This is a genomic window from Streptomyces sp. HUAS TT7 (genome assembly GCF_051550175.1).
Lineage (GTDB): Bacteria > Actinomycetota > Actinomycetes > Streptomycetales > Streptomycetaceae > Streptomyces.
Map to the genome: position 1 here is coordinate 2945854 of NZ_CP196175.1, position 55080 is coordinate 3000933.

General features: G+C 68.4%; 57 protein-coding genes and 1 riboswitch (2 of these 58 cut by a window edge). Of the genes, 25 read left to right on the forward strand and 32 right to left on the reverse strand.

Translation table 11 applies throughout. From position 1 onward, the window contains the following. Window positions 1–665, reverse strand: partial view of a family 2B encapsulin nanocompartment shell protein gene (locus ACSHXC_RS13035; RefSeq protein WP_438291738.1) — the start only. 733 nt of this gene lie to the left of the window's left edge; 665 of the gene's 1398 nt are visible here — the first part of the coding sequence; the start codon lies at window positions 663–665; the stop codon falls past the left edge of the window. A gap of 249 nt (window positions 666–914) precedes the next feature. On the opposite strand from ACSHXC_RS13035, the gene ACSHXC_RS13040 reads away from it, so the two are divergent. The 4 genes from ACSHXC_RS13040 to ACSHXC_RS13055 all read left to right on the forward strand — a co-directional run bounded on the left by ACSHXC_RS13040 (window position 915) and on the right by ACSHXC_RS13055 (window position 4323). Continuing rightward, a complete protein-coding gene (locus ACSHXC_RS13040) occupies window positions 915–1358 on the forward strand; it encodes an RrF2 family transcriptional regulator (protein WP_438291739.1) in 444 nt (147 codons plus the stop codon). 90 nt (window positions 1359–1448) lie between these two features. Further along, window positions 1449–2651 carry a globin domain-containing protein gene (locus ACSHXC_RS13045; RefSeq protein ID WP_438291740.1) on the forward strand — a complete coding sequence of 401 codons (1203 nt, stop codon included), beginning with the start codon at window positions 1449–1451 and terminating at the stop codon, window positions 2649–2651. 145 nt (window positions 2652–2796) lie between these two features. Next, entirely contained in the window at window positions 2797–3387 is a 591-nt protein-coding gene (locus ACSHXC_RS13050) for an N-acetylmuramoyl-L-alanine amidase (protein ID WP_438291741.1), read from the forward strand. Window positions 3388–3441: 54 nt separating this feature from the next. Further along, entirely contained in the window at window positions 3442–4323 is an 882-nt protein-coding gene (locus ACSHXC_RS13055) for a 1-aminocyclopropane-1-carboxylate deaminase/D-cysteine desulfhydrase (RefSeq protein WP_438291742.1), read from the forward strand. A 291-nt stretch (window positions 4324–4614) separates the two neighbouring features. On the opposite strand, the gene ACSHXC_RS13060 is transcribed toward ACSHXC_RS13055, so the two are convergent. Next, a complete protein-coding gene (locus ACSHXC_RS13060; RefSeq protein WP_438291743.1) occupies window positions 4615–6213 on the reverse strand; it encodes a Na+/H+ antiporter in 1599 nt (532 codons plus the stop codon). Window positions 6214–6269: 56 nt separating this feature from the next. Here ACSHXC_RS13060 and ACSHXC_RS13065 point away from each other — a divergent pair, with 56 nt between their 5' ends. The 3 genes from ACSHXC_RS13065 to ACSHXC_RS13075 all read left to right on the forward strand — a co-directional run bounded on the left by ACSHXC_RS13065 (window position 6270) and on the right by ACSHXC_RS13075 (window position 8180). After that, the gene (locus tag ACSHXC_RS13065; RefSeq protein ID WP_053729846.1) at window positions 6270–6530 is read left to right on the forward strand and encodes a UBP-type zinc finger domain-containing protein; all 261 of its coding nucleotides are present in this window, start codon (window positions 6270–6272) and stop codon (window positions 6528–6530) included. A 289-nt stretch (window positions 6531–6819) separates the two neighbouring features. Further along, complete coding sequence (locus tag ACSHXC_RS13070; RefSeq protein ID WP_053729847.1) at window positions 6820–7233, forward strand: anti-sigma regulatory factor; 414 nt, start codon at window positions 6820–6822, stop codon at window positions 7231–7233. 14 nt (window positions 7234–7247) lie between these two features. Further along, entirely contained in the window at window positions 7248–8180 is a 933-nt protein-coding gene (locus ACSHXC_RS13075; protein ID WP_438291744.1) for an RNA polymerase sigma factor SigF, read from the forward strand. 37 nt (window positions 8181–8217) lie between these two features. On the opposite strand, the gene ACSHXC_RS13080 is transcribed toward ACSHXC_RS13075, so the two are convergent. Then, window positions 8218–8652 carry a hypothetical protein gene (locus ACSHXC_RS13080; RefSeq protein WP_053729849.1) on the reverse strand — a complete coding sequence of 145 codons (435 nt, stop codon included), beginning with the start codon at window positions 8650–8652 and terminating at the stop codon, window positions 8218–8220. A gap of 94 nt (window positions 8653–8746) precedes the next feature. Here ACSHXC_RS13080 and ACSHXC_RS13085 point away from each other — a divergent pair, with 94 nt between their 5' ends. Together ACSHXC_RS13085 and ACSHXC_RS13090 are read left to right on the forward strand one after the other, a co-directional pair. Beyond that, window positions 8747–9712 (forward strand): diacylglycerol/lipid kinase family protein, encoded by a 966-nt coding sequence (locus tag ACSHXC_RS13085; protein WP_438291745.1) that lies wholly within the window; start codon window positions 8747–8749, stop codon window positions 9710–9712. A gap of 320 nt (window positions 9713–10032) precedes the next feature. Then, the gene (locus ACSHXC_RS13090) at window positions 10033–10290 is read left to right on the forward strand and encodes a WhiB family transcriptional regulator (RefSeq protein WP_004937597.1); all 258 of its coding nucleotides are present in this window, start codon (window positions 10033–10035) and stop codon (window positions 10288–10290) included. Between the two features lie 151 nt (window positions 10291–10441). Here the strand turns inward: ACSHXC_RS13090 and ACSHXC_RS13095 are convergent, their stop codons facing one another. Then, on the reverse strand, window positions 10442–11908 hold the full coding sequence (locus ACSHXC_RS13095; protein ID WP_438296555.1) for a sensor histidine kinase: 1467 nt from the start codon (window positions 11906–11908) through the stop codon (window positions 10442–10444). Window positions 11909–12214: 306 nt separating this feature from the next. Beyond that, window positions 12215–12817 (reverse strand): TetR/AcrR family transcriptional regulator, encoded by a 603-nt coding sequence (locus tag ACSHXC_RS13100; RefSeq protein WP_438291747.1) that lies wholly within the window; start codon window positions 12815–12817, stop codon window positions 12215–12217. Between the two features lie 104 nt (window positions 12818–12921). Here ACSHXC_RS13100 and ACSHXC_RS13105 point away from each other — a divergent pair, with 104 nt between their 5' ends. Next, window positions 12922–13674, forward strand: coding sequence for an SDR family oxidoreductase (locus ACSHXC_RS13105; protein WP_438291748.1), 753 nt, complete (start codon window positions 12922–12924; stop codon window positions 13672–13674). Window positions 13675–13677: 3 nt separating this feature from the next. On the opposite strand, the gene ACSHXC_RS13110 is transcribed toward ACSHXC_RS13105, so the two are convergent. Then, on the reverse strand, window positions 13678–13857 hold the full coding sequence (locus ACSHXC_RS13110) for a hypothetical protein (RefSeq protein WP_438291749.1): 180 nt from the start codon (window positions 13855–13857) through the stop codon (window positions 13678–13680). A 151-nt stretch (window positions 13858–14008) separates the two neighbouring features. On the opposite strand from ACSHXC_RS13110, the gene nagB reads away from it, so the two are divergent. Then, window positions 14009–14794 carry a glucosamine-6-phosphate deaminase gene (nagB, locus tag ACSHXC_RS13115; protein WP_399483952.1) on the forward strand — a complete coding sequence of 262 codons (786 nt, stop codon included), beginning with the start codon at window positions 14009–14011 and terminating at the stop codon, window positions 14792–14794. 215 nt (window positions 14795–15009) lie between these two features. Here the strand turns inward: nagB and ACSHXC_RS13120 are convergent, their stop codons facing one another. The 9 genes from ACSHXC_RS13120 to ACSHXC_RS13160 form a co-directional block, all read right to left on the reverse strand. Further along, entirely contained in the window at window positions 15010–16182 is a 1173-nt protein-coding gene (locus ACSHXC_RS13120) for an MFS transporter (RefSeq protein ID WP_438291750.1), read from the reverse strand. A gap of 6 nt (window positions 16183–16188) precedes the next feature. Next, window positions 16189–16707, reverse strand: coding sequence for a GNAT family N-acetyltransferase (locus tag ACSHXC_RS13125; RefSeq protein WP_438291751.1), 519 nt, complete (start codon window positions 16705–16707; stop codon window positions 16189–16191). Beyond that, window positions 16708–17880: a type III PLP-dependent enzyme gene (locus tag ACSHXC_RS13130; RefSeq protein WP_438291752.1), complete on the reverse strand. Its 1173-nt coding sequence runs from the start codon at window positions 17878–17880 to the stop codon at window positions 16708–16710. It abuts the gene before it with no gap. Further along, window positions 17873–19192 carry a DUF6271 family protein gene (locus ACSHXC_RS13135; RefSeq protein WP_438291754.1) on the reverse strand — a complete coding sequence of 440 codons (1320 nt, stop codon included), beginning with the start codon at window positions 19190–19192 and terminating at the stop codon, window positions 17873–17875. The genes ACSHXC_RS13130 and ACSHXC_RS13135 overlap by 8 nt, the downstream gene beginning before the upstream one ends. Further along, complete coding sequence (locus ACSHXC_RS13140) at window positions 19174–20244, reverse strand: phytanoyl-CoA dioxygenase family protein (protein WP_438291755.1); 1071 nt, start codon at window positions 20242–20244, stop codon at window positions 19174–19176. The genes ACSHXC_RS13135 and ACSHXC_RS13140 overlap by 19 nt, the downstream gene beginning before the upstream one ends. Before the next feature lie 785 nt (window positions 20245–21029). Then, on the reverse strand, window positions 21030–22547 hold the full coding sequence (locus ACSHXC_RS13145; RefSeq protein ID WP_438291756.1) for a glycoside hydrolase family 3 protein: 1518 nt from the start codon (window positions 22545–22547) through the stop codon (window positions 21030–21032). 9 nt (window positions 22548–22556) lie between these two features. After that, complete coding sequence (locus ACSHXC_RS13150; protein WP_438291757.1) at window positions 22557–23426, reverse strand: carbohydrate ABC transporter permease; 870 nt, start codon at window positions 23424–23426, stop codon at window positions 22557–22559. Between the two features lie 2 nt (window positions 23427–23428). Next, a complete protein-coding gene (locus ACSHXC_RS13155; RefSeq protein WP_438291759.1) occupies window positions 23429–24427 on the reverse strand; it encodes a carbohydrate ABC transporter permease in 999 nt (332 codons plus the stop codon). 75 nt (window positions 24428–24502) lie between these two features. After that, window positions 24503–25783, reverse strand: coding sequence for an extracellular solute-binding protein (locus ACSHXC_RS13160; protein ID WP_438291760.1), 1281 nt, complete (start codon window positions 25781–25783; stop codon window positions 24503–24505). A 480-nt stretch (window positions 25784–26263) separates the two neighbouring features. Between ACSHXC_RS13160 and ACSHXC_RS13165 the strand changes: the two genes are divergently transcribed. The 3 genes from ACSHXC_RS13165 (at window position 26264) to mctP (ending at window position 29047) form a co-directional block, all read left to right on the forward strand. Next, window positions 26264–27025 carry a GntR family transcriptional regulator gene (locus ACSHXC_RS13165; RefSeq protein ID WP_053729863.1) on the forward strand — a complete coding sequence of 254 codons (762 nt, stop codon included), beginning with the start codon at window positions 26264–26266 and terminating at the stop codon, window positions 27023–27025. Window positions 27026–27155: 130 nt separating this feature from the next. Then, the gene (locus ACSHXC_RS13170; protein WP_438291761.1) at window positions 27156–27431 is read left to right on the forward strand and encodes a DUF3311 domain-containing protein; all 276 of its coding nucleotides are present in this window, start codon (window positions 27156–27158) and stop codon (window positions 27429–27431) included. Then, window positions 27428–29047, forward strand: a complete 1620-nt coding sequence (gene mctP / locus ACSHXC_RS13175) for a monocarboxylate uptake permease MctP (RefSeq protein WP_438291762.1) — start codon at window positions 27428–27430, stop codon at window positions 29045–29047. Before ACSHXC_RS13170 ends, mctP begins: the two co-directional genes overlap by 4 nt. A 70-nt stretch (window positions 29048–29117) precedes the next feature. On the opposite strand, the gene ACSHXC_RS13180 is transcribed toward mctP, so the two are convergent. After that, window positions 29118–29702, reverse strand: coding sequence for a Uma2 family endonuclease (locus tag ACSHXC_RS13180; RefSeq protein ID WP_438291763.1), 585 nt, complete (start codon window positions 29700–29702; stop codon window positions 29118–29120). A 136-nt stretch (window positions 29703–29838) separates the two neighbouring features. Further along, window positions 29839–29967, forward strand: a riboswitch (cobalamin riboswitch). A gap of 126 nt (window positions 29968–30093) precedes the next feature. Here ACSHXC_RS13180 and ACSHXC_RS13185 point away from each other — a divergent pair. Continuing rightward, entirely contained in the window at window positions 30094–32469 is a 2376-nt protein-coding gene (locus ACSHXC_RS13185; protein ID WP_438291765.1) for a ribonucleoside-diphosphate reductase subunit alpha, read from the forward strand. Beyond that, a complete protein-coding gene (locus ACSHXC_RS13190; protein ID WP_438291767.1) occupies window positions 32469–33485 on the forward strand; it encodes a ribonucleotide-diphosphate reductase subunit beta in 1017 nt (338 codons plus the stop codon). Before ACSHXC_RS13185 ends, ACSHXC_RS13190 begins: the two co-directional genes overlap by 1 nt. 121 nt (window positions 33486–33606) lie before the next feature. Here ACSHXC_RS13190 and def read toward each other — a convergent pair whose 3' ends face one another. From def to ACSHXC_RS13240, 10 genes are all read right to left on the reverse strand, one after another. Further along, window positions 33607–34239 carry a peptide deformylase gene (gene def / locus ACSHXC_RS13195; protein ID WP_438291768.1) on the reverse strand — a complete coding sequence of 211 codons (633 nt, stop codon included), beginning with the start codon at window positions 34237–34239 and terminating at the stop codon, window positions 33607–33609. Between the two features lie 58 nt (window positions 34240–34297). Then, window positions 34298–35278, reverse strand: a complete 981-nt coding sequence (locus tag ACSHXC_RS13200; protein WP_053729869.1) for a tetratricopeptide repeat protein — start codon at window positions 35276–35278, stop codon at window positions 34298–34300. A gap of 117 nt (window positions 35279–35395) precedes the next feature. After that, window positions 35396–36652 carry an HD-GYP domain-containing protein gene (locus ACSHXC_RS13205; protein ID WP_438291769.1) on the reverse strand — a complete coding sequence of 419 codons (1257 nt, stop codon included), beginning with the start codon at window positions 36650–36652 and terminating at the stop codon, window positions 35396–35398. 1 nt (window position 36653) lies between these two features. After that, a complete protein-coding gene (locus ACSHXC_RS13210; protein ID WP_438296557.1) occupies window positions 36654–38162 on the reverse strand; it encodes an HD-GYP domain-containing protein in 1509 nt (502 codons plus the stop codon). Window positions 38163–38427: 265 nt separating this feature from the next. After that, window positions 38428–38742 (reverse strand): mycothiol system anti-sigma-R factor, encoded by a 315-nt coding sequence (gene rsrA, locus ACSHXC_RS13215; RefSeq protein WP_386000891.1) that lies wholly within the window; start codon window positions 38740–38742, stop codon window positions 38428–38430. Continuing rightward, the gene (locus ACSHXC_RS13220; protein ID WP_167157084.1) at window positions 38739–39383 is read right to left on the reverse strand and encodes a sigma-70 family RNA polymerase sigma factor; all 645 of its coding nucleotides are present in this window, start codon (window positions 39381–39383) and stop codon (window positions 38739–38741) included. The genes rsrA and ACSHXC_RS13220 overlap by 4 nt, the downstream gene beginning before the upstream one ends. A 246-nt stretch (window positions 39384–39629) precedes the next feature. Next, entirely contained in the window at window positions 39630–40265 is a 636-nt protein-coding gene (locus tag ACSHXC_RS13225; protein WP_438291770.1) for an alpha/beta hydrolase family protein, read from the reverse strand. Between the two features lie 77 nt (window positions 40266–40342). Beyond that, complete coding sequence (locus ACSHXC_RS13230; protein ID WP_438291771.1) at window positions 40343–41197, reverse strand: SOS response-associated peptidase; 855 nt, start codon at window positions 41195–41197, stop codon at window positions 40343–40345. 35 nt (window positions 41198–41232) lie between these two features. After that, window positions 41233–42399: a tyrosine-type recombinase/integrase gene (locus ACSHXC_RS13235; RefSeq protein ID WP_438291772.1), complete on the reverse strand. Its 1167-nt coding sequence runs from the start codon at window positions 42397–42399 to the stop codon at window positions 41233–41235. Window positions 42400–42405: 6 nt separating this feature from the next. Then, window positions 42406–42999, reverse strand: coding sequence for a hypothetical protein (locus ACSHXC_RS13240; RefSeq protein ID WP_438291773.1), 594 nt, complete (start codon window positions 42997–42999; stop codon window positions 42406–42408). A 124-nt stretch (window positions 43000–43123) separates the two neighbouring features. Here ACSHXC_RS13240 and ACSHXC_RS13245 point away from each other — a divergent pair, with 124 nt between their 5' ends. From ACSHXC_RS13245 to ACSHXC_RS13265, 5 genes are all read left to right on the forward strand, one after another. After that, entirely contained in the window at window positions 43124–43294 is a 171-nt protein-coding gene (locus tag ACSHXC_RS13245) for a helix-turn-helix domain-containing protein (RefSeq protein WP_438291774.1), read from the forward strand. Between the two features lie 989 nt (window positions 43295–44283). After that, on the forward strand, window positions 44284–44454 hold the full coding sequence (locus tag ACSHXC_RS13250) for an HNH endonuclease (RefSeq protein ID WP_438291776.1): 171 nt from the start codon (window positions 44284–44286) through the stop codon (window positions 44452–44454). 500 nt (window positions 44455–44954) lie between these two features. Then, window positions 44955–45332 carry a P27 family phage terminase small subunit gene (locus ACSHXC_RS13255; RefSeq protein ID WP_438291778.1) on the forward strand — a complete coding sequence of 126 codons (378 nt, stop codon included), beginning with the start codon at window positions 44955–44957 and terminating at the stop codon, window positions 45330–45332. Window positions 45333–45806: 474 nt separating this feature from the next. Then, entirely contained in the window at window positions 45807–46769 is a 963-nt protein-coding gene (locus tag ACSHXC_RS13260; protein ID WP_438291779.1) for a phage major capsid protein, read from the forward strand. Window positions 46770–46827: 58 nt separating this feature from the next. After that, a complete protein-coding gene (locus ACSHXC_RS13265; RefSeq protein WP_438291780.1) occupies window positions 46828–48057 on the forward strand; it encodes a phage portal protein in 1230 nt (409 codons plus the stop codon). A 360-nt stretch (window positions 48058–48417) separates the two neighbouring features. Here ACSHXC_RS13265 and ACSHXC_RS13270 read toward each other — a convergent pair whose 3' ends face one another. The 5 genes from ACSHXC_RS13270 to ACSHXC_RS13290 all read right to left on the reverse strand — a co-directional run bounded on the left by ACSHXC_RS13270 (window position 48418) and on the right by ACSHXC_RS13290 (window position 50700). Beyond that, window positions 48418–48591, reverse strand: coding sequence for a hypothetical protein (locus tag ACSHXC_RS13270; protein ID WP_438291781.1), 174 nt, complete (start codon window positions 48589–48591; stop codon window positions 48418–48420). 246 nt (window positions 48592–48837) lie between these two features. Continuing rightward, on the reverse strand, window positions 48838–49086 hold the full coding sequence (locus tag ACSHXC_RS13275; protein WP_438291782.1) for a hypothetical protein: 249 nt from the start codon (window positions 49084–49086) through the stop codon (window positions 48838–48840). Between the two features lie 70 nt (window positions 49087–49156). Next, the gene (locus tag ACSHXC_RS13280; RefSeq protein ID WP_438291783.1) at window positions 49157–49996 is read right to left on the reverse strand and encodes a helix-turn-helix domain-containing protein; all 840 of its coding nucleotides are present in this window, start codon (window positions 49994–49996) and stop codon (window positions 49157–49159) included. After that, the gene (locus tag ACSHXC_RS13285) at window positions 49986–50507 is read right to left on the reverse strand and encodes a DUF6879 family protein (RefSeq protein ID WP_438291784.1); all 522 of its coding nucleotides are present in this window, start codon (window positions 50505–50507) and stop codon (window positions 49986–49988) included. The genes ACSHXC_RS13280 and ACSHXC_RS13285 overlap by 11 nt, the downstream gene beginning before the upstream one ends. Then, a complete protein-coding gene (locus tag ACSHXC_RS13290) occupies window positions 50491–50700 on the reverse strand; it encodes a hypothetical protein (RefSeq protein ID WP_438291785.1) in 210 nt (69 codons plus the stop codon). Before ACSHXC_RS13290 ends, ACSHXC_RS13285 begins: the two co-directional genes overlap by 17 nt. Window positions 50701–51078: 378 nt before the next feature. On the opposite strand from ACSHXC_RS13290, the gene ACSHXC_RS13295 reads away from it, so the two are divergent. The 4 genes from ACSHXC_RS13295 (at window position 51079) to ACSHXC_RS13310 (ending at window position 54583) form a co-directional block, all read left to right on the forward strand. Continuing rightward, a complete protein-coding gene (locus ACSHXC_RS13295) occupies window positions 51079–51780 on the forward strand; it encodes a M50 family metallopeptidase (RefSeq protein WP_438291786.1) in 702 nt (233 codons plus the stop codon). A gap of 26 nt (window positions 51781–51806) precedes the next feature. Next, window positions 51807–53132, forward strand: coding sequence for a 3-phosphoshikimate 1-carboxyvinyltransferase (aroA, locus tag ACSHXC_RS13300; protein WP_438291788.1), 1326 nt, complete (start codon window positions 51807–51809; stop codon window positions 53130–53132). A 15-nt stretch (window positions 53133–53147) separates the two neighbouring features. After that, window positions 53148–54161 carry a ribosome small subunit-dependent GTPase A gene (gene rsgA / locus ACSHXC_RS13305; RefSeq protein WP_399483910.1) on the forward strand — a complete coding sequence of 338 codons (1014 nt, stop codon included), beginning with the start codon at window positions 53148–53150 and terminating at the stop codon, window positions 54159–54161. A gap of 98 nt (window positions 54162–54259) precedes the next feature. After that, window positions 54260–54583: a DMT family transporter gene (locus ACSHXC_RS13310; RefSeq protein ID WP_114038981.1), complete on the forward strand. Its 324-nt coding sequence runs from the start codon at window positions 54260–54262 to the stop codon at window positions 54581–54583. A gap of 46 nt (window positions 54584–54629) precedes the next feature. Here the strand turns inward: ACSHXC_RS13310 and ACSHXC_RS13315 are convergent, their stop codons facing one another. Continuing rightward, window positions 54630–55080: the 3' portion of a TetR/AcrR family transcriptional regulator gene (locus ACSHXC_RS13315; RefSeq protein WP_438291790.1), read on the reverse strand. 209 nt of this gene lie beyond the right edge of the window; 451 of the gene's 660 nt are visible here — the last part of the coding sequence; its start codon lies off the right edge, out of view; its stop codon occupies window positions 54630–54632.

The following is a 55080-nucleotide window of genomic DNA, read 5'->3' on the forward strand; positions in this document are numbered from 1 at the left end:
TCGCCGTAGTTGTTGGTGCGCTGGTCGGGCACCGCCGAGGCCGTCGCGAGGTGTGCGTGCAGCGACTCGGAGCGCTCCGCGAGGTTGAGCACGTCGGCCCGGGTCAGGATCAGGACGGTGCACCCGGTGGTGGCACGGAAGGTGCACTCCCAGACGGCGTCGCCGGAGACCAGCGCCTGCTCGCCGAAGTGCGCCCCGTCCGCGAGGAAGCCGAGCTCCGTCTCGTCGCCGTAGTGGCCGGTGCCGATCTTCTCGACCCGGCCGTGCGCGAGCAGGAACACCCGGTCGGTGACGTCGCCCGCGGTGGCGATGACCTCGCCCGCCGCGAATTCGCGCTGCTCGCAGCGGTTGGCCAGCTCGGTGAGGGCGGCCTCGTCCTCGTAGTCCCGCAGCGCGGGCAGCTCGCCCAGTTCGGCGGGGATGACGGCGACCCGCTCGCCGGTCTGGACGAAGGTGATCCGCCCGTCCCCCACCGAGTAGCTGAGCCGTCGGTTGACCCGGTATGTACCACCTTGCACCTGGACCCATGGCAGCATCCGCAACAGCCAACGGGAGGTGATCTCCTGCATCTGCGGCGCGGACTTGGTGGTGGTCGCCAAGTTCCGCGCGGCGGCTGTGCCGAGACTCTGCTGGGCGCGGTTCTCGGGACCTGCCTCGACCGACATGTGACTCCTTCTGAGCTCTTACGATCTTGAAGCTGGACTGCGCTGAGAACACTTCCAGCACGGAGAGTCCCCGCGCCATTACTCAAATGAGTGGGATTAGAACAACAGCGGCCCGGGCAGCCGCCACGAAGCGCTCGAACACACCCCGCACGCTCCCCACTTCACGCACCCCGAATACACCGGCCGATAACCGACACATTGGCCAAGCTTTAATTTGCACATGAGATGCAAGTTATCTACGGTGCTCCCATGCGGCTGACGAGATTCACCGACCTGGCGCTGCGGGTGCTGATGCGGCTCGCAGTCATCGGGAGCGCGGACGACCAGGACCCGCCCACCACGCGGGAGGTGGCGGACGCGATGCACATCCCGTACACGCACACCGCGAAGGTCGTCGCCCGCCTCCAGCACCTCGGCCTCGTCGAGGCGCGGCGCGGCCGGGGCGGCGGGCTCGCGCTCACCCCGGCGGGCCGTCTCGCCTCCGTGGGCGGCCTGGTGCGCGAACTCGAAGGGCCGGGCGACGTCGTGGAGTGCGAGGGGGCGACACCGTGCCCGCTCGCCGCGGCCTGCCGTCTACGCCGGGCGCTGCACCGCGCACAGGAGGCGTTCTACGACTCCCTCGACGAGGTCACGGTGGACGACCTGGTGGCCTCACCGACCGGCCCACTACTGATTGGCCTGACCGGCCGCTGACACTCCGTCAGCCACTCTCCGGAGCCGCTCCCCGGTTTTTCCGCACAGCCTTAAATACGAATCCAGAATACCAATTCAAGGAGCCAGTCGATGCTGTCCGAGAAGTCGACCGCGACCGTACGCGCCACCCTGCCCGCCGTCGGGGCGGCCATCGGCACCATCACCGAGCGCTTCTACGAGCGGCTCTTCGCCGCCCACCCCGAGCTGCTGCGGGACCTGTTCAACCGGGGCAACCAGGCCGCCGGCCTCCAGAAGCAGGCGCTCGCCGGCTCCATCGCCGCGTTCGCGACGCACCTCGTGGACCACCCCGAGGACCGCCCGGACGTAATGCTGAACCGGGTCGCGAACAAGCACGCCTCCCTCGGCGTGACCGCGGACCAGTACAAGGTCGTCCACCGGCACCTCTTCGCCGCGATGGCCGAGGTGCTCGGCGAGGCCGTCACTCCGGAGGTCGCCGAGGCCTGGGACGAGGTGTACTGGCTGATGGCGAACGCGCTGATCGCCATCGAGGGCCGCCTCTACGAGGAGCAGGGCGTGCGCGCCGGGGACGTGTGGCGGGAGTGGACGGTGGCCGGCCGCATCGAGGAGACCGCCGACTGCGCCACCTTCCGGCTGCGCCCCGCCGACGGCGCGCCCGCCCCCGCCTTCAGAGCCGGCCAGTACGTCTCCGTCCAGGCCGAACTCGCCGACGGCGCCCGCCAGATACGCCAGTACAGCCTGAGCTCGGCGCCCGGCAGCGAGCTCCGCTCGATCACCGTCAAGCGCGTCAAGGGCGACCCGGACGGCGAGGTTTCCGGCCACCTGCACGCCCACGTCCGCGAGGGAGACCGGCTGCGCGTCTCGGCCCCGTACGGCGATCTCGTCCTGGACGCGGGTCCCGATACCGCCGATGCCCCCCTGCTGCTCGCCTCCGCGGGCATCGGCTGTACGCCGATGCTGTCCATGCTGGAGCAGCTCGCGGCGACCGGGCACCGCGCACCGGTGACCGTGGTGCACGCCGACCGCTCCCCCGCCGAGCACCCGCTGCGCGACGACCATGCGGCGCTCACCGCCAAACTCCCGGACGCGGCGACCCACTTCTGGTACGAGACCCCGGAGCCGGGCCACCCGGCCGACCGCACGGGCCTGGTCGACCTGGCGGCGCTGCCGATCCCGTCGGGCACCCGCGCCTACCTGTGCGGCCCGCTCCCGTTCATGCGCGCGGTCCGCACCCAGCTGCTGGCCAAGGGGGTGGCCGCGGCCGACATCCACTACGAGGTGTTCGGCCCGGACCTGTGGCTGGCCCAGGACTGACGGCTTTCGTCGGCGGGGGTGTCCGGATCGGCTCGCTCACCAACCCGAACAGTTCACCCCACAGCAGTCAAATACATCTCCTATGGGGCGAGTTGCAGTACAAGCGATACGAGACATGTCCGTACCGCTCTGGAAGGAGGCGGCCATGGCTCCTCCCATGTCCGCAGACCAGTTCCTCGCCGCGCTGCGTGCCGAGGGCCTCACCGTCGTCGAGGTCGACGGGTGGCGCACCCACAACCGGGCCGGCCACGGCGGCTGGGGCCCGGTCAACGGCGTCGTCGTCCACCACACCGCGACCAGCGGCGCCGACGCGACAGTCCGCATCTGTTACGACGGCTACGACGCCCTGCCGGGTCCGCTCTGCCATGGCGTGATCACCAAGGACGGCACGGTGCACCTCGTCGGCAACGGCCGCGCCAACCACGCGGGCGCGGGCGACGGCGACGTGCTGCGCGCCGTCATCGCCGAGAAACGGCTGCCGCCGCCGGTGAAGAACGACACCGACGGGAACACGCACTTCTACGGCTTCGAATGCGAAAACCTGGGAGACGGCGAGGACCCGTGGCCCGAGGCCCAGCTCGACGCCATCGAGAAGGCGGCCGCGGCCGTGTGCCGCCACTACGGCTGGACCGAGCGGTCGGTCATCGGCCACAAGGAGTGGCAGGTCGGCAAGGTGGACCCGCGCGGCTTCACGATGGACTGGCTGCGGGAGCGGGTGGGGGAGCGGCTGAAGTGACACGGTGGGCGGCGCGTGGAGTGCCGCCCGACGTGACCACGTGACAATGGGGGCATGACCCCCGAAGCGCTCGCCCCCCGCCTTCCCTCGCCCCTGGAGGAAGCGGCGGACGAGCGCTTCGCGCGTCACGGCGTACGCCTGTTCCTCAAGCGGGACGATCTGATCCACCCGGATCTGGTCGGCAACAAATGGCGCAAGCTGGTGCTGAATCTGCGGGCCGCCGCCGGCCGCCCCGTCCTCACCTTCGGCGGCGCCTACTCCAACCACCTCCGCGCGACGGCCGCCGCCGGCCGCCTGCTCGGCTTCCCGACGATCGGCGTCGTACGGGGCGACGAACTGGCGGACCGCCCGCTCAACCCGTCCCTCGCGCAGTGCGCGGCGGACGGCATGCGGCTGCACTTCGTGGATCGCTCGACGTACCGCCGCAAGTCCTCGCCGGACGTACTCGCGGGCCTGCTTGAGTCGCTCTGCTCCGATGCGTACGTCGTGCCGGAGGGAGGCAGCAACTCCCTTGCGGTGCGGGGCTGTACGGCGCTCGGCCAGGAGCTGCGCGGGGTGGCGGACGTGGTGGGCGTGGCCTGCGGCACGGGCGGCACGCTGGCGGGCCTGGCGGCGGGCCTCGCCCCCGGCCAGCGGGCACTCGGCGTGCCGGTCCTGAAGGGCGGCTTCCTGGAGTCGGAGATACGCGCCCTCCAACGGACGGCGTTCGGCGAGGTGCGGGGGGACTGGACCCTGGACGACCGCTTCCACTTCGGGGGTTACGCCCGCGTCCCTTCCGAACTGGACGCCTTCGCGCGGGACTTCGAGGGACGGCATGGGGTGGGGGTGGAGCGGGTGTATGTGGCGAAGCTGCTGTACGCGCTGCTGAGGCTGGCGGAGGAGGGGGCGTTCGAGCGGGGGGCGAGGGTGGCGGCGGTGATCACCGGCCACCCTTGAATCCCCTACCCCGCCCCTTCCCTAGACCCTCCGGGGGTGGTCGGCATTCGGCTGCGGACCGTGCATGGCTGGGCGCGCAGTTCCCCGCGCCCCTAGCAGGGTTGATGCTGGCCGGCACCGGCATCTTCAGCCCGTCCGGCGTTTGAGGACGAGCGCCCTTAAGGCGCGAACGGGGTCTGGGGCGGAGCCCCAGGAGTCGAGCTCAGGCCATCCACACCCCCGGCGGGTCTCGGGAAGGGGCGGGGTGGGGGCTCAACGGGGTCTGGGACGGAGCCCCAGCACCACCCAGCCCTACCCCTCCCCCTCGCGGTACGCCGCCGCCTCCTCCAGGTCCAGCCTCCGCAGCAACGTCCGCATCATCTCGTCGTCGATACGGCGATCATCCCGCAGGGACACAAAGACCTGCCGCTCCGCGTCGATCATCGCCCGGGACAGCCGCCGGTACGTGTCGTCCGCCGACTCCCCCGTCACCTCGTTCACCGCCCCGAGCCGCTCCCACACCGCATTCCGCCGCCGTTCGAGCACCGTCCGCAACCGGTCGGCCAGCGGCGGCGGCAACGCGTTGCGCGAATCGGTGAGGAGCTCGTCGAGGCGGGCCTCGGCCGCCCGGGACGCCTCGCTCTGGGCCTGCGCCTCGGCCAGCGTCTCGGCCTGCGCGTCCCGCCCGGGGAGCTTGAGCAGCCGGATCAGCGGCGGCAGCGTGAGCCCCTGAACCACCAGCGTGCCGATCACCGTCGTGAAGGTAAGGAAGAGCACCAAGTTGCGGGCCGGGAAGGCTCGCCCGTCCGCCATCGTCAGCGGGATCGAGAACGCGATGGCCAGCGAGACCACACCCCGCATCCCCGCCCACCCCACGATCACCGGCGCCGTCCAGTCGACCTCCGGCTCGCGCCGCCGGATCTTCTCGGACAGCCTGCGCGGCAGGAACGTGGCCGGGAAGACCCAGACGAAGCGGGCCGCCACCACCAGGACGAACACCCCCACCGCGTACCAGACCGCCTCGCCGACCCCGTACTCCCCAAGCCCCTTGAGAACCACCGGCATTTGCAGTCCGATCAGCGCGAACACCGCCGATTCGAGGACGAAGGCGACCATCTTCCAGACCGCCTCCTCCTGGAGCCGCGTCGCGAAGTCCACCTGCCAGGAGTGGTGGCCGAGATAGAGGGCCACCACCACTACTGCCAGTACGCCCGACGCGCCCACCTGCTCCGCTGCCGCGTACGCCACGAACGGGATGAGCAGCGACAACGTGTTCTGGAGCAGCGCCTCGTGGAGATGGCGGCGCAGCCAGTGGATCGGCAGCATCAGGACGAGCCCCACCCCGATCCCGCCGATCGAGGCGAGCGCGAACTCCTTGAGCCCGCCGCCCCAGGTCGCCCCGGCCCCTACGGCCGCCGCGAGCGCCACCTTGTACGCGGTGATCGCGGTCGCATCGTTCACCAGGGACTCGCCCTGGAGGATCGTGGTGATCCGGTTCGGCAGCCGCAGTCTGCGCGCGATCGCGGTGGCCGCGACCGCGTCCGGCGGCGCGATCACCGCGCCGAGCACCAGCGCCGCGGTCAGCGGGAGGTCGGGCACGAGCAGATACGCGAGATAGCCGACCACCACCGTCGCGAACAGCGTGTAGCCGACCGAAAGCAGCGCCACCGGCCGGAGGTTGGCGTGCAGATCGAGGTACGAGCTCTCCAGGGCTGCCGTGTGCAGCAGCGGCGGCAGCACCAGAGGCAGCACGACGTGCGGGTCGAGCGTGTAGTCCGGAACACCCGGCACGTACGCCCCGATCAGCCCCACCGCCACCAGGAGCAGCGGCGCGGGCACCGGCGTCCTGCGGGCGGCCCCCGCGACCGCCGCGCTCGCCGCGATCAGCGCCACCAGCGGCAATGCATCCATCAGAACCGTCCGTCCCCACTCACCCGCGCCGCGCTCTCCGTCGTAACCTGGCCATCATGAGCGAGTGCCCGCACGTTGCAGAACTGCCGCGCCCCGAGCCGGCCCCGCTGAGCGACACCTGCCCGGAGTGTCTGAAGGACGGCACCCACCCCGTACAACTGCGCCTGTGTCTGGTCTGCGGGCATGTGGGGTGCTGCGACTCGTCGCCGCACCAGCACGCGACGGGCCACTTCAAGGAGACCGGGCACGCGGTGATGCGGACCTTCGAGCCCGGCGAGAGCTGGCGCTGGTGTTTCGTGGACGGCCTGCTGGTGTGAGAGTGGCACCCCGCACGCTTCGTCCAGGGCGTGAGGAAAGGTTCGAAGCCCTTGGCGCCTGGGTACGTCAACCCGGTCTCGGTTCACAGCAATTGGGCACTGCAAACCTCTAGCCACTGTCCGTACTCATAGGCTTACCATGAGTGACAGCCGCCGGGAGAGCTTCCGGCGACAGGGCACCATGGATCGCGATAGCGTCGCCAGTCCAGGTACGGACCCCGTACCCACGGCCCCGGGACCTCCCCTCTCCCCGGGCCTCGATAGAGCTTGTGCCACCTTGGAGGTGAGGGTGTCCCAGATCGCAGGCGAGCCCGGGAATCAGGACTTCGTGGAAGTCCGGCTGCCGGCTGCGGGTGCCTACCTGTCGGTGCTGCGTACGGCCACGGCCGGACTCGCGGCACGTTTGGACTTCACCCTCGACGAGATCGAGGACCTGCGCATCGCCGTCGACGAGGCTTGCGCGATCCTGCTCCAGCAGGCCGTTCCAGGTTCCGTACTGAGCTGCGTGTTCCGCCTCGTCGACGACTCGCTGGAGGTCACCGTCTCGGCGCCGACCACCGACGGCCGGGCCCCGGAGCGCGACACCTTCGCGTGGACGGTGCTCTCCGCCCTGGCCGGCAAGGTCGACTCCTCGGTGGCCGAGGACCGTACGGTCTCCATCAGCCTGTACAAACAGCGCGGCGCGGGACCCGGACCGGCGTGAGCGGGGAGGGTCCGGTGCGGGACGACAAGCGCATCCCCGGAGCGGTGCGCTCCGCGGGCATCCCGGAGCAGCAGGCCCGGCCGCACCCGGTGGACAGCCCTGTGGATGGCCCAGATGGCGTTTTGTACGCGGCGGAGCAGGCAGAGCGGGCGGCCCTTATGAGCGAGCACATCGAGCACAGGCAGCACGATCCACACGATCGCAGCGGGGCGCGGGCGATGTTCATCGAGCTGCGCAAGCTGCCCGACGGATCCCCGGAGAAGTCCGAGCTGCGCAATCAGCTGGTACGGATGCACCTGCCGCTGGTCGAGCACCTGGCGCGGCGCTTCCGCAATCGTGGCGAGCCCCTCGACGACCTGACCCAGGTCGCCACGATCGGTCTGATCAAATCGGTGGACCGCTTCGACCCCGAGCGGGGCGTGGAGTTCTCGACGTACGCGACGCCCACCGTCGTCGGCGAGATCAAGCGGCACTTCCGCGACAAGGGCTGGGCGGTGCGGGTGCCGCGCCGGCTCCAGGAGCTGCGCCTCGCGCTCACCACGGCCACGGCGGAGCTGTCGCAGCAGCACGGCCGCTCGCCGACGGTGCACGAACTGGCCGAGCGGCTCGGCATTTCGGAGGAGGAGGTCCTGGAGGGCCTGGAGTCGGCGAACGCCTATTCCACGCTGTCCCTGGATGTTCCGGACACGGACGACGAGTCGCCCGCGGTGGCGGACACCCTGGGTGCGGAGGACGAGGCGCTCGAAGGCGTCGAGTACCGCGAGTCGCTCAAGCCGCTCCTGGAGGACCTCCCGCCGCGGGAGAAGCGGATTCTGCTGCTGCGTTTCTTCGGCAACATGACCCAGTCGCAGATCGCGCAGGAGGTCGGCATCTCGCAGATGCACGTCTCGCGCCTGCTGGCCCGCACGCTGGCCCAGCTCCGCGAGAAACTGCTCGTCGAGGAGTAGCCGGGGTCCGGGGGCGCAGCCTCCGGGCCCCTTTCGGTCACGCGTCCCGCATCGGCCCGCGAATCCCGAGCGCCTTGGTCGTGGCGGGGTTCACCAGGAGTACGAGGCCGGTGACGGCCACCGCGGCGAGGGCGATGCCCGCCGGGATCCACGGGGCACCGTCGGAATTCAGGAACATCCAGGCGACCGGCAGCGCCATGATCTGGGTGATCATCGCGGGGCCCCGGCTCCAGCTGCGGCGGCGCAGCAGGCCGCGGGCGGCGATCAGCGGGATCAGGCCGAGGACGACCAGGGTCAGGCCGCCCGTCTCGGCCTGGGTGGGCCGGTCGGGCTTGCCGGTCAGGCCCATCACGAGCATGTAGAGGCCACCGGCGACCAGGGCGAGGCCTTCCAGCGCGGACAGCGCCGCCGCGGCGGTCAGCCGACCCGGGCGCGGTTCGGCGGGGGCTTCGGGGGTCTGCTCAGTACTCACCCGGCCAGGGTAGCCCGCGGCCGGGGCCCGGCCCGGGCCCGGGCGGTCCGGGCCGAGTACGCTCCGATACCACCCGGTAGGTAGTCTGGCGCCCATGCGTGCACTTCTCGTGGTCAATCCGGCGGCTACCACCACCAGTGCGCGCACGCGTGACGTCCTCATTCATGCCCTCGCCAGCGAGATGAAGCTGGAAGCCGTGACCACCGAGTACCGCGGCCATGCCAGGGACCTCGGGCGGCGGGCGGCCGAGAGCAACGACATCGACCTCGTGGTGGCGCTCGGCGGCGACGGCACGGTCAACGAGGTCGTGAACGGTCTGCTGCACAACGGGCCGAACCCCGAGCTCCCCGAATTCGCGGTGGTTCCCGGCGGCTCGACGAATGTGTTCGCGCGAGCCCTTGGCCTGCCCAATGACGCTGTGGAGTCGACCGGTGTCATTCTCGACGCGCTGCGCGAGAACCGGCACCGCACCGTGAGCCTGGGTCTCGCCTCCGGAGTGCCGGGCAGCGTGGACGAAGGCGTTCCCGGGCGCTGGTTCACTTTCTGTGCCGGGTTCGGATTCGACGCGGGTGTGGTCGGCCGGGTCGAACAGCAGCGGGAGCGCGGAAAGCGCTCGACGCATGCGCTCTATTTGCGCCAGGTGGCGCGCCAGTTCTTCGGCGAACCCCATCGCAGACATGGCCAGATCACGCTGGAGCAGCCCGGCGCCGAGCCCGTCGAGGACCTCGTCCTGTCCATAGTCTGCAACACCTCCCCCTACACCTACCTGGGCAATCGTCCGCTGTACTCGTCCCCCGAGGCCTCCTTCGAGGCGGGCCTGGACGTACTCGCGCTCACCAAGATGACCGCGCCCTCGGCGACCCGCTACGCGACCCAGCTGCTCACTTCGACCCCCGACCGGGGTCCGCACGGCAAGCACGCCGTATCACTGCACGACCTGACGGACTTCACCTTGCATTCCAAGGCCCCGCTCCCCTTCCAGATGGACGGTGACCACCTGGGCCTGCGTACCAGCGTCGCGTTCACAGGCGTACGCCATGCACTGCGTGTGATTGTGTGAGTGGAAGGGCCCAAAGTCCTTTCACTCGAACGTTTAGGCTGGCATCCACCCCATGGAAGTACGACTGTGACCCAGTCGACACCGAGGAATCCAAAAAAACTTTTCTGAAGGGGTTGTATCCGCCGCCGAGGTTTGCGAATCTCTACATGGCGATCGGGACGGCCCGCAACACCGGCCTCCACTGAAAGCCAGAACCCCTCCTCAAACCAGGACCACCACCAGTCCAACTGGAAGATGGCCCTTCCCTTGTTGAGGGATTCGTGAAAGCGTTCACATTCACAAGCACCCCCCTGCACGTAACACCAAGAGAGGTAGCAGCCATGGACTGGCGTCACAACGCCGTTTGTCGTGAGGAAGACCCCGAGCTGTTCTTCCCCATCGGCAACACCGGTCCTGCGCTGCTGCAGATCGAGGAAGCCAAGGCCGTCTGCCGCCGCTGCCCCGTCATGGAGCAGTGCCTGCAGTGGGCGCTCGAGTCCGGCCAGGACTCCGGCGTCTGGGGTGGCCTCAGCGAGGACGAGCGCCGCGCGATGAAGCGCCGTGCCGCTCGCAACCGGGCGCGCAACGCGACCGCCTGAGCCCCCACTTCCTGCCTTAGCCCCGCGCGGCGCGTACAGAGCGTACGCACTCACCGCCCCCCGAGCCGCAGCGCGCAGCAGTAACCCACAGCATTCGAGCCCCGAACCGTGTCTCATGGTTCGGGGCTCGCTGCTCTTGCGGGACAGGCGCCTACTTCTCGGGGCCCACCGGAATGTCGAGCACGACCTTCGTGCCGCGCTCGGGCGCCGGCACCATGTCGAAGCTGCCGCCCAACTCGCCCTCCACCAGGGTCCGTACGATCTGCAGGCCCAGGTTTCCGGTGCGCTGCGGGTCGAAGCCCTCGGGCAGGCCCCGGCCGTCGTCCCGCACCGTGATCAGCAGCCGGGCCTCCTCGCGGGTGCCGCCGCGCAGCGCCGCGACCTCCACCGAACCCTGCTCCCCCGGCGCGAACGCGTGCTCCAAGGCGTTCTGCAGCACCTCGGTCAGGACCATGGACAGCGGGGTGGCGACCTCGGCGTCGAGGATCCCGAAGCGGCCGGTGCGGCGGCAGTTGACCTTGCCGGGCGAGATCTCGGCGACCATGGCGAGCACCCGGTCGGCGATCTCGTCGAACTCGACGCGCTCGTCCAGGTTCTGGGACAGCGTCTCGTGCACGATCGCGATCGAACCGACGCGCCGGACCGCCTCGTTGAGCGCCTCGCGGCCCTGGTCGGAGTCCATCCGGCGGGCCTGGAGCCTGAGCAGCGCCGCGACCGTCTGGAGGTTGTTCTTCACCCGGTGGTGGATCTCCCGGATGGTGGCGTCCTTGGTGATCAACTCCCGCTCGCGGCGGCGCAGTTCGGTCACATCGCGCAGCAGAACGAGCGAGCCGATGCGCGTGCCCTTCGGCTTGAGCGGGATGGCACGCAGCTGGATCACCCCGTCGTTGCCCTCGACCTCGGCCTCCCTCGGCGCGTACCCGCTGGCGAGCTTGGCCAGGGACTCGTCCACCGGGCCGCGCGGCGGCGCGAGGTCGGCGGTCAGCTGGCCCAGGTGCTGGCCGACGAGGTCGGAGGCGAGCCCGAGCCGGTGGTAGGCGGAGAGCGCGTTGGGCGAGGCGTACTGGACGATGCCGTCCGCGTCGAGCCTGATCAGGCCGTCGCCCGCACGCGGCGACGCGTCCATGTCGACCTGCTGGCCGGGGAAGGGGAAGGACCCGGCGGCGATCATCTGGGCGAGGTCGGACGCGGACTGGAGGTAGGTGAGTTCGAGCCGCGAGGGTGTACGCACAGTGAGCAGGTTCGTATTCCGGGCGATCACGCCCAGGACGCGGCCTTCGCGGCGTACGGGAATGGACTCGACGCGGACCGGGACCTCCTCGCGCCACTCCGGGTCGCCCTCGCGCACGATGCGGCCCTCGTCGAGCGCGGCGTCGAGCAGCGGGCGCCGGCCGCGCGGGACCAGGTGGCCGACCATGTCGTCCTGGTAGGAGGTGGGGCCGGTGTTGGGCCGCATCTGCGCGACCGACACATAGCGCGTGCCGTCCAGGGTGGGGACCCAGAGCACCAGGTCGGCGAAGGACAGGTCGGAGAGCAGCTGCCACTCCGAGACCAGCAGGTGGAGCCACTCGAGGTCGGACTCACTCAGAGCGGTGTGCTGGCGTACGAGGTCGTTCATGGAGGGCACGTTGTCGAGCGTACCCGCGGGCAGTGACAAGAAATGACTGCGGGCCGCGGCGCCTGGACGGGACCCTCAGCCCGTCCGGGCACCGCAGCCCGGTTGCCGGCCGACGGGAGTGCGGTCCCCATCGGCCTTCAAGGGAGGTCACGGCGCGGTCAGGGCAGAGAGCGCCGGGGCCTCGGTTCCGCCCGCCTGTGCGGGGTGGGCGGAAGTCTCGGTGTGTTCATTGTGGACTAGACCATTCTGCCATGTCCATCCATGTGCACGGCACAATCTTCCGCGTCGGCACGGCGACCGCAACCCTTAGCCGCCGTCCGGGGGCCAGGCCAGCATGGCCGCCTCGGCGACAGCTTCGAGCTCGGCGCGGGTGGCGCCGTCGCGGGCCTGCTGGGACATGCCCTGGAAGACGGCGCCACTGAGGCGGGCGAGCGTGCCGGCGTCGGTGCTCTTGGGGAGGTGGCCGGCCGCGACGTCCGCGGCGATCCGGCTCTCGATGGCGGCGAGGCCGGCGTTGCGCCGATCGCGCAGCGTGGTGCTGACGCACTCGCTGGTGCAGTTGGCCGCGGCGCTGATCACCAGGCAGCCGTAGGGGTGCGCCGGGTCGCTGAACTCGGACGCGGCCTCGTGCAGCAACCGGGTGACGGCCGCGCGCGCGGTCGGCTCCTCGGCGAGCGCCCGCGTCGCGAAGGCGCCGTACGTCGTGCCATAGGTGCGCAGGACCTCCTCGAAGAGGGCCCGCTTGTCACCGAAGGCGGCATAGAGGCTGGGCGCGCCGATGCCCATGACCCGGGTCAGATCGGCGACGGATGTGACCTCGTAGCCGCGGCGCCAGAACTCCATCACGGCCTGCTCAAGAGCCTTGTCCCGGTCGAAGGAGCGGGGACGGCCGCGCTGTTTCGTCGCCATGACACCGAGTCTACAGGCAGTTCTGTAGCGGTCACTAGAGAATGTGTTACGTTCTTTCCGTAGCGACCGCTACATAAATATCCGGGGTGGAAGGGGGCGCAGCCATGGGCGCGCTCGACGGAAAGACGGCGCTGGTCACGGGCGGCAGCAGGGGCATCGGGCGGGGCATCGCCGAGCGGCTCGGCCGGGACGGGGCGCGGGTCGCCGTGCACTACGCCGCGAACGAGACGGCGGCCAAGGAGACAGTCGCGGCCATCGAGGCGGCGGGCGGCTCGGCATTCACCGTCGGCCAGGAACTGGGGGTTCCAGGGGACGCGGCCGCCCTGTGGGAGGCCTTCGACCTTCAGGCCGACGGGCTCGACATCCTGGTGAACAACGCGGGCATCGGCTACCCCATACCGTTCGGCGACGTCTCGGAGGAGGCGTACGACCGGTTCTTCGCCGTCAACGCCAAGGCGCCGTTCTTCGTGACCCAGCTCGGTCTGACCCGGCTGCGGGACGGCGGGCGCGTCGTCAACATCTCCAGCGGGCTCTCGCGCGCGGCCGTGATGCCGGAGACACTCACGTACGCCATGACCAAGGGCGCGCTCGACGTGTTCACGCGGAACCTGTCCAAGGTGCTCGGGCCGCGCGGGATCACGGTCAACTCGGTCGCGCCCGGGATCATCGACACCGACATCAACGCGAGCTGGCTGCGCGCCAGCGACGAGGCCTGGGCGGCGACGGCGGCGCGCTCGCCGCTCGGCCGGGTCGGCGAGCCGTCCGACATCGCGGACGTGGTGGCGTTCCTGGCCTCCGACGACGCGCGCTGGATCACGGGCCAGTGGCTGGACGCGACGGGCGGCTCGCTCGCGTAAGGCTCAGCCCAGCCCGCCTCTGTCACCTCCGGCCAGGGCCCTCGGCACATCCGGGTCCTGGCCTCGGGCAACGGTCACCTCCCGGATGCGCCGCAGGACGGACGGCTGCTCGACCGTCTCGCCGGACACCGTCCGGCCCGGCTCTGCCCGCTCGGAGAGAAATGCGGCCGCGACATGTTCCATGCCTCCCAATGGCCGTCTCCGTATGCGTTCCGGCAACCCGTCCGGTCGACCATGGGGGCAGATGCGACCGCCAGCCGACGGGCCACAGCTCTGCTAGATTGGTCTATACCACGCCCGTTGCAGTTTCACGTCTCCAGATCGGCAGGCCCACGTGGAAGTTGTCATCGTCCCGGACGCCAAGGCAGGCGGCGAGCTCATCGCGGAGTCAATCGCCGCCCTGTGGCGCCGCAAGCCCGACGCACTGCTCGGCGTGGCCACCGGCTCCACCCCGATCCCGATCTACGACGCGCTGACCGCGAAGGTCGCCGCCGGTGACGTCGACGTCTCGCGGGCCCGCGTCTGCCAGCTCGACGAGTACGTCGGGCTGCCCGCCGGGCACCCCGAGTCCTACCGCGCCACCGTCATCCGCCAGGTCGTCGAGCCGCTCGGGCTCGGCGCGGACTCCTTCATCGGCCCCGACGGTTCCGCCGAGGACGTCCAGGCCGCGTGCGAGGCCTACGACCTGGCGCTGGCCTCGGCCGGCGGCGTGGACCTCCAGATCCTGGGCATCGGCACCGACGGGCACATCGGCTTCAACGAGCCCTGCTCCTCGCTCGCCTCGCGCACCCGGATCAAGACGCTCACCGAGCAGACCCGGGTCGACAACGCGCGCTTCTTCGACAACGACATCGACCAGGTGCCGCACCACGTGATCACCCAGGGCATCGGCACGATCCTGGAGGCCCGGCACCTGGTGCTGCTCGCCACCGGTGAGGGCAAGGCGGAGGCCGTCGCACAGACGGTGGAGGGGCCGGTCGCCGCGGTCGTTCCGGCGTCGGCGCTCCAGCTCCACCAGCATGCGACGGTCGTCGTGGACGAGGCCGCGGCGTCCAAGCTGAAGCTTGCGCCGTATTTCCGGCACACCTTCACCAACAAGCCTGTGTGGCAGGGGCTTTAGCTCCGCGAGGGGGGCTCCTCTTGAGTGCGGGCCAGCGGGGCCTGTTTGCGCAGTTCCCCGCGCCCCTGGGAGGTTGGGGTCACCCAGTGCTGGGTTGCTCAGCGACCTGAAGGGGCGCGGGGAACTGCGCGGCCAGCCGACCACGGGCCGCAGCCGGGCAGGACAGCCGCGGGAGCGCATTCGATAGGCCGCGGGGAACTGCCCGCAGCCGAGGCCTACGCGTCGGCCAGGGCCGGAAAGCGGATCCGGGTGCTGCACACCGACACGACCAGGGCCGAGAGGGCCACCGCCCCCATCCCCCACACCAGACTCGTGCCGTTGGCGATGAAGCCGATCACCGCCGGGCCGGCGAGGAGGCCCGTCGTGCCCATCGCGGCCACCAGGGCCAGCGCGTCCGAACCCTGGCGGGCGGCCGCGACGTACACGCACGGGGTCACCGCCGCGATACCGAGTCCGACGCAGGCGAACCCGAGCAGCGCCGGGACCACCCCTCCGGCCAGCAGGGCGACCGCGAGACCCGCGCCGGCCAGCGCGCTGCCGACCCGCACGATGCGCTCGTCGCCCCACTTCGTACGCCACCCGTCGGCGAAGAGGCGGGCCAGGACCATCATCACCGAGACGACGGCGATGCCCAGCGGCGCCAGTTCCGCCGCCGCGCCCGCGCTGTCCTTCAGGTAGAGCGCCGACCAGTCGTTCATGGCGCCCTCCGTCACGGTGCCGAACGCCATCGCCAGGCCCATCCAGATCGTCACCCGGGTCGGGAGAGTCAGCCCCCGACGACCCTGCTTTCCGGAGGGCGCGGAGGGTTCCGCCGTATTCTGATTCTCCGTCAGGAGGCCCGGGCGCGCGGCCAGTACGACGACCACCACCAGCACCGTCGCCGTGCCGAAGTGGGCCGGGAGGGCCGAGGACAGCGATGTGACGCCGGACGCGAGCAGTGCCGCGAACAGCGAGCCCGCGCTGAACGTCGCGTGCATCCTGGCCATCGTGGTCCGCCGGTACTTGACCTCAAGTGCGGCCGCCTGCGCGTTCATCGCGACGTTCAGACAGCCGACCGCCACCCCGTCGAAGAAGACGATCAGCAGCGTGACCGGATAGTCCGGCGTGACCGACAGGGCCAGGAGCACCAGCCCCAGGCACAGCGCCGAGAGGACGGACAGGCGCCGCGAGCCGAGCCGCTTCGTCAGGATCGCCACCAGCGGGAACGAGACCGCCGCGCCCGCCCCGCAGACCATCAGGAGCAGGCCGAGCTCCGCCTCGGACAGGTCGAGCCTCGTCTTCAGCGCGGGGATCCGCGAGACCCACGTGGCGTACTGGAATCCGAGGCAGCAGAACAGTGCCGCGATCGCCACTTGTGATCGACGGTATTCATCGGGGGCCCGAAACATGCGAATTCAGCCTACTTCCATGGACATGTACACCGCGTTCGTGCCGTAGCTCGCCGGCAGGACGACCTCGGGGTGGGCGCGGTAGCCCAGCCGGGCCCAGAGGACATGGGCTCCTCGGACCGCCGCCATGGAGATCCGCTCATACCCCAACTCCCTTGCCGCAGACAGGAGATGGGTCAGGAGCCGAGGGCCCAGGGACCTGCCTCGCAGATGCTCGGCGATCACGAGGTCGTGCGCGTGCAGGTTGCGGGAAGGGTGGTCCGCGTCCTCGGCTCGGCTGAGGTCCGGGCTCGTGAAGGGTGGGTACGGCAGGGCCAGGAGGTAGCCGCCGACCCGGCCCTCGTGTTCGAGGACGAAGCAAGTCCCGGACGAATAGCGGGATTTCAGGGCTTCCCGACCCTCCGACAGGCCGTCCTGGGCGTACGCTCGCGCCTCCAGGGCCACGATCGCGTCCCAGTCGCCCTCGGCCAGCGGGCGGATGAGCACGTCCGCCTCAAGCAGCGGCTCTGTGTCCAACCGAGGCATCTACCTCGAACCTCCGATGCAGGTGTAGGGCAGCGGGTCGAAGCCGTTGAAGCCCTGGGTCGTGTAGCCGACGGCGTACGCGCCGCAGGAGTGGATCCAGACCGGGTCCCCGGAAGCGGCCTCGGCGGGGACCTGGACGAGTCCGGCCTCGTAGTCGTACGCGTCGTCGCTGTCGCAGGTGGGGCCCGCGATCACGGCCGGGACGTACCGGCCGCCCGCGTGGCCGGGGAACTCCAGGCGGTACTGCAGCTCGTCCATCTCGTACAGGCCGTTGAACTTTCCGCAGCTCAGGTACAGCCAGTGCTGCCGCTCGCCGTCGCGCTGCCGCCGCGCCGAGAGCCGGGACACGCGGGCCCGGATCGCACCGTGGTCGGCGACCAGGTGGCGGCCGGGCTCCATGAGGAACTCCAGGGGTGACGCCGACTCCTCGCTCAGGCGCTGCATGCCTTCGCGCAGGACGGCGAAGATCTTGTCGAGCGGGGGGTCGAGCGGGCGGCCGTGCTTGTCGAGGCAGCCGAGGGCGGGCAGGCCGCCGCCGAGGTTGACCGTGTCGAGCAGGATGCCGCGTCCGTTCAGGACCGCCACCAGGTCGGCGAGCTCGTCGAGCGCGCTCTGCCAGGCCTCGGACGTCATCTGCTGCGAGCCGACGTGCACGGACAGGCCCGACGGGGTCAGGTCCGCATCGCGCGCCGCTTCCAGGACGCGTCCGGCGTCGTCGGCCGAGCAGCCGAACTTCTGACTGAGGCCCCACAGCGCACCGTCCCCGCTGGTGGCGAGACGGCAGAACACCCTGGATCCCGGGGCCAGTCGGGCGATCGCCGCGACGTCCTCGACACTGTCGGTCGCGAAGTCGCGTATGCCCATGCGGTAGGCGTCGGCGATGTTCTCGTCCGACTTGATCGTGTTGCCGTAGTGGATCCGGTCGAGGGGCACGCCGGTCTTGACGGCCTGCTCGATCTCGTTCGGGCTGGCCGCGTCGAAGCCCGCTCCCTGGTGTGCGAGGCAGTCGAGCACCTCGTCCACCGGGCACGCCTTCATGGCGAACCTGACCTGGATTCCGGGCAGTTCGTGGACCAGCGTCGCGTACTGGGCCTCGATTCCGTCCAGGTCGAAGAAGATCCGGTCGTCGGCGGCGTCGGCCAGGGCGGCCCGGACGGCCGTGCTCTCACGCATCGTCGACACCCCGGACCGGAGCCTCGGCCCTGCTCGCGGCCACCAGCGGGCCCCATGCCTCGATGAGCAGCGCGAAGTCCTCGATGTCGGCCTGCGCCTCGTCGAGCAGGCGCTCACACAGCGGCATCAGATGGTCGGCGAACTCGGCGTACTTTCCCCCCAGTTGGCGGTAGCAGCGGTCGAGGACCTCCAGCCTGCGGACGTTCTCGGCGCGGTCCGTGCCCGCGCTGCCCACGGCGAGCTCGGCGATCAGGGCGGGGCGTACGTGGTGCTGCTCGTCGAGCAGGGTGCCGCGCGCCTCCTCCATCGCCGTATAGACCGGGTAGAGGTAGAGCATCGACAGGAGGAACTTGGTGAACCGCAGCTGGTAGGCCGTGAATCCGGGGCCGGTCCGGCGCTCGGGGGTGTAGTAGTTCACGATGTTCCGGTTGTGGACCACGCCGGGCAGCGTCGCGTCGCGCACCAGGTGCAGCAGGAAGTAGTCGCTGCCTATGGTGCTGGTCGCGGGCGGCAGCGGCACGCGCTCGTACACCTCGCGGTCGAGGCCGATGTTGCACATGTCGACCCGCCAGATGTCGGGGGCGCCCAGCGTCGACTCGTCATGGGTGAAGGGGTCGTTGCCGGCTCCGACGAACGAGTCCTCGACCAGCTCCCGACGCTCATCCGGCGGGGTTCCGGCATCGGCCCACAGGCCGACCACCTCGTAGTAGATCTCGGGGTCGAGGTCGCGGATCTCGCCGATGTCCACCGACAGCTCGCCCACGAACGAACTGCCCACCATCGCCACCGGCTTGTGGATGTCCGCCGGGTCGAGCCGGGTCCGCGTGACCTCGGGTACGGCGTCCACGGCCCGCTTGCCGAGCGAGAGCAGCTCGTGGTGGATGGGGAAGACGGGCTCGCCGTCCAGGATCTGGTAGCTGCTGTCGGAGTCCCGGCGGTGTACGGAGTGGCAGCCGAGCGCGCTCGCGATGAGGAACGCCCGGTTGGTGCAGGCGCCGTACGACACCTCCGAGGGCAGCATGAGGTCGAGCATCAGATCGGGCTTGGCGAGTCCGGCCCGCTCGATGACGCGCTGGAGGAAGTCCCGCTGCCGGGCCTCGTCGAGGTGGTGCACGAGGACGTGGGCGTCCGGGGGCAACTCCCTTATGACATCGGCATGTTCGGCACGGGTCGGCCCGTCGGCGGAGTCCAGGACCAGCAGGTGGACCTCGACGTCGAAGTGCTCGGCGGCGTACGCGGCCTCCTCGTGCACCGCCGCGATCGTGGCCGCGCAGGCCCGGTTGGTGGGCAGCGTCAGGCAGATGCGTCGCACGCGGGCTCCTCGGTCGGCGTTGCGGTCCCGGTGGCGCCCCAGGATTCGAGGCCGAGCAGCTTGGCGCCCAGGTCGGTGAGTTCGGCGGTGGGGTACCGGAGGGACTCGTGCCTGCGCGCGTCGCCGACCAGCGTCTTGTTCCAGTCCGGGGTGCCGAGGCTGCGCCAGGATTCGACGCGGGACTTCCGCACCTCGTGGTCCGACTCCAGGGCGGGCATCATCGAGAGGTACTGGACCGCGCGGACACCGTTGTCGGAGGTGTTGCGGGCCACGCCGTGCGCGAGAAGACCGTTCCAGATCAGCAGGTCACCGGCCTTGAGCTGGGGCCGGACGACGGGGAATTCGGCCCGGTCGGTGTTCGGCCTGATGGGGTCACGGCCGGCGGGCTGGGCGACCTTCCACTCCTCGAAGCGGCGGAACAGCTCGGGCGAGCACTGGAAGCCGCCGTGGTCGTCCTGGGTGTCGTTGAGCGCGATGATCCCCTGGACGCGCTGCGGCAGCACGCCGAGCGTGGTGTCCACGTCCCAGTGCAGCTCGATGTCGAAGCCCTTGTCGGTGGGCTCGATGTGCGCCCGGTCGCGGTCCTTGATGTTGGGCGGGTTCAGGTTGAGCCGGTCGAGCGTGACCCAGAGCTCCTCGCAGTCCCACACGTCGGCGAACGCGTCGTAGACCCGCTGCGTCTGGCGGCTGTCCCACAGGAGCTGGTGGTGGTACGCCTCGACGAACCCGTAGACGTGCAGGTGCTGTTCGAGCTCGGAGGCGAACTCGCGGTCCTCGGAGTACCAGGTCTCGGGCCTCTCGGGATCCAGGCCCTGGAAGTCCCAGGTGAAGTCGAGGAGGCGCTTGGCCGCGGCGGCCGGGATCGCCTCCTTCACTATGACGTAGCCGTACGTCTGCCAGAACGCGAAGTCGTCCTCGGAAAGGACGCGCAGCGGGCGGGACTTCTCGATGTCCCGCAACGGGGTGCGGGCCAGGTAGGTCTCGCCGCCGTCGGAGCTGAAATAGGGGACGTCGGAGGCGGCTCGGTAGAGATATCGGTCGGATGCCGACATGCGATCACTCCAGGGTGCGGATGGTGGGCGGCTGAGGGGATCCCGCGGGCACAGCGACATGGCCCGGGCGCGGGCGTCCTGTTGGGCGGGGATCGGCAGGGTGCGGCGGCCGGAGCGGTGCGCGCGGCCGGCCCGGTGAGGTCACGGTCGGCGGCGCGGTGCTGCGGCGGATGGGTTCGGCATACGGTCGTGCTCGCGTCCGGCATGCACCTTGCGGCCGTCCGGGGCCGGGGATGTGCGGTGTGCCGGGCGATGCGGGGCCCTCGGCGTGGTCCTTGCACCGACCGGTTCACAGTCGGGCATTGCGAGGGCAAATAGGCGCGTGGCAACCGGACTTGGCAAGCTCGGCGCGTCCTCGCGCCGGCCGGTCACCCGGTGGAGAGTGTGCGTCTCCACGAAGACAGGGCCGGGGTTGCCACCTCCTTGCGCTCGGTGCCGCTCATGGGACGGGGGCACCTACACCGATCTTGCGTACCTCCAAGGTGGACTAGACCAACTTCCGGTGTCAACCCCCAAGTTGGGGCGGTGGCGGCACCCAAAACGGACGGGTTCACGCACCGGACACACGGAGGATACGTACTGTCAAGTAGACGCCCCCGCAGCCGAGTTGACGACCTCTCGGCCGAGGGACCGGAACGTTCCGCTCCGGCGGCCCGCACAAGTCGGCCCTCGCGGACACCGAAAGTCGGCCCCATCGTACATGCGGCGCCAGATGCGCCCGCACATGCAAACGTGGCGGGTGACGGTCCGCCGACCGTCACCCGCCACGCAGTCCGTTGGCTGGGTCAGAACCCCGCGATGGGCTCCGCCGCCGCTCGCCCGCACACCCGCGCCGCGCCGTGGGTCGCGATGTGCAGGGCGCCGCGCGGGGTCGCCCGCGGGACGCCCATCTCGACCACGACCGTGTCCGGGCGGGCCGCGAGCAGGGCGTCCAGGGCGGCCGCCATCCAGGGGTGGCGGTGTTCGTCGCGTACGACCGCGACGACGCGGCGCTCCCCCGCGGCCGCGAGCACATCGGCGGCGGAGCTGTCCGTGCCGTGGGTGCCGCTCTCGGTGCCGGGCAGCAGGGCGGCGAGCTCGCCGCCGATGCTCCAGGGGGTCTCGCTGCTCACCGCGATGTTCATGACGGGCGTGAACGTGGCCACGTACGGGGCCTGCTCCAGCGGGCGCCACGACGGCGAGGCGGTGATGCGGGCGGCCCGGCGCGCGGCCACCAGGCCGATGTCACTGCCGGTGCCGGGCGCGGTCCCCTCCTGCACCGCCGCGCCCGGCGCCGCCACATCCCCCCTGGCCTGCTGGGTCCACGCCGCCAGCGCACGTACCCGTGCGGCGGCGTCGGCCAGGCGTTCCTCGGCCAGGTCGCCGTCCCGTACCGCCTTGACCAGCGCGTCGCGCAGCCGCAGTACGGTGCCCTCGTCGGCCAGGCCGCCGCCGACGCACAGGGCGTCGGCGCCCGCCGCGATCGCGAGGACGGAGCCTCGCTCGATGCCGACCGTCCCGGCGATGGCCTGCATCTCCACCGCGTCCGAGACGATCAGCCCGTCGTAGCCGAGCTCCTCGCGCAGCAGTCCGGTGAGGATGCGCGGGCTGAGCGTGGCGGGACGTGCGGGGTCGAGCGCGGGAAGAAGGATATGCGCACTCATGACCGACTTGGAACCCGCCGCGATCGCGGCGCGGAAAGGCACCAGCTCACGGGCGTGCAACGTGTCGAGATCCACATCGATGCGGGGCATCGCGTGGTGCGAGTCGACATTGGTGTCGCCGTGCCCGGGGAAGTGCTTGGTGCAGGCGGCGACCCCGGCGGCCTGGAGGCCCTCGATGTAGGCGGCGGTGTGCCGGGCCACCAGGTCGGTCTCGGCACCGAAGGCCCGTACGCCGATGATCGGGTTGTCCGGGTTGGAGTTCACGTCGGCGGACGGCGCCCAGTTCAGGTTGACCCCGCACTCGGCGAGCCGGCGGCCCAGCTCGCGGGCGACCTCACGGGTCAGGTCCACGTCGTCGACCGCGCCGAGCGCGAGGTTGCCGGGGAAGGACGAGCCGGTGCGGACCTCGATGCGGGTGACGTCGCCGCCCTCCTCGTCGATGGCCACCAGAAGGTCGTCCCGCTCGGCCCTCAACTGGGCCGTCAGCGCGGCCACTTGGGGCGCGGAGACGATGTTGCGGCCGAACAGGCCGACGGAGGCGAGGCCTTCGCCGATCCGGCGGAGGAGCCAGTCCGGCGCGCTGGTGCCGGTGAACCCGGGCTGGAGGACGGCGAGGGCGTCGCGGGTCAGCGTGTCGGAACCCGTGGTCATAGTGGTCATGGGGCGGAGTTATCCCTTCACTGCGCCGGCCGTCAGACCCGCGGCCATCTTGCGCTGGACGAGGAGGAAGAGAATCACGATGGGGACGGCCATCATGGTGGATCCGGCCATCATCGGGGCGTACTCGGTGCCGTGCTGGGTGGTGAAGTTGGACAGCCACACCGTGGCCGTCTGGTGGTTCTGGCTCATCAGCATGAGGGCGTAGAGGTACTCGTTCCACGCCTGGATGAAACCGTAGACCGAGGTCGCCACCATGCCGGGCGCGAGCAGCGGGAAGACCACGCGGATGAAGGCGCCGGTGCGGCTGCAGCCGTCGACCATGGCCGCCTCCTCCAGCTCCTTGGGGACGTTGACGATGAATCCGCGCAGCGTCCAGACCGTGAAGGGGAGGATGAAGGTCAGGTACGTGATGATCAGGCCCGAGAGCTTGTCGTACTGACCGAGGTCGTTGAGCAGCAGGAAGACCGGAATGATCATGGCGACGAGCGGCACCATCTGGACCGCGAGGATGCCGACGATGACGATCTTGCGGCCGCGGAAGGCGAACCGGGAGATGGCGAGCGCGGCGAGCAGGCCGACCGCGATGCCGATCAGGACCACGACGACCGAGACGGTCAGCGAGCGGCCGATCGAACCCCAGAAGTCGCCGATCTGGAGCGCCCGCTTGAAGTTGTCGAGCGTGAAGTTCGTCGGGAACAGGTGCGGATCGGGGTCGATCGCGTCCTTGGCCGGCTTGAACGCGGTGTTCAGCATCCAGTAGACCGGGAAGCCCGCGGTGACGAAGACCAGCAGGCCGAGCAGGTTCCAGCCCAGCTTGGTCTTCTTGCGTGCGGTCTTGACCCGGGTGGCGGCGGGCGCCGCGGCGGTCGAGGCAGCCATCGTCACTCCACCTCTCCAATCTTCAGCATCTGCCGCATGTACACGGCGATCACGCCGAGCAGCAGGATCACGGTGAGCAGGGCGATCGCGGAGCCCTGGGAGTAGTCGTTGACCACGAAGGCCTTCTCGTACGAGTACGTGGTGAGCAGCTGGAACTCGGCCTCGGGGTGGCCGCCGCGCATCACGAAGACCTGCGGGAAGACGCCCATGTCCCAGATGACCGACAGCGTCGCGAGCATCACGATGACGGGCTTGAGGATTGGCATGGTGACGTGCCGGAACACGCCCCAGGAGCCGGCGCCGTCGAGCCGGGCGGCCTCTTCGAGCTCCTTGGGGACCTGGGTGAGGCCGGCGCTGAGGGTGATGACGACGAACGGCACCGCGCCCCAGACCACGAGCAGCATGATGACGGCGAGGCCCTGGGTGCCGTCGGCGAACCAGTTGTGGCCGTGCATCTCGACGCCGGGAATCTGGCTGAGCAGCCAGTTGAGGACACCGAAGTCGGAGTCGAACATCCACTTGAAGACGGTGATCGCGACGACGATGGGCATGCCCCAACTCGCCACCAGGGCAATGTTGATGAGCGTCTTGACCCAGCCCGAGACCCGCTGGAGCAGCAGGGCGATCAGCATGCCGATGACCATGGTCAGGACGACCGCGGTGGCGGCGAACAGGACGGTGCGGACGACGACGCGCCAGAACTCGGCGTCACCGAGGACGTTGGTGAAGTTGTCGAAGCCGACCGACTCGGCGGCCTTGAAGCCCCACAGCTGCGGCTGCCCGAACTTCTGGAAGGACAGGGTGACGAGCCGTACCAGCGGATAGCCGAGGACGAGCGCGAGGACGAGCAGACAGGGCGCGAGCAGTGCCCAGGGCACCGCCGCTCCCCCGCCCGTGCCGCGCTTCTTCCCCGGCTCGCCTGGTCGACCGGATCCAGCACCCGGTAGTGGGTCGCGCCGCGCCGGCGGCACCTTGGCGGTGGTTGTCTCTGCGGCACTCATCGCGCGCTCCTGGTAATCCCTCTCTGGAACTGGCCGGGCAGGGCCCCGTCGTGGTGACGGGGCCCTGCCCAAAGGTCACTTGGTGTTGATGACCTTGTCGATCGCGGCGTCCGCGTCCTTCGCGGCGGCCTCGACCGTCTGCTTGCCGGTGCCGATGTTCTGCAGCATGGTCTGCAGGACCTGGGCCTTCTCGACCTGGCCCCAGCCCGGCGCCATCGGGACGAACCAGCTGGACTCGGCCGCGGTGGCCGGGACGGCCGTCTTCGGGTCCGACTTCAGCGGTGCGAGGTCCGTCTTGTTGTTGGGCAGGTTCCCCTTGGCGATCAGGCCCTTCTGGCCCTGGGTGCCGGTGAGGGCGTTGATCCACTCGGCCGCCAGGCCCTGGGCCTTGGACTTGACCGGGATCGCGAGGTCCGAGCCGCCGAGGAAGACCGGCATGGCCTTGCCGGACGGGGCCGGCATGACGAAGCTCTCGATCTTGTCGGCGAGCTTGCCGACCTTGTCGTTCTCCGGCAGGGCGGCGTTGGCGCCCTCCCAGGCCGGGCTGAAGACGAGGCCGGACTTGCCCTGTCCGTAGACGATGGGACGGTCGGACTCGTCCTTCGTCTTGTCGCCCTTCATGTACTTGTCGACGACGTTCTTGAACTCGGTGAGGCCCTTGACGGACTCCGGCGAGGACAGGTTGGCCTTGAACTTGCCGCCGTCCTCCTTGGCGATGGAGCCGCCGGCGTCGTACACGAAGGACATCGCCGCGTACCAGTCGCGGGTGGGCTGGTACCAGGCGCTGAACTTGTCGCCCTGCTTCGCCTGGATCTTGTCCAGGTCGGCGGTCAGCTCGGTGTACGTCTTCGGGGTCGCGGTGATGCCCGAGTCGGCGGCTATGTCCTTGCGCCAGGTCGCCGTGCGGCCACCGGCGTAGTAGGGGACGCCGTAGGTCTTGCCGTCGTACGAGACGGAGGCCTTGAGGCCGTCCAGCCAGGCGGCGGAGTTGTCGAACTTCGACGGGTCGACCTCGGCGAACGCGCCCTTGATCGAGTAGGCCAGCATCTCGGTGTTGCCCATCTCGACCACGTCCGGCGCCTTGTCGGTGGCGAGGACGGCGTCGAGCTTGGCGTTCTTGTCCGGCCAGCCGTAGTACTCGTGGTTGATCTTCAGGCCGGGGTGCTTGGCGACGATCGCGTCGTCGGCCGCCTTGACCAGCTCGGGCCAGTTCTTCTGCGCGTCGACCGTCAGCCAGACGGTGAGCTCCTTGGCGTCGCCCCCCGCTGCGCCATCCTTCTTGTCACTGCCGCCGCACGCCGCGGCGCCGATCATGATGCCCGCGACGCCGATCGCCGCGATGAGCTTGCGCTTCACGCCACTCTCCTCAGGGATGACTGACCCCGTTACCTTCTTCGTGGCCCCGCCCACCGCGATGCCACATACGACGAGTACTGCCCGTGGGGCTGGGTTCTGGTCTTTAATGGTTTAGACCAGTACCGGGAGCTTGGCCTAGACCTTTAGGGGTGTCAAGGGTCGATAAGAACGCTGAGACCGTCCGTTATCGGACCGACACCTCGCCGCCCGGAACACCCCGCAACTCGGCCCGCATGGGCCCGATCCGGCCCGCGCCGGGCTGCCCGCGGCGGCCCTCCTGGGCTTTAATGGTTTAGACCAACTTGCACACTTCCCCGCACGTCCGCCGCGTGGCGGTGTATAAGAAGGGCTGTCGATCGCGTTACCGGACCGACACCCTGACGGAGGGCGACGACCCGTGACCGGTCCGTGCCACCATGTGAGCCGCGACAGACGGAGGAGCCGGTGACGGCAGCAGCGCAGCACTCGGGAAGGCAGGCCATGGCCGACGGGAGCGGGAGCGAGACAGAGGCGGGCGCCGGCGCCCGCACCGCTCGCGTGCCCAAGTACTACCGCCTCAAGCGTCACTTGCTGGAGATGACGGAGACCCTGCCGCCCGGCACGCCGGTGCCGCCCGAGCGCACCCTCGCCGCCGAGTTCGACACCTCCCGCACCACCGTGCGCCAGGCCCTCCAGGAACTGGTCGTCGAGGGCCGCCTGGAGCGCATCCAGGGCAAGGGCACGTTCGTCGCCAAGCCGAAGGTCTCCCAGCCGCTCCAACTCTCCTCGTACACCGAGGACATGCGCGCCCAGGGCCTGGAGCCGACCTCCCAGCTCCTCGACATCGGCTACGTCACCGCCGACGACACCCTCGCCGGGCTGCTCGACATCACCGCGGGCGGCCGCGTCCTGCGCATCGAGCGGCTGCGCCTGGCGAGCGGCGAGCCGATGGCCATCGAGACCACCCACCTGTCCGCCAAGCGCTTCCCGGCGCTGCGCCGCTCGCTGGTCAAGTACACCTCTCTCTACACCGCGCTCGCCGAGGTGTACGGGGTGCACCTCGCGGAGGCCGAGGAGACCATCGAGACATCGCTCGCCACCCCGCGCGAGGCCGGGCTGCTCGGCACCGATGTCGGCCTGCCGATGCTGATGCTGTCGCGGCACTCCCTGGACGGCCAGGGCGAACCGGTGGAGTGGGTGCGATCGGTGTACCGGGGCGACCGGTACAAGTTCGTGGCCCGCCTCAAGCGGCCGGCCGACTGAGCGCGCCCTCCCGGCCGTTGAGCCGTCCGGAATCCGGACGGGGGTTCCCTTGACCGAATCTCTCCCCTAGATTTCCTGCGCATTACAAGTGATCCAACGCACAGGTGATCGTGAGGGGACGGAGCCACCAATGCCGGATTCGACAGAAGTGAAGAGACCGGTGATCACGCCCTTGCGCGTGGTCATCGCGCTCTGCCTGATCGCGCCCTTCGTGGCGATGCTGTGGGTGAGCTCGTACGCCAAGACCGACCCGGTGCTCGGCGGCATCCCGTTCTTCTACTGGTACCAGATGCTCTGGGTGCTGATCTCGACCGCGCTCACGATGGTCGCGTACAAGCTGTGGCAGCACGACCAGCGCTCGCGCACCGCCTCCACGTCCGACAAGCAGGGGGGTGCGTCCAAGTGAAGGACGGCGTGAACGGCGTCGCGCTCGGCGTCTTCATCTTCTTCTTCCTGGCCGTCACGGTCATAGGCTTCATGGCCGCGCGCTGGCGCAAGGCCGAGAACGAGGCCAGCCTGGACGAATGGGGCCTGGGCGGGCGGTCGTTCGGCACCTGGGTCACCTGGTTCCTGCTCGGCGGCGACCTCTACACGGCCTATACGTTCGTGGCGGTCCCGGCGGCGATCTACGCGGCGGGCGCGGCGGGCTTCTTCGCCGTGCCGTACACGATCCTCGTGTACCCGCTGATCTTCACCTTCCTGCCGCGCCTGTGGTCGGTCTCGCACAAGCACGGCTACGTCACCACCTCGGACTTCGTGCGGGGCCGGTTCGGCTCCAAGGGCCTGTCCCTCGCGGTCGCGGTCACCGGCATCCTCGCGACGATGCCGTACATCGCGCTCCAACTGGTCGGCATCCAGGCCGTGTTGGACGTCATGGGCGTGGGCGGCGAGTCCGACAACTGGTTCGTCAAGGACCTGCCGCTGCTCATCGCGTTCGCGGTGCTCGCGGCGTACACGTACTCGTCCGGCCTGCGCGCGCCCGCGCTGATCGCATTCGTGAAGGACGGCCTGATCTACCTCGTCATCGCGGTGGCAATCATCTACATCCCGATCAAGCTGGGCGGCTTCGACGCGATCTTCAGCGCGGCGCAGCACAAGTTCGCGGGCCCGCCCGGCGGCAAGCCGACCGGCGCGATCGCGCCCGGCGAGTCGAGCCAGTGGACGTACGCGACGCTCGCGCTCGGCTCGGCGCTCGCGCTGTTCATGTACCCGCACTCGATCACCGCGACGCTGTCCTCGCGCAGCCGCAACGTGATCCGCCGCAACACCACGATCCTGCCGCTGTACTCGCTGATGCTGGGCCTGCTCGCGCTGCTCGGCTTCATGGCGATCGCGGCCGGGGTCAAGGTCAAGAACGGCCAGCTGGCGATCCCCCAGCTCTTCGAGGACATGTTCCCGGACTGGTTCGCGGGCGTCGCCTTCGCGGCGATCGGCATCGGCGCGCTGGTCCCGGCGGCGATCATGTCGATCGCGGCCGCGAACCTTTTCACCCGCAACATCTACAAGGACTTCCTCAAGCCGGACGCGACGCCCGCGCAGGAGGCCAAGGTCTCCAAGCTGGTCTCGCTGGTGGTGAAGGTCGGCGCGCTGGTCTTCGTCCTGACCATGGACAAGACGGTCGCCATCAACTTCCAGCTCCTGGGCGGCATCTGGATCCTGCAGACCTTCCCGGCCCTGGTCGGCGGCCTGTTCACCCGCTGGTTCCACCGCTGGGCGCTGCTCGCGGGCTGGGCGGTCGGCATGGTCTACGGCACCCTAGCCGCGTACGGAGTGGCCTCGCCCACCCAGAAGCACTTCGGCGGCTCCTCGAAGGAGATCCCGGGCATCGGCGAGATCGGCTACATCGGCCTCACCGCGTTCGTCCTGAACGTGGTGGTGACGGTGGTCCTCACCGTCGTCCTGCGCGCCCTGAAGGCCCCCGACGGCATCGACGAGACCTCCCCCGCCGACTACACGGCGGACGCCGGCGACCCGGGCGTGGCCACGGAACTCCCCCCGGCGACGGCGGGCTCGGCGCACTGAGTCTGCCCGTTGCTACGCGGAAGGGCCGCCACATCCAAGAGGGATGCGGCGGCCCTTTTGCGTGCGGTGCTCAGCGCACCCAGTCCTTGAGCTGCTCGGTCTGGAGGGTGATGCCCACGGGCTCGGGCAGCTCGATGTCCTTACCGAAGGGCACGGTGCGGATGCTCTCGTAACGCATGCCGTCAGGCTCGCTGCGGACGGTGACCTCGCAGCGCTCCCGGTCGATGAGGAGGTACACAGGGATTCCGGTCTCTGCGTAGGCGCGCGGCTTCTCGTTTCGATCACGCGCGTCCGTGTCGGCGTCGTACGAGGTGACCTCGACAACCATGAGGACGGGTGCCGGATCAGCCCACTCCCCCTGCCCCACAAACGCGTCGTCCGGAGCCATGGACGCGTCCGGGCGCGCGCGACCCGAACGGTATTCCTGAACTGCCAACCCCCGCTCGACGTGAAGCCACAGCTCAGGCCGATGCTGCATACAGATGCGAGCCAGCCACAGAACGATTCGGTCGTGGTCCCCGTCCGGCACGGCCTTGACCCCCAGCTTCCCGTCAATGAATTCAAGCCGCAGCCCCTCGATCTCGCGGGCACCTATGCGCGCGAGGGTCTCGAAGTCTTCGGTCTGCATCTGGGCCCGGTAAGTCATGACGACCATGCCTCACTCCCCTTCCTCGACGGTCTGTCATCGACGATAGCGGAGGCCGCTGACACTTGCCCGGCTTCCATCCGTTGCCCCCCCCTCACGAACACAACGACACAACATGTGGGGGGTGCCGCTGACAGCGCCCCCCACATGTATGCTCGTCCTCGCTGTCGCCGCAGGGGAATCCGGTTCGAATCCGGAACTGTCCCGCAACGGTATGACCTGTACGTCTTTGTGCCGGTCGAGTCCGAGGACCTGCCGATGGCGCGTCCGGGTCGACCGAACCGGATGCCAGACGTCCGGGCCTCGCGGTTGGGCCGGTGGACGACGCGCTCAGGGCTGCCCCGACGCGCGCCGACGCCTCCTCCGAAGGGCCCCGTGCCGAGCGAGGGAGTGCCCCCACGTGACCATCGCCCCTGCGGATCCCGCTTCAGCGATCACCGAAGAGTTGGCGGATGCCCCGGGGACCGCGCTGCTGCGGACCCTGACCGATCTCACCGCCGACCTCGCGGACACCGACCCCGGCCGGGTCGCCGCCGCCGCGCTGCGGGGCCGCAACGCCCGTTCCGACGAGGCCGAGCTGCGCGAGCTGGCCACCGAGGCGGCCGCGGGGCTCATCTCCGAGGACCCGGCGTACTCCCGCCTCGCCGCCCGGCTCCTGACCATCACCATCGCCGAAGAGGCCGCGACCCAGGGCGCGGTGTCGTTCTCCGCCTCGGTCGCGGTCGGCCACCGCGAGGGCCTGATCGCCGACCGCACCGCCGAGTTCGTCGACGCCCACACCGCCCGCCTCGACGCGCTGGTGGACGCGGCCCTCGCCGACGGCGCCGACGACCGCTTCGGCTACTTCGGCCTGCGCACCCTCTACTCCCGCTACCTGCTGCGCCACCCGATCACCCGCAAGGTCGTCGAGACCCCCCAGCACTTCATGCTGCGCGTGGCGTCCGGCCTCGCCGAGGACGAGTCGGTCCGCGCCCTGGACGAAGTGGCGTCCCTGTACGGCCTGATGAGCCGCCTGGACTACCTGCCGTCCTCCCCCACGCTCTTCAACTCCGGCACCCGGCACCCCCAGATGTCGTCCTGCTACCTGCTCGACTCGCCGCTGGACGAGCTCGACTCGATCTACGACCGCTACCACCAGGTCGCCCGGCTCTCGAAGCACGCCGGCGGCATCGGTCTCTCGTACTCCCGCATCCGCGGCCGCGGTTCGCTGATCCGGGGCACCAACGGCCACTCCAACGGCATCGTCCCGTTCCTCAAGACCCTCGACGCGTCGGTGGCCGCGGTCAACCAGGGCGGCCGGCGCAAGGGCGCGGCCGCGGTGTACCTGGAGACCTGGCACTCCGACATCGAGGAGTTCCTGGAGCTGCGCGACAACACCGGTGAGGACCAGCGCCGTACGCACAACCTGAACCTCGCGCACTGGATCCCCGACGAGTTCATGCGCCGGGTCGACGCCGACGCCCAGTGGTCGCTGTTCTCGCCCGCCGACGTGCCCGAGCTCGTCGACCTGTGGGGCGAGGAGTTCGACGCCGCCTACCGCAAGGCAGAGGCCGCCGGGCTCGCCCAGAAGACCATGCCGGCCCGGGACCTGTACGGCCGCATGATGCGCACCCTCGCGCAGACCGGCAACGGCTGGATGACGTTCAAGGACGCCTCCAACCGCACCGCCAACCAGACGGCCGAGCCGGGCCACACGGTCCACTCCTCCAACCTGTGCACCGAGATCCTGGAGGTGACGGACGACGGCGAGACGGCCGTCTGCAACCTCGGCTCGGTCAACCTCGGCGCGTTCGTCGTGGGCGACGGCATCGACTGGGAGCGTCTGGACGCGACCGTCCGCACCGCCGTGACCTTCCTCGACCGGGTCGTCGACATCAACTTCTACCCGACCGAGCAGGCCGGCCGCTCCAACGCCAAGTGGCGCCCGGTGGGCCTGGGCGCGATGGGTCTGCAGGACGTCTTCTTCAAGCTGCGCCTGCCCTTCGACTCCCCCGAGGCGAAGGCCCTCTCCACCCAGCTCTCCGAGCGGATCATGCTGACCGCGTACGAGGCCTCCACCGACCTCGCCGAGCGCAACGGCCCGCTGCCGGCCTGGGACAAGACCCGCACCGCGCGCGGCGTGCTGCACCCCGACCACTACGACGTCGAGCTGACCTGGCCGGAGCGCTGGGCGGCCCTGCGGGAACGTATCGCCAAGGTCGGCATGCGCAACTCGCTGCTCCTCGCGATCGCCCCGACCGCGACCATCGCGTCCATCGCCGGCGTGTACGAGTGCATCGAGCCGCAGGTCTCCAACCTCTTCAAGCGCGAGACGCTGAGCGGTGAATTCCTCCAGGTCAACGGCTACTTGGTGGAGGAGCTCAAGAAGCTCGGCGTATGGGACGCCCAGTCCCGCGAGGCGCTGCGCGAGGCGAGCGGCTCGGTGCAGGACTTCGGCTGGATCCCGGCCGAAGTGCGCGCGCTGTACCGCACGGCGTGGGAGATCCCGCAGCGCGGCCTCATCGACATGGCCGCCGCCCGCACCCCGTTCCTCGACCAGTCGCAGTCCCTGAACCTGTTCCTGGAGACGCCCACCATCGGCAAGCTGTCGTCGATGTACGCGTACGCCTGGAAGCAGGGCCTGAAGACGACGTACTACCTGCGCTCGCGCCCGGCGACGAAGATCGCCCGCGCCGCCCAGGCCACCCCCACCATCCCAGTCCAGCAGGCGGCCCCCGACGCCGACGCGATCGCCTGCTCGCTCGAAAACCCCGAGTCCTGCGAGGCCTGCCAGTAATGAGCAACACCGAACACAAGAACCTTCTCGACCCGGGCTTCGAGCTGACTCTTCGCCCCATGCGCTACCCGGACTTCTACGAGCGCTACCGGGACGCGATCAAGAACACCTGGACCGTCGAGGAGGTCGACCTCCACTCCGACGTCGCCGACCTCGCGAAGCTGACGCCGGGCGAGCAGCACATGATCGGCCGCCTCGTCGCGTTCTTCGCGACGGGTGACTCGATCGTCTCCAACAACCTGGTGCTCACCCTCTACAAGCACATCAACTCCCCTGAAGCGCGGCTCTACTTGAGCCGTCAGCTCTTCGAGGAGGCCGTGCACGTCCAGTTCTATCTGACGCTGCTCGACACCTACCTGCCCGACCCGGAGGACCGCGCGGCCGCGTTCGACGCGGTCGAGGAGATCCCCTCGATCCGCGAGAAGGCGCAGTTCTGCTTCAAGTGGATGGACTCGGTCGAGAAGATCGAGCGCCTGGAGACCAAGGCCGACCGCCGCCGTTTCCTGCTGAACCTGATCTGCTTCGCGGCGTGCATCGAGGGCCTGTTCTTCTACGGCGCCTTCGCGTACGTCTACTGGTTCCGCAGCCGAGGTCTGCTGCACGGCCTCGCGACCGGCACCAACTGGGTGTTCCGCGACGAGACCATGCACATGAACTTCGCCTTCGAGGTCGTGGACACCGTCCGCAAGGAAGAGCCGGACCTCTTCGACGACGAGCTGGAACAGCAGGTCACCGACATGCTGAAGGAGGCGGTCGCCGCCGAGCTCCAGTTCGGCCGCGACCTGTGCGGTGACGGCCTGCCGGGCATGAACACCGAGTCGATGCGCGAGTACCTGGAGTGCGTCGCCGACCAGCGCCTGACCCGGCTCGGCTTCCCGGCGGTGTACGGCTCGTCGAACCCGTTCTCCTTCATGGAGCTCCAGGGCGTCCAGGAGCTGACGAACTTCTTCGAGCGCCGCCCGTCCGCCTACCAGGTGGCGGTCGAGGGCTCGGTGGGCTTCGACGAGGACTTCTAGGTCCGCGTGCCCAAGGGGCGCCAGGAACTGCGCGACCAGCCACCACAGACGGTCCGCAGCCAAACTGTGAAAGGGGCCCCGCACCATGCAGGTGCGAGGCCCCTTTCACGTCCTGGCGGGATCAGTCGTTCGGGACGACCTCGTAGCGCGGGCTGTTCTCCGCCATCTGACGCAGCGCGTCCTTGCGGTCGCGCTTGGAGAGGCGGTCGATGTACAGGTACCCGTACAGGTGGTCCGTCTCGTGCTGGAGGCAGCGCGCGAAGTAGCCGGTGCCGCGCACCTTGACCGGGTTGCCCTCGGCGTCCTGGCCGGTGACCACCGCGTAGTCCGGGCGGGCGAGTTCGGCGTACGCGGTCGGCACGGACAGGCAGCCCTCGTTGGACTCGTCCAGGACGCGCAGCTCGGACGGCAGCTCTTCGAGGACCGGGTTGCAGACGACGCCGACGTGCCGGACGCCCTCGTCGTCCATGCAGTCGTAGACGAAGACCTTGAGGTCCACACCGATCTGGTTGGCGGCCAGGCCCACGCCCTCGGCCGCCTTCTGGCTGGCGAACATGTCGTCGATGAGCCCCGCCAGCTCGCCGTCGAACTCGGTGACGTCCTTGCACTCCTTGTGGAGCACGGGGTTGCCGACGACCGTGATCGGGCGGGCGGTGCCGCGCTCGCGGTAGGCCAGCTCGCGCGCCTCGCAGTCCTCCGTGTCCACGACGAACCCGTCGTTCTCGACCTGCTGGTCCGTCTCCTGCTGCGCCATGTCCGCCGTAAGCCTTCCTGAAAACCCGATTCCGATCCCATACAGCCTAAGGCCAGGGTCAGCAGACTTCTTCGAGATCCCGCCACTCCCGGCTGTCCGGGTTGTCGGCCACCCAGCCGTCCAGGAGGCCGCGGACCAGGCCGGCGGGGGCGGCGATGCCGCATTCGCGTTCCGGGACCCACAGGTCGCCGGAGGTGCGGTGGCCGAGCGGTCCCGGGTGGCCGGGCTCGCTGTGGTCGTGCGGGTCGAGGTGCTCGCCGTCGCCCTCGTCGCTGGGCATCTGGGACTCGGAGCAGGCCCGGCACAGCAGGCGTACGGAGGAGGACCAGTCCTCGGCGGCGAAGCCGGCGTCGGCCGCGAGCCGCTCCAGGGCGTCCCGGTCGGCCTCGGTGGCCGCCTCCAGGAGGACCACCCAGGTCGGCACGGGCGAGGGCGCCCACAGCTCGATCTCGTCGAAGACCGGGAAGGACGGGCCGGCGGCGGTGGTGCGCTCGCCGTGCGGGACGCCGTCGTGGAGCACGACCTCGCCCCAGCGCCGCCCCGAGGACGGCAGCGGGATGGACAGGACCTCCATGCGGGCCGGGTCGAGCCGGCGGCCCCAGACCACCTCGGCCTCGCCCTCGGGCGAGAGGCGCACGGCGGCGCTGCCCAGCTCCATGCCGACGGGCTCGCCGCTGCCGGTGGCCTCGCCCGGCACCTTCAGGCCGTACGCCTGCCAGGCCCGGCGGGCCAGCGGCCAGTCCTGCAGGGCCGTGGCCGCGATGCCTACGTTCCACCAGTCGGGGGCGCCGGTCTCCTTGTCGAGGAGGGCGACCGCGCGCAGCCCGGCGGCCCGCGCCTGCTCCCAGTCGTGCCGGAACTTGTGCAGGAGCGCCAGGTTGAACCAGGACTCGGACAGCCACGGTTCCAGGTCCGCGGCGCGCGTGAGCAGCGCCCCGGCGTCCTCGTACCGGCCGTCGCCGATCAGCGTGAACGCACGGTCCGTGGCCTGCCGCCACGAGGCGGAGGGCCGGTGCCGTCCCTTGCCGAAGATCCTCACGATTCCCGCCTGCCCAGACCGGCCCCGACTACCGGGTCGGTCTTACGGTCTCCCAGTTTTCTGGGTTCTTTTCGCATCCAACCATGCCCAGCCGGAAGGCCGCTCATTACTCCTGGGTTACCCAGGTGGCACCCGGGTCAGACAGCCCCGGGCCAGCACGCGTGCCAGGGATTCGACAACCTGGGGGTGGTAGTCACGGCCGGTGCCGAGACGCAGCTGTTCGAGTGCGCTCAGCGACCCTCCGGGGCCCGGGGAGCCCTCCGCGAGATCGTCGTAGGCGTTGACCGCGCGGACGATCCTGGCGGACAGCGGCTGCTCCCGGTACGGGTCGGCCTGCCGCTCCACGACGACCGCCACATCGGCGGGCACCCCGGTCTGGCGCACGACCGCGCCGCCGAGCAGCGCGATGCGGCGCTGCTCGGCGGCGGGCAGCGTGGCGGTGGCCCCGGCGGGGACCGGGTCGAGCAGGGACAGCAGCCCGATGTCGTGCATGAGCGCCGCGTACTCCAGGACGGTCAGCTCGCTCTCCGAGAGCCCCAGCTCGCGCCCGACGGCCCGGCTGAGCTCGGCGACCCGGCGGGCGTGGCCCGGCTGGGTGTAGCCGGCGATCTCGGTGGCGCGGGCCAGTGAGGTGATGGTCTGGCGGTACGTGGTGCGCACGGCCGCGTACCGCCGGAAGGCCAGCTGGGTGAGGAGCAGCGGCACACAGAACACGGGCAGCGCCCACAGCCCGGCGGCGGCGACCGCGAGGGCCATCACGGTGCCGGTGGCGCACACGGCGGACCCGATGCCGATGAGCCCGCGCAGCTCGTCACGCAGGAGCGGCCCGAAGGGGTACCGGGTACGCGCGTACAGCAGCAGGGCGGCGACCACCGCGTCGCACAGCGCGGTCAGCACGAGCAGCAACAGGAGAACGAGCGCGAAGTACGGTCCGTGCCCGAACCAGGCGTCGAGGTGCCCCGAGTTGTAGAGCGGCTGAAAACAGACGGCGGCGAAGGCCACGGTGAGCACCCGCCGGGCCGCCTGGTCCAGGCTCGGCCCGCGCCCGGCGGCCACATGCGGTACGGATCCGAGCAGGGCCGCGGCCACCACCACGGCGATCACCTGGAGCACTCCGTGCCGGGTGGCGTGCCCGGCGTTCTGCCCGAGCAGCGCGTAGGCCAGCGCCCCGGCCGAGGCGAGCGGCGCGGGGTCCCGCTCCCCGTCCCTGGCCCCCCACCGGGCCAGCTCCCCCACCGTGATGAGCGCGCCGAACGCGGCGGCGGTGCCGGGTTCGACGAGCCCGTCGTGCAGGGTCGCCCCGAGCGCCCAGGCGGTGAGCAGCCCGGCGAGGGCGTAGGCGGCGAGGACGGGGGCGGTGGGCCGGGCGGCCATGTCAGGCGCCTTGGGCGTTCGAGGGGCGGGGGTCGGGGAGGCCGGGTTCGGGGCGGGGGTGCGGCCCGGGTTCACCGACGTCCGTCAAGGGCGAGTTCCGGCCGGTCGCGGGCGGGGTGGGGAGCAGATCCGCGGCGGGCCCGCGGGCCGGGCCTGCGGGCGTCCCCACCCGTCTGGACGGCGGTACGTTTCCGCGCGCCCCGAAGGCCCCCGGCTCGTCCGCGGTGACCTCGACGTGCCATCCGTACCGGGACAGCGCCCGCACCAGGCCGCCGACCATCCGCGGGTCGAACTGCGCGCCCGCGCACCGCTCCAGCTCGGTGACGGCGGCGGCGACCGGTCTCGCCCGCCGGTAGGAGCGCGTGGACGTCATCGCGTCGAAGGCGTCGGCCACCGCGACCACCCGGGCCGCCTCGGGGATCTGGCCGCCCGCGAGCCCGTAGGGATAGCCGCTCCCGTCGAGCCGCTCGTGGTGGTGCAGGATCGCGGCGCGGGCCTCGCCGAGGAAGCCGATGCCGCGCACCATCTCGTGGCCGTACTCGGGGTGCAGCTCGATCACCGCCCGCTCCTCGGGGGTGAGCGGGCCGTCCTTGCGGAGCACCCGGGTCGGCACCCCGAGCTTGCCGACGTCGTGCAGGATTCCGGCGAACCGGATGACCTCCAACCGCCCTTCCTCCATGCCGAGTTCACGCGCGATCATCTCCGAGGCCCGGCCGACCCTCTCGCTGTGGCCGCGCGTGTACTTGTCCTTGATGTCGACGGCCTGGACGAGGGCGCGGATGGTGGCCTGGTGGGCGGCGCGCTCGCGGTGGTACTGGGCGAAGACCCAGCACGAGATGTACATGGGCAGCAGCACGAACAGCGCCGCGGGCGGCCCGAACCGGCTCCGCCACAGCACGGCCATCATCAGCCCCGCGAGACCGTGCACACAGTGCGGGGCGAGCGAGCGCAGCAGGAGCCCGCGCCAGGCGGTGCGGGGCGGGCGCCGTTCGGCGGTGGCCAGGATGAGCCCGTCGAGCGCGGTCAGGACCAGGCAGAAGACCAGGGCGGCGACTCCGGCCGGCAGCAGCGCGTACGGGAAGTCGGGGGCGGTGGCGGCGCCGCGCCCGCCCAGCGCCTCGCGCCCGCGGAGCAGCACATGGGCGCCGGCCGCAGCCGACGCCGCGATCGCGAGCTGAGCGGCCCGCCAGATCCGCCGCACCCGGCGCGGCTCCTCCTCGACGTACGCGATGAGCGCGCCCGGCACCGCGACGAGGCCGGCGGCGGCCGGCGGAAGCAGGAAGGCGGCGGCGAGCAGCACCGGGAAGAAGGAGCCGGAGGCGATGGGCACGCTCACCCGGCCCGCGAGCACCGGGCAGCGCGGCGGCCATTCGCACAGCGCGTACAGGCCCGCGAGGAGCGCCACGGCCGCCCAGGGCACGCCCTGGCGCAGTACGGGCAGCGCGCATGCGCCCGCGCCCACGACGGCGCCCACGACGGCGATGCGCGCCCCGGCCGGAATGTCCCGCAGCCCCCTCGGCTCCGCCATGGCCCCCACCTCCCCATCCGCCCGGGCAGCCCGTTGCGTACAGCTTGGCGAGAATAGGCCTGCGTGCGGTGACGGTGGGGCGCATGGTCGGAATAGGGCGTTTCGAGCCACCCGGATTAGCACCTTCGGGTGACGCCGGGCGCCCCCATGGGCGGGGAGACACAGCAGAGCGGCCACGACGTGTGGTCGTAGCCGCTCTCAACTGCCCTGCCGCGGGCGGCAGTTCACATCTCTAGATCATCCGGGGTCACTCGGACCGCAGCGTCGGCATCTCCCCGGTGACGACGTCCTGTTCGGGCACCGCCTGGCCGGAGCGGATCAGGTCGATACGGCCCATCACCTTGGAGCGCAGGTCGCTCGGCACGTCGTCCGAGCCGCAGCAGCGCTTCACCAGCTTCTTCACGGCCTGCTCAAGGCCGTACTTCTCCAGGCACGGCGAGCACTCCTCGAAGTGCACCTCGAACTTGTTGCAGTCCGTGGGGGGCATCTCGTGGTCGAGGAACTCATAGAGATGGTCCAGGACCTCAGAGCAGTCCGTCTCGTGCGGCTCTCCGCAGCTCATGAGCCCGAGCCTTTCGCTTCGTCCGACTCGCCGGCGCCGGCCGGGACGAGTCCGCGGTCACGGGCGTAGTCCTCCAGCATTCCGCGCAGTTGGCGGCGGCCCCGGTGCAGCCGGGACATCACTGTACCGATGGGTGTACCCATGATGTCCGCGATCTCCTTGTACGCAAAGCCCTCTACGTCCGCGAGATACACGGCGATGCGGAACTCTTCCGGAATGGCCTGCAGGGCTGCCTTCACATCCGAATCGGGCAGGTGGTCCAGCGCCTGCGACTCGGCGGAGCGCAGACCCGTGGACATGTGCGACTCGGCACGAGCGAGCTGCCAGTCCTCGATCTCCTCGGCGGCGCTGCGCTGGGGTTCGCGCTGCTTCTTCCGGTAGGAATTGATGAAGGTGTTGGTGAGAATCCGGTAGAGCCAAGCCTTCAGGTTGGTGCCCTCGCGGAACTGGTGGAAGGACCCGTACGCCTTGGCGTACGTCTCCTGGACCAGGTCTTCCGCATCGGCGGGATTGCGCGTCATGCGCAATGCGGCCGAGTACATCTGGTCGAGGTAGCCGAGGGCATCCCGCTCGAAGCGCGCATTGCGCTCGGCGGTGGTCTCTTCCACGTGGCCGTCGTCGGTCCCTGTGACCGGACCCACCTCCTCGAACGGTGTGCTGAGCCCGAATGCGGACCCACTCGAATCGGAGGATAGACGACGATCCGCTCCGCCCGCCGCTCGAATAGGAGCGGTCCTGGCCGCGGAAAGCACCGTCCACTCCAGGTCAGAGGCGGCCTTGCGGCTCGGGCAGATGGTCGAACCCATGCGACGGACTCCCTCTCCACAGCTGGTCTGCGTATCCCTTACGTGGCCATAACAGTGGGCCCGCATTCCGCATTCCCGGCGTCAGGCCATCAGGGCGCCGAGCCAGGTGCCGACCGCCGCGGTGATCACGTCCAGTGCCTCCTGCTGGGTGAGGGAGGCCCGCTTGGGCACCGCGAACCCATGGTCGCCGAACGGCACTTCCACGAGCTCGTACGCCCCTTCGGGGAACTCGGCGGGCTTCCCGAAGGGGTCGTTCCCGCCCTGCACCACCAGGGTGGGCACGCCCGCCCCGAGCAGCTCCGCCGCCCTCGACTTCTCCGGCTTGCCCGGCGGGTGCAGCGGGAAGCTCAGGGCGAGGGCTCCGGCCGCGCCGAGTTCCGCCGCCGTGCGGCAGGCGACCCGGGCCCCTGCGCTGCGGCCGCCCGCGACGACGGGCAGCCCCTTCTTCGCCACGGCCGGCCACAGGTCACGCCATCCCGTGTCCAGTGTCTTCGGCGCCGGGGCCACCTTCTTGCCGGCCACCCGCCAGGGCTGCTCCACCAGGGCCACGCTCACCCCGAGCGGCGGCAGAGCCCCGGCCAGCGCCTGGAGGTCCCGGGCCTCGATCCCGCCACCCGCCCCATGACTCACGGCCAGCACGAGCCGGGCCTTCTTGGCGGCGTGCCAGGCGATACGCGCCTCACCGGCACCGGTCTGGATGATCTCGCTGGTACTCACGGGGCCATCCTGCCGCCGGGCCGGACGGGGACGGCGTACGACATGGGCGAGCTCACACAGAGCTCACACAGGGCGGGTCAGAACAGCGTGCCCTCCTCGGGCCCCTCCAGCTCCGTCAGAAGCTCCGGCCCGTTGTTGCGTACGTTGCTCACGGCCGTCGAGACGGGATACGCCCGCATCAGCCCGCCTGGGGGCGGCGCAAGCAAATCCCTCAGCGACCCGATGTCCGTGTGGGCCGGGTCGAGCCAGGCGCCCCACCGGTCCGGCATGAGCATCAGCGGCATCCGGGGATGGATGTCCGCGAGCGAGCCAGGGCCCTCCGCCGGAGCCACGCCCAGCGGGCCCGTCTCGGCCTCGGTGGTGACCACCGAGCAGGTCACCCACCAGGCCGAGGGGTGGTCGTCGGGCAGCGTGCGGTCGCGCCAGAACTCGTACAGACCGGCCATCGCGAAGACCGAGCCGTCCGCCGGGGTCACGAAGTACGGCTGCTTGCGCGGACGCTTCTTCTTGCCCTCGACCTCCAGCTCGCGCTCCCCGGCGCCGGTGACCCATTCGTAGTAGCCGTCGGCCGGAATGATGCAGCGGCGGGAGGCGAAGGCCTTCTTGAAGGAGGGCTTCTCGTGGATGGTCTCGGCGCGCGCGTTGATCATCCGGGCCGCGCCCTCGGGCGATTTCGCCCAGGAGGGGACGAGTCCCCACTTCAGCTTGCGCAGCTGACGAACCGGACGTGGGGAGTCGGCGTCTTTAAGAGGGCGCTCCAGGACGACGTAGACCTCTTTGGTCGGCGCCACGTTCCAGTCGGGCTCCAGAGCCTCGGCCGGATCCCACCCCCAAGCTCTCGACTCCGCTCGACCAGGGGGGACCCCCATCTCTATTTCAAAGATTCCTGCGAGATCCTCGGGCCTGCGACTCGCTGCATACCTACCGCACATGTTCAGCCTCCCCTCTGAGCTGCACAAACGCTAGATCATGCAGCCGTATCCAGCACCAAACCAGCACGGTGCTGGGTAATCGCAACATCCATCACCTTCACGGCCCGGCCCGTACTGTCCGGCGTGAGGTGTCCGTACGTGTCTGCGGTCTCGTTGATGCTCTTGTGACCGAGCCACCTGGACACGTCCAAGAGTGGCAGACCATTGCTGAGCGCCGTCGAGGCGAACCAGTGCCGGAGGTCGTGAGGCGACCACTCGAACCCAAGCAGCTTGGTCACCTTCTTGAAGTGGGTGGCGTAGTCCGAGGCGGCCACCAGAGTGCCTGTCAGGGTCTTGAAGAGAGCCCCGTCGGGTCCAGTGCCATACGCGGCCACGTGAGCCCGCACAGCGTCTCGAAGGTTGGTCGGCAGAGGGATCTTCCGCCAGTCGCCCACTCGTCGGTGCTTCAGCGGACCTATCACCGGGCCCTGACCAGCCTTACCCCTGGTGATCTGACGACTGACCCGTACGTGGTCCTCCTGAAAGTCCCCGATCCGAAGCCCCAACATCTCCCCCGTGCGGAGGCCCAGGCCTGCCATGAGCCAGATGGACAGCGCCCACTCGGGGCGGAACTCGTCGGCCATGTCCTGTATCTGCTGGCCGGTCGGGAGCTGGGTCTCATCCACTGCCTTGTTCGGCAGCTTCGGTAGCTTGGCCCCGATGAACGGATTACGACCAATGTCACCGTTCACCACAGCCGCCTTGCAGACCGACCGTAAAGGCGTCAGGTAGGCATCCGCAGAGTTGGCGGAGAGCCCAGCCGTAGTCATGTCGCGGCCCAACTGCTCGATGTCGTCCGTACGGATCGCGGACAGCAGACGACTGCCAAGAGCGGGGTAGATGTGAAGCCGGAAAGCCCGCTCGTACGTGCCCTCTGTGTTGGTCGCCATGTGCTGGCGACCTATCCACTTCTCTGCGTACACCTTCAAAGGAACGGCACCACGCTTGGGGTCGATATAGGTTCCTTCTCGCTTGTCGTTCTCCATCTTTACGCCATGGTCGACAGCTTCCGTCTTGGTGGGGAAGCTCTTCTCGCGCTGCCTTCCGGACCGGCCGCCAGGCTCGCGGTACCGAACCGTCCACGGGTGCTTGCAGCGTGTAGAAGCACACGGGTACGCCTTGTTCTTCTCATCGGTCTTGCACTTCTGAAACGTTGTTGCCACGGAGCGTTACTTACCTTCCCTGTCGTCCTCTTCCATGAGTTGACGAATGATGGCCTGAGCCGCCGCACTGGCCTTGTCACCTTCCAGCAATCCCAACTTGCGAGCGCGTCTGACGCGCTCTGAGATCGTGGTCCGCCCCACACCAAGGCGCTCGGAAATAACCATGATTGGGTTGCGATTTCCAACGGATGCAAGCCGCGCAAACTCGGCCGCCACGAGAGCGTAATCCAGCTCTGTACGGCATGACGCGGGTACGGGGTAGGGCTGTTCACCCATTCCGAAGTACTCGCGCGCATTCGGCATCAGGCTTCGAGCCACGCGCTTCAGTTCCCGCAAAGGGAACGCCCGTAGAACTTCTACGGGTAGGCCGCCATCGGCGCTGGCGCCCACATCATCGGGACCGCCAACGAACTCCACGTGCGCCGCACTCGGCCCGTCCCACGAGGCCTTCAGTTCACACACAAGCCGCTGACGCCACCCGTCAACTACCCGCTCCCACACCAGGGCCAGCCGAGGGCAGTTGGCGTCATGGACGTGAGCAGGCAACTCGGATTTGCACGACAAGCGCCAGCCGCCGGGAAGCTCAAGTTCCTTCGTCATGACCAGACACTAACACACACTGTCGCTGGTTGCAGTCAGAGACAGCGGATGCTTGACTGGTGTCCGCTGTACAGGCCAACCGACGCGGCAGCAGCGCTTACCACCGACGACAGGAGCTCCGAGCTTGACCAACAGGAAGATGATGACCATTGACGATGTGGCGGATTATTTGACGAAGCCTAAGCATTGGGTATACGACAACCACTCGCGGTTGAATATGCCGTTTAAGAAGATTGGGCAGGCACTAAGGATTCGTCCTGCCGACCTTGATAAGTGGGTGGACGCTCAGCAGTAGAACCACCAACGAACTTGCCGCAATTCGATGAGGAGGAATCTTGGCAAACAAGGGAACTGTAAGCGAGTCACCCAAACCGGAGGAGACTTACCGCCTTATCCACGACACCAATCTGTATCGCAAGATACTGGGATTGCACGGAGAGAATCTGACTTCAGGCGAGGCACTGGCGTGCCACGCTTACGCCGATCGCGCCACATGGCGCACCGATGGCAGTAAAGGTGAGATAGGCGGTTACGGCTACGGAATGACCAATAGGATTCTGGCCGTCGAGTTGAAGTCGGCAAAGGCAGACACAGCAAAGAAGTACCGCCGTGGGGCGGCTCACAAGGGCTGGCTTGTCGCAGCAGACGAAGAACACGGGACAGTCCGACCCTATTATCTCGCAGTTCCCGAATCAGCGTGGCAATCATTCGTCAAATGTGACGGCAGTGACGGGCACGGAAGATGCACCGACGCCAAGAAGGACGACAAGGAAGGTCCGTACACCGAAATGGTGGGGCTACCCACCTTCCCTAGAACGGGTGCCGGGGTACCCGCCATGGGGAGATGGGGTACCCGTCGATCGGGTAGAGGGGTACCCACAGATCAGGTACCGTACTCTGTAGTCCTACTCTTTAGGCGTACCCTTCAGGGGTACGCTACTAAATATATCTATAACAGCAATAGAGACTGGAGCCCCAGCAATGGGGCTCTACTCATACCCTGAACTCATTGATGCAGTAGCTACGCCGTTCCGGCATTACTGCCTCACGGATACAGCCATTGATGCGATACGGCCCCGAAGCATCGGGGCCTAGTGAAAGGAAGTCACAACACTGCCAATACAGCTATGCGCCGAATGTAAGCGGCGCACTACTAACTATCGCTGTGATCAATGCGCCGAGCAACGGCGCAAGGTTAAGAACGGGGTACGGCGTCTCTACGCCGATACCAGTAAACAAACTAAGGGCAGTAGTGCCAGCCGTGGCTACGGTCACGACTGGCGTATGAACAGGGCTAAAGCTATTGCCGCTAATCCCCAGTGCTCCCGGTGTGGGAGTACCCGGGATCTCACTGGAGATCACATCATTCCGTTGAGCAAGGGGGGAACATCCGCCCTCTCAAACATCGCCGTGCTTTGCCGTCGCTGCAACAGCTCAAAGGGCAATAGGGCATAGCTGCCCCTGAGGGCAGCCCTATCGGGCTGGCAGGCACACGCCTGCCCTTTGCTGCCCCGTACTGCTGATGGCCGCTCACGCTGGCGCTCACAGCCTCACGCATGCTGTCTGCCGCTTGCCTTCCGGTCATCAGCGGTACTGGCCTGCCTGCCCTCGCGTGCTCGCGTCCCTCACTCGCGCTGTGCGCGCTTACGAGCTCTTTGCTCACCCATCAGGCAGGGCCGTATTTCTATTCCGTCAGGAGGCCGATTACGGCCGCCCTTGGCTGCCTTCCTGCCCTGACGGGCGGCAGCCCATCCAGTCCGTAGGGAGGTTCAAAGTCTGGCCTTATTCCCTTGACCCTCCGCCCTTATCGCGGGCTGAATTTCAACAGTGTTTTACCGATAAATGTCAGTAGCCCCCACCGGCTTCCGATGGGGGCGTTTCTTAGGAGGATTGCTACGTCTCGACGCGACCTGTATTCGGTGCGGAGTTTGGAGGGTTCCTATCAGGGTCACCCTATGGCGCCTTGTGTGGCCCCGGAGATTCCGGAGGGCCTTAGTCCTTTGGCTGCGGAGTTTTGGGGCCGCTATGCGGAGCCTGTGGCTTCCGCAGGCCGCCTGTCGGCGGTCGATGTTCCGTCCTTTGTGATCCTAGCGGAGATGTGGGCTGTGATCCAGTCTTCTCTAGCAGATATCCGGAAGCGGGGAACGGTGGTGTCCGGGGCCCGGAACGGTGAGCCGGTATCCAACCATTATTGGCGAGCTCTACGGGACGCAGAGGCGGCCTACAGCCGTCTCGCGCGGCAGTTTGGCATGACTCCGGAGTCCCGAGCTCGAAATAACTGGGGCGAGAGGGAAGAGGGAACACCGACGCTGGCAGACATCATGAACGGTTAACAGTGTGATGCATTTCATACGCGCCCGAAGATAGGGCGAATGGCCAATCGGACACCTATCTATAAGTGAGGAAGTGTCTTGCTTGGTCTGAATGCTGGAACCCCAGGGGCTGAACGCCCTTGGGGTTCCTTTATTTACCTCAAACCATTTTCTAAAAGAGAGGTGGTGAATCGTGACCACAGCCATGGTCGAACTCCAATGTCAGCGCCCGCAGTGCGGACAGTTCTTCCTTAAGCCCCGAAGTCGGGGTCAGTACCCGCGTTACTGCGGGGATGGATGCCGCCTGGAGGCTCGCCGTCAAAGGCAGCGTGAGCGGTACTGGCGAACTGGAACCAACCCGAAGGTCATGTTTATTGACATGGAACCGGACGCTCCCTTACCGAGAGCACTCTATGACTATTGACGCTAACTGAATACTGCTATTGAGCCGCCGGCCGGACGGCTCATTTTTTATCCCTAGGAAGGACATAAAGCATGGCCGAGACTAACAATATTGAGAAGACTGAGAATGACACTGCGGAGGCTGACCAGGTGGCATCCGTTAAGGCTGCCTCGGGTGCGATGCCGTCGAATGCACCGGGCGACGGCGGGCTTAGCCGCGCCCTGAATGAGGGGGCTACTGGTAAGGGCGCTGAGCTTGTTGGTGCCGAGATTTACGGCACTGTCCTGGAGAAGCTGAAGGCTAAGAGTGTCTTTATGAATGCGCTTCCGGCCGAGAATAATAAGCCGATGAAGTCGGGTGTACTGAATGTGCCGGTGTGGGGCGACGGCGAGTTTGGCGACTGGTACAACGAGGGTGAGCTTATCGCCTCGGAAGAGTCCGGCCTTTCTACCCTGGAACTTAAGGCTAAGAAGCTGGGTAGCCGCGTGGGCTATACACAGGAAGTCTCCGAGGATTCCTCGGTAGATGTCCAGGCAGAGGTTACCAACAAGGTGATTAAGGATCTGTCCCGCAAGCTGGATAAGGCGTTCCTTAACGGTGACGGTGATATTAAGACCCCCAAGGGAATCTTTAAGCTTGCCACCCCGGCACCTATCACATCCGCTGTCACCATTGAGGATATCCGCACTGGCATCTTCGACATGATTGCAGACGACGGTAACCCGTCTGCCCTGTTCATTGCCCCGGACGTGTTCAAGGCTATTTCCGGGGAGAAGGATGAGCAGAAGCGGTACATCATCGACCCGACCGCTCAGGGCCCGATGGCTGGCTCCCTGTTTGGTGTGCCTCTCTACGTTTCCTCTCATGTACCTGCTAAGCAGGTCGGCATTATTGACATGTCAGCTGTAAATGTGGGGCTGCGGCGTGACCTGTCGATTGTTATCGACCCGTGGACCGACCGAGCCAAGGAGATTACGACCGTCCACGTGTCCGGCCGTTTCGCAGGTGTCGCCATCACGGACACTAAGGCCGTCAAGGTCATTGCCGGTAAGTAAGCCCAAGGGCCGCCCCCCTGAGCGGGGCGGCCCTTTCCTTCTGAGAGGAGGTGTTTCTATGTGGTTCCGAAGAAAGAAAGAGGTTCAGGAGAATATTGAGGCTGGGTTGGATGCGTTTGCGGCGCATCAGTCTCATAGCGGTGTCGTGGTAACGCCTGAAAAAGCGTTGCAGCTTCCTGCCGTACAACGATGCGTAAACATCATCGCTGACAACATCTCGTCACTGCCGATAGATATCACTCGCCAGATTGGCGATATTGCAGAGCCGGTTAAGACTCCTCTTTGGGCAGAGTCTCCTAACCCAGTGAAGAGTAAGACGGCTTTTTGGCGAGAGTTCGTCCACTGTCTGCTCATTCACGGCAACGCGTTTGCCCGCATCATCCGTAACCAAGCTGGAAGCGTCACGGCCCTCTACGTTCTTGAGCCTGCTATGTGTCAGGTGGAGTGGTCGGAAGATAAGACACGTCCAGTGTTTCGGTATGACGGGCACGAATACGGGCCCGCTGACATCCTGCATGTCGCTGATAGCCCTAAGCCTGGAAATCTGGAAGGGGTACCGCGCCTCATGCGGGCCCGTGAAGCTATCGGGCTCGCTTTGGCTGCTGAAGAGTTCGGCGCAAGGTTCTTTAAGGATGGCGCCATGTATTCGGGCGTCATCTCTCACCCTGGTACGCCGACGCCGGAAGAGTCGCGGATACTTAAGGACGGTTTCACTAAGAAGCATCAGGGGCTTCATAAGGCGCACGCTATCGGCGTGCTTACCGGCGGAGCCGAGTTTAAGCCGACCACGGGAGACCAACAGTCTTCCCAGTATCTCGAAACCAGGGAGCATCAGAACCGCGAGATAGCCAACCTGTTTGGTGTCCCTGCTTACATGCTTGACCCGAAGGTCAATAGCTCTTGGGGTAGCGGTGTCGCTGAGCAACGCCGGTCGTTCATTGAGGACACGCTAAGGCCGTGGATGGACCTTGTAGAGGCTGCCGTTACTAAATCCTTGCTGCCCCGTGGGCAGCGGTTCAGGTTCAATGCTGACGCCAAGTTGCGTACGTCCACTCAGGAGCGTTACGAGGCTTACCGGACGGCGCTTAGCGCCGGGATCATGACTCCGAACGAGGCACGCATTCTTGAGGACTTGCCGCCTATGGGCGGCGGCGACGAACTGTATGTGCCGCTCAACATGGCACCGGCCAGTCAGGCCGTAGATCGGCCTCAGACGGCCGAACGCGTGCCCGAGGGGGAACAGGGTTCCCCGGAACGCCGAGCGTCTCTGTCCGGGCTCAGCGCATGAGGAATGCCCCGTTCGCCTGCCACGGATGGGAGACAGGCGAACGGGGTTGCTGTGAAGCGGAGTTAAGCCTAGACCGACGGGGACACGGCCAGGCCGCCTGAGTGGTGCAACGGCCATGATGCGAGTCGGCGTGAGCATGGTGGTTGGCCCCGCCAGGCATCGGGGGACACCTAGCGGGGTTTTCCCTCACCGCTCCGAGCGGTGGAGCGGCACCCCAGTTAAGGGGCGGGCCGGGCCGGGAGTCTGAGCACGTCAACTCAATCGGGACACGGCCTGTCCCTACTCGCGGTTGTCCGGACGGGGGTTTAGAGCCCGCTCCGGCCACGTCGCGCCGCCGCGACCATGGAAAGAGCGGGAGTGTCAGGCGCCGATCATGTCAGCGACGGCGTGGGACACCCACATGACGAGACCCCAGAAAGCGACCACCACGAGGGCCGCTACAACGAGCACCAGGAGCGCGGCCGGAGCGAATGCGCGTTCCCCGGCTTCCTTCTCGGCCTTCTCCTGCCAGCCGGGGTGACAGTGCCCAGGCATACCGCATGGTGGTATCTGGGGTATGTCATCGTCGACAGTTGGCCTCTGCACGGAGCACTTCGGCGAGTCTCTCCGCCAGGTGTGCAGGGACCATACCGACATCGACCCACGGTGTCCCTCTGCCGCTCACGAGCGGCCGGAGACGGTTTGCCTGCCCCTCTGTGGCACCCACAGTCTGTAACGCTTCCTTGAGCGCTTCTGTGGCGTCGTTGGCTCTGTCCCAACTCCCGCGCCACTCCTGCATCTTCATGACCGGGTGCCTGCCTTCACGCAGTCGGCATCAGTGGGCTTTGTGTCGTGCCTCGGGTGGTTACGGACCTCTGCGGCAGCGTCATACGCCCTGCTCCAGTCCTTTGCCGCCCGTGCCTCGTCCAGCTCCCTCGCAAGAGCCGTACACACTCCGCAGTTGCTGTCAGGCTCGCAGTCGTACAGATATGCCTCGACCGCCCCGGCCAGCTCTACCGGCGGTTGCGGGTACTTGGTCGGATTGGTCATGACTTCCCCTCGGCGACGTCTTTAGATACCCGACCAGTGTCGGTCTGAAGACGACGTGACCCGACACTTATTAGTGTTGTCGGGTAAAGATCATGGACCACTCAGACAGGCACTCTCTTGACTGCTCCCCGAACAGCGCGAACCCCTTGTACGTCTCAAACTCATCGAGATACGCGGATACGTCGCGATGGTCCCGAAACACCAAAACGCCCGTCGAGGTTTCCACGGTGGCTATTCGCCGGTCGTAGATCGTAAACGTATTGAGCGGGATTTCCGGCATGGGGCTGGACAGTGGAATCACACCGATTCGCACGTTCGGCAAGCGAGTCAATGACACGAGTCGGTCGAGCTGCATTGCCATTGCCACCGGCGCAAGGAAGCGTGACCGGCAAGCCTGCTCGGTCAGAATGAATGTGAACATCTTGGAGTCGTCGTAGAGCACGCTCTGACGTTCTAGCTTCTTCGCAACAGTCCTACTCTGATCTCCTGGACTTCCAGCCAGGCTGGCACGCACGTATTCCGGCGTGGCCAGCAGGCCGGTAACCATTGATAGCAGGAAGAACCGGAACTCAGTCGAGGACGATTCGAGACCCGCTAGCTCGGCCTGCTTCTTCTCCAGACCCCTTCGACGGGAAGCCCAATTGTCTTGCCACTCCGTGTTGGCGGTCCTGGCCAGTGCCAGAACTTCCCTGACAGTCTGCTGTGGCGCACCCAGCGTCCGCAGGATCAGCTCAACATCAACAATGGTCGGTGTGAGCTTCCCGCTTTCGATGTTACTGATTCTGGTCTGAGACATGTTGCAGCGCTTAGCGAGCCAGGTTTGAGTTTGCCCGGCTCGCTTTCGCAGTGCTTTGAGCGTCTCTGCTAGGTCCGCACCTGACTGACCCAGCTCTTCAGGATCAAACGTCAATGCCCTTCACATACTCCTCAAAGGGCACCGCTTCCGTAAGAGCGATTCTCTGGTACTCGATGAATGGCGCCGGATCACCCTCGTACACTTCTCGGCTGATCTGACTGCCATCCGACCCATAGTTCATGAGCACGACTTCCGACCTGTCGAACATCCAGAAATCTTGAACGCTTTCGAGAGGGTTGAGCCGACCCGTGACGTCTAGAATTCGAATGTCCTCCCCCGCCCATACGTGAGGCAGGTAGTACATGAACTCATAGCGAAGGTAGTCAGAGAGGGGCCGGGTCACGACATGAACCCTGCCTTTAACCTTTCCCTCTCGCCGCACCCTCTTGAGGTCCTCGGTGTATTCGGAGGCGTAGGCGTGCGGGTCGATTCGCTCGCCTGCCAGGAATTCCCGAATCTCTTCTTCTTCCTGCGGGACGCGATACGTCGGCAGGGTCTCAAGACGCCAGGCTTCTCGCTGGAAGCCTCGCGTCCTGGCCCTCCACGCCTCACCATCCAAGAGCACGGACAGCCTCCCTGAGCACCGCTTCCGGGATCTCTACGAGCCCTTCCCCAGCCGGGGGCTGGAAGGCATCGGACACGTCGCCCTGGACGACGATCGAGCCAGACGCAGTGCGATAGACGTTGGGGCAGTCGTCCGACTTGCAGGGCGGGTCTCCAGCGACGCCGGTAAGTCGGGTCAGGTCCTCACGTGCCATGGTGAACCCCCTCTACGGCAACCCCTTGCGGATTGCTGCCCACGACCGTACGAGGGTGCGCCTCGGGCGTCTATGCGGCATCGCCAATATTTGCGTAGTCGCATAAACCGGCTCTGGAACCCGCCTGTCGGGACTGAGCGTCCTACTCAGCACCACGCCAGCGCAGTGCCCACAAACGGTCCGAAACGGACTCCAGTGGACCCAGCACGGAACCAGCACGGGTACGAGAAAGGCCCCGGAATGATCCGGGGCCCTAGCTCTCTGACCTGCATGTTTGGCTTCACAGGGAAGTCATGTTAGGTCGGCCTTTTAGATACCTACCGCACATAGGTGCCACACTGCCACGGCGCCCGTACCCCATGAGGAGCCGTCCCAGAAATGTCCGCGCTTGAAGACTTCCAGCTCTTCGGCACCCAGAGCGCGCCAGCCCAGTGGCTGGTCGTCGCGACGGGCATAGCCGCACTCGCCGTCGTCGTCCCGCACAGCCTCTGGCGCGTGTCCCGCAACGCCATCACCATCGCCCACGAGGGCGGCCACGGCCTGGTCGCGCTGCTCACCGGCCGCCGCCTCGACGGCATCCGGCTGCACTCCGACACCAGCGGCCTGACGGTGAGCCGGGGCAAGCCGCACGGCCCCGGCATGATCCTCACGGCCGCCGCCGGATACACCGCTCCCCCGCTGCTCGGGCTCGGCGGGGCCGCGCTGCTCGCCGCCCACCACGTCACGCTGTTCCTGTGGCTGGCCACGGCCCTTCTTGTCGCCATGCTGGTGATGATCCGCAACGCGTACGGCGTCCTCACAGTCGTGGTGACCGGGGCCGCCTTCCTGCTCATCTCCTGGCTGACCAGCCCGGACGTCCAGTCGGCGTTCGCGTACACGGCCGTGTGGTTCCTGCTGCTCGGCGGCGTACGCCCGGCGTTCGAGCTGCAGAGCAAGCGCCGCCGCCACAACGACGGTGACTCGGACGCCGACCAGCTCGCGCGGCTCACCCACGTACCACCGGCGCTCTGGCTCTTCCTCTTCCACGCCGTTTCTGTCTGCTCCCTGATCGGCGGTGGCCGCTGGCTGCTCGGTCTCTAGCTGGCGGCCCCACTAAAGTGAGGACCATGACCGAAACGCCCGTGCACCCCGCCCTCTGGCCCGCCCCCCTCGCGAGCGGAGCCGTCGATGCGACCGTCACCGTGCCCGGATCGAAATCGGTCACCAATCGCGGGCTCGTCCTGGCGGCCCTTGCCGCCGAGCCCGGCTGGCTGCGCCGCCCCCTGCGCTCGCGCGACACCCTGCTGATGGCGGAGGCCCTGCGCACCCTGGGCGTCGGCATCGAGGAGGGCGTGGGGCCCGACGGATCGGGCGAGGCCTGGCGCGTGATCCCGGCCGGTCTGCACGGCCCGGCCACGGTCGACGTCGGCAATGCCGGTACGGTCATGCGCTTCCTGCCCCCGGTCGCGGCCCTTGCCGACGGCCCGGTCCGCTTCGACGGCGACCCGCGCTCCTACGAGCGCCCGCTCGGCGGCGTGATCGAGGGCCTGCGCGCGCTCGGCGCCCGCATCGACGACGACAACCGCGGCGCGCTCCCGATGACCGTGCACGGCGTGGGCGCCCTCGAAGGCGGCCGGGTGGAGATCGACGCCTCCTCCAGCTCCCAGTTCGTCTCGGCCCTGCTGCTCTCCGCACCCCGCTTCAACCAGGGCGTCGAGGTCCGGCACGTGGGCTCCACGCTGCCCTCCATGCCGCACATCCGGATGACGGTCGACATGCTGCGCTGCGTGGGCGCCCAGGTCGACGAGCCGGAGACGGGCGGCGAGCCGAACGTGTGGCGGGTCTCGCACTCGGCGCTGCTCGGCCGCGACCTGACCGTCGAGCCGGACCTGTCCAACGCCCAGCCGTTCCTGGCGGCGGCCCTCATCACGGGCGGCACGGTCGTCATCCCCGACTGGCCGGTGCGCACCACCCAGCCCGGCGACCAGCTGCGCCAGATCTTCACGGAGATGGGCGGCACCTGCCAACTGGCCGACCGCGGGCTCGTGTTCAACGGTTCCGGCCGCATCCACGGCATCGACGTGGACCTGAGCGAGGTCGGCGAGCTGACCCCCGGCATCGCGGCCGTCGCGGCGCTCGCCGACTCCCCGTCCACGCTGCGCGGCGTCGCGCACCTGCGGCTGCACGAGACGGACCGCCTGGCCGCGCTCACCAAGGAGATCAACGAGCTCGGCGGCGACGTGACGGAGACCGAGGACGGCCTGCACATCCGCCCGCGCCCGCTGCACGGCGGCGTCTTCCACACCTACGACGACCACCGGATGGCCACCGCCGGCGCGATCATCGGCCTCGCCGTGGACGGCGTGCAGATCGAGAACGTGGCGACGACGGCCAAGACGCTGCCCGACTTCCCGGACATGTGGAGTTCGATGCTGGCAGGGTCCGGAAGCTGAGCGGGGCTTAGGATCATGCGCCGCTACGGCAAGAACCCCGACGAGGACGACATCCGCGTCCGCCCCAACCCCAAGGGCAACCGCCCCCGCACCAGCATCCGCCCCAAGCACGAGGACGCCGCCGAGGGCATGGTCCTGACCGTGGACCGCGGCCGGTTGACCTGCCTGGTGGACGACCGCCGGATCACCGCGATGAAGGCCCGCGAACTGGGCCGCAAGGCGGCCGTGGTGGGCGACCGGGTCGACATCGTCGGCGACCTGTCCGGCAAGAAGGACACGCTCGCGCGGATCGTACGGATCGGCAAGCGCAGCTCGGTCCTGCGGCGCACCGCCGACGACGACGACCCGTACGAGCGCGTCGTCGTCGCCAACGCCGACCAGCTCGCCATCGTCACCGCGCTCGCCGACCCCGAGCCGCGGCCCCGCCTCATCGACCGCTGCCTGGTGGCGGCGTACGACGGTGGCCTGGAACCGCTCCTGGTCCTGACGAAGTCGGACCTGGCCCCGGCGGACGAACTCCTGGAGATGTACGGCGCGTTGGGCGTCCCCCACGTGGTGACCTCGCGCGAGGAGCTGTACGAGGGCGACGCGGCGGACCGGGTGCGCGAGCAACTGCACGGCCGGGTCACCGCGTTCGTCGGCCACTCCGGCGTCGGCAAGACGACCCTGGTCAACGCGCTGGTCCCGGAGGCCCAGCGGCGTATCACCGGCCATGTGAACGCGGTCACCGGGCGCGGCCGCCACACCACCACCTCGGCGCTCGCGCTGCCCCTGGACAGCGCGGACGGCGGCTGGGTCATCGACACCCCGGGCGTACGGTCCTTCGGCCTGCACCACGTCGACCCGTCAAGGGTGATTCTGGCCTTCCCCGATCTCGTACCGGGCACCGAGAACTGCCCGCGCGCGTGCAGCCACGACGAGGCGGAGTGCGCGCTGGACCAGTGGGTGGCGGACGGTCACGCCGATCCGGCCCGGCTCTACTCGTTGCGCCGACTGCTCGCGACGAGGGAGCGACGCGAGGGCGACTGACCTGTTTCCAGGGGCGTCCGCATGCCCTCCGTTGCATAATCGCACCAAGTGTTGACCATGCAGTCAGCGACGACGATGCGTTGTGGGAGGCCGTGGACATGGCGTGGCTGCTGGTCGTGGTGGCGGGAATCCTCGAAACGGGCTTCGCCGTCTGCCTGAAGCTGTCGCACGGTTTCACCCGGCTGTGGCCGACGATCGCGTTCGCCGCGTTCGCGCTCGGCTCGTTCGGTCTCCTCACGCTGTCGCTGAAGAAGCTGGACGTGGGTCCGGCGTACGCGGTGTGGACGGGCATCGGGGCGGCCGGGACCGCGATCTACGGCATGGTCTTCCTCGGCGACGTGGTCTCCACCCTCAAGCTGGTGTCGATCTCACTGGTCATCGTGGGCGTGATCGGCCTGCAGATCTCGGGCTCGGCCCACTGACCCACACCCCGAGCAATTTTGACGAGTCGTCAGGTATCGGTTCCGGCTATCCCACCGCGCGCACCGGCAGCCGGGCGAGCACCGAGCGGATGTACCCGGCGTGCCCCTCGCCCCGCCCCGGCGGCGCCACCACGCAGGAAAGCCCGAGCCGTACCGCCGTCTCGCAGTACCGCCCCAGCTCCACCGGATCCGCGCCCGGCACCTCCTTCTCCAGCGCGGCGAGCGCCCGGTCCCGTACGGCCGCGACGAGTTCGGCGGGCCCGGGCACCCCGGCGTCGGCGCGGCGCTGGGCGGGCACGGCCGAGACGGAGGCAGTCGTACGGACCGAGGGCACCGGAAGGCGTTCGCTCCAGCAGCCCGTGAGCAGGGCCCGCACCAGAGCGCTGGAGCGGGCCGAGCCGACCGTCCACTCCGCGACGTGGACCAGGCGGTCGGCGGGGCTGATGGGGGTCCCCCCTGCATCGGAGCCTGTCGGAGATGCTTGGGGGCGTTCGGCG

What these genes read in the sequence shown, in the direction of transcription:
- ACSHXC_RS13040 (WP_438291739.1), top strand. Translation starts at nt 915, where the DNA reads ATGCGGCTGACGAGATTCACCGACCTGGCGCTGCGGGTGCTGATGCGG.
- ACSHXC_RS13045 (WP_438291740.1), top strand. Translation starts at nt 1,449, where the DNA reads ATGCTGTCCGAGAAGTCGACCGCGACCGTACGCGCCACCCTGCCCGCC.
- ACSHXC_RS13050 (WP_438291741.1), top strand. Translation starts at nt 2,797, where the DNA reads ATGGCTCCTCCCATGTCCGCAGACCAGTTCCTCGCCGCGCTGCGTGCC.
- ACSHXC_RS13055 (WP_438291742.1), top strand. Translation starts at nt 3,442, where the DNA reads ATGACCCCCGAAGCGCTCGCCCCCCGCCTTCCCTCGCCCCTGGAGGAA.
- ACSHXC_RS13060 (WP_438291743.1), bottom strand. Translation starts at nt 6,213, where the DNA reads ATGGATGCATTGCCGCTGGTGGCGCTGATCGCGGCGAGCGCGGCGGTC.
- ACSHXC_RS13065 (WP_053729846.1), top strand. Translation starts at nt 6,270, where the DNA reads ATGAGCGAGTGCCCGCACGTTGCAGAACTGCCGCGCCCCGAGCCGGCC.
- ACSHXC_RS13085 (WP_438291745.1), top strand. Translation starts at nt 8,747, where the DNA reads ATGCGTGCACTTCTCGTGGTCAATCCGGCGGCTACCACCACCAGTGCG.
- ACSHXC_RS13090 (WP_004937597.1), top strand. Translation starts at nt 10,033, where the DNA reads ATGGACTGGCGTCACAACGCCGTTTGTCGTGAGGAAGACCCCGAGCTG.
- ACSHXC_RS13095 (WP_438296555.1), bottom strand. Translation starts at nt 11,908, where the DNA reads ATGAACGACCTCGTACGCCAGCACACCGCTCTGAGTGAGTCCGACCTC.
- ACSHXC_RS13100 (WP_438291747.1), bottom strand. Translation starts at nt 12,817, where the DNA reads ATGGCGACGAAACAGCGCGGCCGTCCCCGCTCCTTCGACCGGGACAAG.
- ACSHXC_RS13105 (WP_438291748.1), top strand. Translation starts at nt 12,922, where the DNA reads ATGGGCGCGCTCGACGGAAAGACGGCGCTGGTCACGGGCGGCAGCAGG.
- ACSHXC_RS13110 (WP_438291749.1), bottom strand. Translation starts at nt 13,857, where the DNA reads ATGGAACATGTCGCGGCCGCATTTCTCTCCGAGCGGGCAGAGCCGGGC.
- ACSHXC_RS13120 (WP_438291750.1), bottom strand. Translation starts at nt 16,182, where the DNA reads ATGTTTCGGGCCCCCGATGAATACCGTCGATCACAAGTGGCGATCGCG.
- ACSHXC_RS13125 (WP_438291751.1), bottom strand. Translation starts at nt 16,707, where the DNA reads ATGCCTCGGTTGGACACAGAGCCGCTGCTTGAGGCGGACGTGCTCATC.
- ACSHXC_RS13130 (WP_438291752.1), bottom strand. Translation starts at nt 17,880, where the DNA reads ATGCGTGAGAGCACGGCCGTCCGGGCCGCCCTGGCCGACGCCGCCGAC.
- ACSHXC_RS13140 (WP_438291755.1), bottom strand. Translation starts at nt 20,244, where the DNA reads ATGTCGGCATCCGACCGATATCTCTACCGAGCCGCCTCCGACGTCCCC.
- ACSHXC_RS13145 (WP_438291756.1), bottom strand. Translation starts at nt 22,547, where the DNA reads ATGACCACTATGACCACGGGTTCCGACACGCTGACCCGCGACGCCCTC.
- ACSHXC_RS13150 (WP_438291757.1), bottom strand. Translation starts at nt 23,426, where the DNA reads ATGGCTGCCTCGACCGCCGCGGCGCCCGCCGCCACCCGGGTCAAGACC.
- ACSHXC_RS13155 (WP_438291759.1), bottom strand. Translation starts at nt 24,427, where the DNA reads ATGAGTGCCGCAGAGACAACCACCGCCAAGGTGCCGCCGGCGCGGCGC.
- ACSHXC_RS13165 (WP_053729863.1), top strand. Translation starts at nt 26,264, where the DNA reads ATGGCCGACGGGAGCGGGAGCGAGACAGAGGCGGGCGCCGGCGCCCGC.
- ACSHXC_RS13170 (WP_438291761.1), top strand. Translation starts at nt 27,156, where the DNA reads ATGCCGGATTCGACAGAAGTGAAGAGACCGGTGATCACGCCCTTGCGC.
- ACSHXC_RS13180 (WP_438291763.1), bottom strand. Translation starts at nt 29,702, where the DNA reads ATGGTCGTCATGACTTACCGGGCCCAGATGCAGACCGAAGACTTCGAG.
- ACSHXC_RS13190 (WP_438291767.1), top strand. Translation starts at nt 32,469, where the DNA reads ATGAGCAACACCGAACACAAGAACCTTCTCGACCCGGGCTTCGAGCTG.
- def (WP_438291768.1), bottom strand. Translation starts at nt 34,239, where the DNA reads ATGGCGCAGCAGGAGACGGACCAGCAGGTCGAGAACGACGGGTTCGTC.
- ACSHXC_RS13205 (WP_438291769.1), bottom strand. Translation starts at nt 36,652, where the DNA reads ATGGCCGCCCGGCCCACCGCCCCCGTCCTCGCCGCCTACGCCCTCGCC.
- rsrA (WP_386000891.1), bottom strand. Translation starts at nt 38,742, where the DNA reads ATGAGCTGCGGAGAGCCGCACGAGACGGACTGCTCTGAGGTCCTGGAC.
- ACSHXC_RS13230 (WP_438291771.1), bottom strand. Translation starts at nt 41,197, where the DNA reads ATGTGCGGTAGGTATGCAGCGAGTCGCAGGCCCGAGGATCTCGCAGGA.
- ACSHXC_RS13240 (WP_438291773.1), bottom strand. Translation starts at nt 42,999, where the DNA reads ATGACGAAGGAACTTGAGCTTCCCGGCGGCTGGCGCTTGTCGTGCAAA.
- ACSHXC_RS13250 (WP_438291776.1), top strand. Translation starts at nt 44,284, where the DNA reads ATGAACAGGGCTAAAGCTATTGCCGCTAATCCCCAGTGCTCCCGGTGT.
- ACSHXC_RS13255 (WP_438291778.1), top strand. Translation starts at nt 44,955, where the DNA reads ATGGCGCCTTGTGTGGCCCCGGAGATTCCGGAGGGCCTTAGTCCTTTG.
- ACSHXC_RS13260 (WP_438291779.1), top strand. Translation starts at nt 45,807, where the DNA reads ATGGCCGAGACTAACAATATTGAGAAGACTGAGAATGACACTGCGGAG.
- ACSHXC_RS13265 (WP_438291780.1), top strand. Translation starts at nt 46,828, where the DNA reads ATGTGGTTCCGAAGAAAGAAAGAGGTTCAGGAGAATATTGAGGCTGGG.
- ACSHXC_RS13270 (WP_438291781.1), bottom strand. Translation starts at nt 48,591, where the DNA reads ATGCCTGGGCACTGTCACCCCGGCTGGCAGGAGAAGGCCGAGAAGGAA.
- ACSHXC_RS13275 (WP_438291782.1), bottom strand. Translation starts at nt 49,086, where the DNA reads ATGACCAATCCGACCAAGTACCCGCAACCGCCGGTAGAGCTGGCCGGG.
- ACSHXC_RS13290 (WP_438291785.1), bottom strand. Translation starts at nt 50,700, where the DNA reads ATGGCACGTGAGGACCTGACCCGACTTACCGGCGTCGCTGGAGACCCG.
- ACSHXC_RS13295 (WP_438291786.1), top strand. Translation starts at nt 51,079, where the DNA reads ATGTCCGCGCTTGAAGACTTCCAGCTCTTCGGCACCCAGAGCGCGCCA.
- aroA (WP_438291788.1), top strand. Translation starts at nt 51,807, where the DNA reads ATGACCGAAACGCCCGTGCACCCCGCCCTCTGGCCCGCCCCCCTCGCG.
- rsgA (WP_399483910.1), top strand. Translation starts at nt 53,148, where the DNA reads ATGCGCCGCTACGGCAAGAACCCCGACGAGGACGACATCCGCGTCCGC.
- ACSHXC_RS13310 (WP_114038981.1), top strand. Translation starts at nt 54,260, where the DNA reads ATGGCGTGGCTGCTGGTCGTGGTGGCGGGAATCCTCGAAACGGGCTTC.